46 protein-coding genes and 1 pseudogene (1 of these 47 cut by a window edge) are annotated in these 57671 nt (G+C 70.0%); 35 read left to right on the top strand and 12 right to left on the bottom strand.

The genetic code is table 11. The features are described from left to right. A pseudogene (locus BIV04_RS10820) lies at positions 1 to 357 on the top strand (hypothetical protein); the annotation flags it as partial. Between the two features lie 192 nt (positions 358 to 549). Beyond that, positions 550 to 1668 carry an acyltransferase gene (locus BIV04_RS10825; protein ID WP_177174807.1) on the top strand — a complete coding sequence of 373 codons (1119 nt, stop codon included), beginning with the start codon at positions 550 to 552 and terminating at the stop codon, positions 1666 to 1668. A 30-nt stretch (positions 1669 to 1698) separates the two neighbouring features. Here the strand turns inward: BIV04_RS10825 and BIV04_RS10830 are convergent, their stop codons facing one another. Further along, entirely contained in the window at positions 1699 to 2892 is a 1194-nt protein-coding gene (locus tag BIV04_RS10830) for a class I SAM-dependent methyltransferase (protein WP_071256263.1), read from the bottom strand. Between the two features lie 144 nt (positions 2893 to 3036). Between BIV04_RS10830 and groES the strand changes: the two genes are divergently transcribed. The 3 genes from groES to BIV04_RS10845 all read left to right on the top strand — a co-directional run bounded on the left by groES (position 3037) and on the right by BIV04_RS10845 (position 5995). Continuing rightward, entirely contained in the window at positions 3037 to 3333 is a 297-nt protein-coding gene (groES, locus tag BIV04_RS10835; RefSeq protein ID WP_043595988.1) for a co-chaperone GroES, read from the top strand. A 196-nt stretch (positions 3334 to 3529) separates the two neighbouring features. Further along, complete coding sequence (gene rarD, locus BIV04_RS10840) at positions 3530 to 4510, top strand: EamA family transporter RarD (RefSeq protein WP_083396360.1); 981 nt, start codon at positions 3530 to 3532, stop codon at positions 4508 to 4510. 162 nt (positions 4511 to 4672) lie between these two features. Next, the gene (locus tag BIV04_RS10845; protein ID WP_071256264.1) at positions 4673 to 5995 is read left to right on the top strand and encodes an ABC transporter substrate-binding protein; all 1323 of its coding nucleotides are present in this window, start codon (positions 4673 to 4675) and stop codon (positions 5993 to 5995) included. A 468-nt stretch (positions 5996 to 6463) separates the two neighbouring features. Here the strand turns inward: BIV04_RS10845 and BIV04_RS10850 are convergent, their stop codons facing one another. From BIV04_RS10850 to BIV04_RS10865, 4 genes are all read right to left on the bottom strand, one after another. After that, positions 6464 to 7186, bottom strand: a complete 723-nt coding sequence (locus BIV04_RS10850) for an ABC transporter ATP-binding protein (protein WP_043595993.1) — start codon at positions 7184 to 7186, stop codon at positions 6464 to 6466. Between the two features lie 80 nt (positions 7187 to 7266). Continuing rightward, on the bottom strand, positions 7267 to 8382 hold the full coding sequence (locus tag BIV04_RS10855; protein ID WP_143048691.1) for an ABC transporter ATP-binding protein: 1116 nt from the start codon (positions 8380 to 8382) through the stop codon (positions 7267 to 7269). Positions 8383 to 8425: 43 nt separating this feature from the next. Further along, positions 8426 to 9409 (bottom strand): branched-chain amino acid ABC transporter permease, encoded by a 984-nt coding sequence (locus BIV04_RS10860; protein WP_043595990.1) that lies wholly within the window; start codon positions 9407 to 9409, stop codon positions 8426 to 8428. Between the two features lie 12 nt (positions 9410 to 9421). Next, on the bottom strand, positions 9422 to 10777 hold the full coding sequence (locus tag BIV04_RS10865; RefSeq protein WP_071256266.1) for a branched-chain amino acid ABC transporter permease: 1356 nt from the start codon (positions 10775 to 10777) through the stop codon (positions 9422 to 9424). A gap of 359 nt (positions 10778 to 11136) precedes the next feature. On the opposite strand from BIV04_RS10865, the gene guaB reads away from it, so the two are divergent. The 8 genes from guaB (at position 11137) to guaA (ending at position 21147) form a co-directional block, all read left to right on the top strand. Further along, positions 11137 to 12639 (top strand): IMP dehydrogenase, encoded by a 1503-nt coding sequence (guaB, locus tag BIV04_RS10870; RefSeq protein WP_071256268.1) that lies wholly within the window; start codon positions 11137 to 11139, stop codon positions 12637 to 12639. A gap of 47 nt (positions 12640 to 12686) precedes the next feature. Continuing rightward, positions 12687 to 13808, top strand: a complete 1122-nt coding sequence (locus BIV04_RS10875) for a GuaB3 family IMP dehydrogenase-related protein (RefSeq protein ID WP_071256270.1) — start codon at positions 12687 to 12689, stop codon at positions 13806 to 13808. A gap of 61 nt (positions 13809 to 13869) precedes the next feature. Then, the gene (locus BIV04_RS10880) at positions 13870 to 15729 is read left to right on the top strand and encodes a glycerol-3-phosphate dehydrogenase/oxidase (RefSeq protein ID WP_083396420.1); all 1860 of its coding nucleotides are present in this window, start codon (positions 13870 to 13872) and stop codon (positions 15727 to 15729) included. A gap of 269 nt (positions 15730 to 15998) precedes the next feature. Next, on the top strand, positions 15999 to 16529 hold the full coding sequence (locus tag BIV04_RS10885) for a cation:proton antiporter regulatory subunit (protein ID WP_043595745.1): 531 nt from the start codon (positions 15999 to 16001) through the stop codon (positions 16527 to 16529). Positions 16530 to 16533: 4 nt separating this feature from the next. Next, on the top strand, positions 16534 to 18054 hold the full coding sequence (locus tag BIV04_RS10890; protein ID WP_071256272.1) for a cation:proton antiporter: 1521 nt from the start codon (positions 16534 to 16536) through the stop codon (positions 18052 to 18054). A gap of 55 nt (positions 18055 to 18109) precedes the next feature. Beyond that, complete coding sequence (locus BIV04_RS10895; protein WP_083396362.1) at positions 18110 to 18961, top strand: SURF1 family protein; 852 nt, start codon at positions 18110 to 18112, stop codon at positions 18959 to 18961. A 99-nt stretch (positions 18962 to 19060) separates the two neighbouring features. Then, positions 19061 to 19501 carry a DUF3817 domain-containing protein gene (locus BIV04_RS10900; RefSeq protein WP_071256273.1) on the top strand — a complete coding sequence of 147 codons (441 nt, stop codon included), beginning with the start codon at positions 19061 to 19063 and terminating at the stop codon, positions 19499 to 19501. 56 nt (positions 19502 to 19557) lie between these two features. Beyond that, positions 19558 to 21147 carry a glutamine-hydrolyzing GMP synthase gene (guaA, locus tag BIV04_RS10905; RefSeq protein ID WP_071256552.1) on the top strand — a complete coding sequence of 530 codons (1590 nt, stop codon included), beginning with the start codon at positions 19558 to 19560 and terminating at the stop codon, positions 21145 to 21147. A 365-nt stretch (positions 21148 to 21512) separates the two neighbouring features. Here guaA and BIV04_RS10910 read toward each other — a convergent pair whose 3' ends face one another. Next, complete coding sequence (locus BIV04_RS10910) at positions 21513 to 22346, bottom strand: Bax inhibitor-1/YccA family protein (protein WP_071256275.1); 834 nt, start codon at positions 22344 to 22346, stop codon at positions 21513 to 21515. Between the two features lie 274 nt (positions 22347 to 22620). Between BIV04_RS10910 and BIV04_RS10915 the strand changes: the two genes are divergently transcribed. Together BIV04_RS10915 and BIV04_RS10920 are read left to right on the top strand one after the other, a co-directional pair. Continuing rightward, the gene (locus BIV04_RS10915) at positions 22621 to 23613 is read left to right on the top strand and encodes a glycerophosphodiester phosphodiesterase family protein (protein ID WP_071256277.1); all 993 of its coding nucleotides are present in this window, start codon (positions 22621 to 22623) and stop codon (positions 23611 to 23613) included. A gap of 80 nt (positions 23614 to 23693) precedes the next feature. Further along, positions 23694 to 26114, top strand: coding sequence for an ATP-dependent helicase (locus BIV04_RS10920; protein ID WP_071256279.1), 2421 nt, complete (start codon positions 23694 to 23696; stop codon positions 26112 to 26114). Here the strand turns inward: BIV04_RS10920 and BIV04_RS10925 are convergent. Then, on the bottom strand, positions 26111 to 26938 hold the full coding sequence (locus tag BIV04_RS10925) for an FHA domain-containing protein (protein WP_177174808.1): 828 nt from the start codon (positions 26936 to 26938) through the stop codon (positions 26111 to 26113). The two genes, BIV04_RS10920 and BIV04_RS10925, sit on opposite strands and share 4 nt — an antisense overlap. A 102-nt stretch (positions 26939 to 27040) precedes the next feature. On the opposite strand from BIV04_RS10925, the gene BIV04_RS10930 reads away from it, so the two are divergent. The 7 genes from BIV04_RS10930 to BIV04_RS10955 all read left to right on the top strand — a co-directional run bounded on the left by BIV04_RS10930 (position 27041) and on the right by BIV04_RS10955 (position 36174). Beyond that, the gene (locus tag BIV04_RS10930; protein WP_043594286.1) at positions 27041 to 27334 is read left to right on the top strand and encodes a WXG100 family type VII secretion target; all 294 of its coding nucleotides are present in this window, start codon (positions 27041 to 27043) and stop codon (positions 27332 to 27334) included. 82 nt (positions 27335 to 27416) lie between these two features. Further along, positions 27417 to 27713, top strand: coding sequence for a hypothetical protein (locus BIV04_RS10935; RefSeq protein ID WP_071256282.1), 297 nt, complete (start codon positions 27417 to 27419; stop codon positions 27711 to 27713). Continuing rightward, entirely contained in the window at positions 27710 to 28975 is a 1266-nt protein-coding gene (locus tag BIV04_RS10940; RefSeq protein ID WP_071256283.1) for a putative T7SS-secreted protein, read from the top strand. Before BIV04_RS10935 ends, BIV04_RS10940 begins: the two co-directional genes overlap by 4 nt. Positions 28976 to 30043: 1068 nt before the next feature. Continuing rightward, positions 30044 to 30367 (top strand): hypothetical protein, encoded by a 324-nt coding sequence (locus BIV04_RS17310; RefSeq protein ID WP_143048672.1) that lies wholly within the window; start codon positions 30044 to 30046, stop codon positions 30365 to 30367. After that, positions 30364 to 31107, top strand: coding sequence for a hypothetical protein (locus BIV04_RS10945; RefSeq protein WP_143048673.1), 744 nt, complete (start codon positions 30364 to 30366; stop codon positions 31105 to 31107). The genes BIV04_RS17310 and BIV04_RS10945 overlap by 4 nt, the downstream gene beginning before the upstream one ends. A gap of 34 nt (positions 31108 to 31141) precedes the next feature. Next, complete coding sequence (locus tag BIV04_RS10950; protein ID WP_071256286.1) at positions 31142 to 31744, top strand: hypothetical protein; 603 nt, start codon at positions 31142 to 31144, stop codon at positions 31742 to 31744. Next, on the top strand, positions 31741 to 36174 hold the full coding sequence (locus tag BIV04_RS10955) for an FtsK/SpoIIIE domain-containing protein (protein WP_071256287.1): 4434 nt from the start codon (positions 31741 to 31743) through the stop codon (positions 36172 to 36174). Before BIV04_RS10950 ends, BIV04_RS10955 begins: the two co-directional genes overlap by 4 nt. 35 nt (positions 36175 to 36209) lie before the next feature. Here the strand turns inward: BIV04_RS10955 and BIV04_RS10960 are convergent, their stop codons facing one another. From BIV04_RS10960 to BIV04_RS10970, 3 genes are all read right to left on the bottom strand, one after another. After that, positions 36210 to 38150 (bottom strand): thioester domain-containing protein, encoded by a 1941-nt coding sequence (locus BIV04_RS10960; protein WP_071256288.1) that lies wholly within the window; start codon positions 38148 to 38150, stop codon positions 36210 to 36212. A gap of 155 nt (positions 38151 to 38305) precedes the next feature. Then, entirely contained in the window at positions 38306 to 38539 is a 234-nt protein-coding gene (locus tag BIV04_RS10965; RefSeq protein ID WP_071256291.1) for a hypothetical protein, read from the bottom strand. 43 nt (positions 38540 to 38582) lie between these two features. Then, entirely contained in the window at positions 38583 to 38993 is a 411-nt protein-coding gene (locus BIV04_RS10970) for an ester cyclase (protein ID WP_071256292.1), read from the bottom strand. A gap of 213 nt (positions 38994 to 39206) precedes the next feature. Here BIV04_RS10970 and sucC point away from each other — a divergent pair, with 213 nt between their 5' ends. The 8 genes from sucC (at position 39207) to BIV04_RS11010 (ending at position 50173) form a co-directional block, all read left to right on the top strand. Continuing rightward, positions 39207 to 40370, top strand: a complete 1164-nt coding sequence (sucC, locus tag BIV04_RS10975; protein WP_071256294.1) for an ADP-forming succinate--CoA ligase subunit beta — start codon at positions 39207 to 39209, stop codon at positions 40368 to 40370. 15 nt (positions 40371 to 40385) lie between these two features. Beyond that, complete coding sequence (gene sucD, locus BIV04_RS10980; RefSeq protein WP_043594275.1) at positions 40386 to 41273, top strand: succinate--CoA ligase subunit alpha; 888 nt, start codon at positions 40386 to 40388, stop codon at positions 41271 to 41273. Between the two features lie 191 nt (positions 41274 to 41464). Beyond that, complete coding sequence (locus tag BIV04_RS10985) at positions 41465 to 42838, top strand: DUF6350 family protein (protein ID WP_177174809.1); 1374 nt, start codon at positions 41465 to 41467, stop codon at positions 42836 to 42838. Between the two features lie 77 nt (positions 42839 to 42915). Further along, the gene (gene purN / locus BIV04_RS10990) at positions 42916 to 43509 is read left to right on the top strand and encodes a phosphoribosylglycinamide formyltransferase (RefSeq protein WP_071256297.1); all 594 of its coding nucleotides are present in this window, start codon (positions 42916 to 42918) and stop codon (positions 43507 to 43509) included. Further along, positions 43506 to 45170, top strand: coding sequence for a bifunctional phosphoribosylaminoimidazolecarboxamide formyltransferase/IMP cyclohydrolase (gene purH / locus BIV04_RS10995; protein ID WP_071256299.1), 1665 nt, complete (start codon positions 43506 to 43508; stop codon positions 45168 to 45170). Before purN ends, purH begins: the two co-directional genes overlap by 4 nt. A 429-nt stretch (positions 45171 to 45599) precedes the next feature. Next, complete coding sequence (locus BIV04_RS11000) at positions 45600 to 47435, top strand: ABC transporter ATP-binding protein (RefSeq protein WP_071256303.1); 1836 nt, start codon at positions 45600 to 45602, stop codon at positions 47433 to 47435. Next, positions 47432 to 49357: an ABC transporter ATP-binding protein gene (locus BIV04_RS11005; protein ID WP_083396364.1), complete on the top strand. Its 1926-nt coding sequence runs from the start codon at positions 47432 to 47434 to the stop codon at positions 49355 to 49357. The genes BIV04_RS11000 and BIV04_RS11005 overlap by 4 nt, the downstream gene beginning before the upstream one ends. Positions 49358 to 49384: 27 nt before the next feature. Further along, on the top strand, positions 49385 to 50173 hold the full coding sequence (locus BIV04_RS11010; protein WP_071256305.1) for a GNAT family N-acetyltransferase: 789 nt from the start codon (positions 49385 to 49387) through the stop codon (positions 50171 to 50173). A 127-nt stretch (positions 50174 to 50300) separates the two neighbouring features. Here the strand turns inward: BIV04_RS11010 and BIV04_RS11015 are convergent, their stop codons facing one another. Both BIV04_RS11015 and BIV04_RS11020 read right to left on the bottom strand, forming a co-directional pair. After that, entirely contained in the window at positions 50301 to 50723 is a 423-nt protein-coding gene (locus BIV04_RS11015) for an MGMT family protein (protein WP_083396365.1), read from the bottom strand. 25 nt (positions 50724 to 50748) lie between these two features. After that, positions 50749 to 51219 carry an N-acetyltransferase gene (locus tag BIV04_RS11020; protein WP_071256307.1) on the bottom strand — a complete coding sequence of 157 codons (471 nt, stop codon included), beginning with the start codon at positions 51217 to 51219 and terminating at the stop codon, positions 50749 to 50751. A gap of 98 nt (positions 51220 to 51317) precedes the next feature. On the opposite strand from BIV04_RS11020, the gene BIV04_RS11025 reads away from it, so the two are divergent. The 5 genes from BIV04_RS11025 to BIV04_RS11045 form a co-directional block, all read left to right on the top strand. Beyond that, positions 51318 to 52592, top strand: coding sequence for an ROK family transcriptional regulator (locus BIV04_RS11025; RefSeq protein ID WP_071256308.1), 1275 nt, complete (start codon positions 51318 to 51320; stop codon positions 52590 to 52592). Between the two features lie 195 nt (positions 52593 to 52787). Then, a complete protein-coding gene (locus BIV04_RS11030; protein WP_071256310.1) occupies positions 52788 to 54176 on the top strand; it encodes an extracellular solute-binding protein in 1389 nt (462 codons plus the stop codon). A 4-nt stretch (positions 54177 to 54180) separates the two neighbouring features. Further along, entirely contained in the window at positions 54181 to 55167 is a 987-nt protein-coding gene (locus BIV04_RS11035; RefSeq protein ID WP_055974859.1) for a carbohydrate ABC transporter permease, read from the top strand. A gap of 2 nt (positions 55168 to 55169) precedes the next feature. Further along, the gene (locus BIV04_RS11040; protein ID WP_071256311.1) at positions 55170 to 56006 is read left to right on the top strand and encodes a carbohydrate ABC transporter permease; all 837 of its coding nucleotides are present in this window, start codon (positions 55170 to 55172) and stop codon (positions 56004 to 56006) included. Between the two features lie 94 nt (positions 56007 to 56100). After that, positions 56101 to 57671: the 5' portion of a glycoside hydrolase family 38 C-terminal domain-containing protein gene (locus tag BIV04_RS11045; protein WP_071256313.1), read on the top strand. 1504 nt of this gene lie beyond the right edge of the window; the window shows 1571 of its 3075 coding nt (coding positions 1–1571); it begins with the start codon at positions 56101 to 56103; its stop codon lies off the right edge, out of view.

Raw genomic sequence — 57671 nt, forward strand, 5'->3', positions numbered from 1 at the left:
CAACAGGGCCAGCCGGGCGCACAGTACGGTCAGCAGCCCTACGGCTCGCCCTACCCGCCGTACGCCTCGGCGGGTGCCGCTCAGCCCCCTCGACTGCTCAGCCTGCTCTCGATGATCGGCTCGATCGCCGGTCTCGTGCTGGCACCCTTCACCTTCGGGCTCTCGATCGTGGCGTCCATCGCGGGCGTCGTGCTCGGTCACCTGGGCATGTCGCGTGAGCGTCACGCCCGCGGGTTCTGGCTCACCGGACTGATCGTGGGCTACGCCGGCGTCGTCCTGATCGTGATCGGCTGGGTGGCCTTCGGTCTCTTCATCGCCGGCTTCTCGTCGAGTTCCGACTACTACGGCGGGTACTGACCCCTCTCGACCGGACGAGGGGCGGCTGCCTCGCCCTGAGGCAGCCGCCCCTCGCCCTGTCGCCCCTCCTCTGCGGGTGAACCCGGGGGCGGAAAGCCGGCACGGGCGAGGTGCCCCGGGGTCGGGACGAGCTATCGTGGCCTGCCACCACCCGAACCGTTCCCCGGCACCCGAATGCGACACGGAGGACCGATGTCCGCGCCTGCCCGCGACCACGCCGCCGTCGACCCTGCCCAGGCCCGGAACCGGGCCGACGTCCTCGGGAACGTCCTCGATCCGCGGCGCAACGCGTACAACCTGATCCGCCTCGTCATGGCATCCGCGGTCGTCATCTGGCACTCCGTCCCCCTCACCGGCCACGACATCGGTTTCGAGCCCGCTCGGCAGCTCGCGTCGCGCCTGCCGGTCGACGTGTTCTTCGCGATCTCGGGCTACCTCATCGTCATGTCGTGGTCGAGGACTCCGCAGGTCGTCGCATTCCTGCGTGCGCGTGTGCTCCGGATCTTCCCGGCGTTCTGGGTGTGTCTCGTGCTCACCGCCGCCGTCTTCGCCCCGGTGTCGCTGCTCATCCGCGGTGTCCCCGCGCCGGACGGTTTCGTGGGCGACGCCGTCTCGTACGTCGTCCGCAACGGCCTCCTGCGCGTGTGGCAGTACGACATCGCGGGCACGCCCCTCGGCACGCCGGTCGAAGGGGCCTGGAACGGTTCCCTCTGGACCCTCGGCTGGGAGTTCGCCTGCTACCTCGGCGTCCTCCTGCTCGGTGTCGTCGGCCTCCTGCGCTCGCGCTGGGCCCTTCCCGCCGCCTACGTCCTCTGCACCGTGGGCGTGGCGGCGAGCACGTACGGCGGCATCCACAACTGGTACCTGACCAACGGGTCGCGCTTCGGCATCGTCTTCGTCGCGGGGGCCCTGGTCTACCGCTGGCGGAACAGCATCCCGGTCCGGCCCTGGCTGCTCGTCCTGGCCGCCGTGATCGTGCTGGCGTCGTCGGCCCTGCCCGACTACGGCCTGGTGGCCGCGCTCCCGCTCGCATACCTCGCGCTCGGCGTCGGCGCGCTCGTCACGCACCCGCGGGCGTCGATCCGCACCGACATCTCGTACGGCACCTACATCTACGGTTTCCCGCTCCAGCAGCTGCTCGCGACGGCGGGGGCGGCGGCGTGGGGCGTTCCGCTCTTCGCCCTGGTGTCGCTGGCGGCCACCTTCGCCGTGGCCACCCTCAGCTGGCACCTCGTCGAACGGCCGACGATGAAGTTCAAGAGACGCCGACCGGTCGTCGGCCCCACCGATCCCGTCGCGACGGTCGCCTGACCGCAGTCAGCCTCACCGACCCGCCCGGCGTCAGACCAGGCGCTCGCAGAGCAAGGCCGTGTGACGCCCCGCGACCCGGGTCAGCACGAGGGTCGCCGACCCGGTGCCCTGCAACGAGAGTCGTTTGCGGAACGTCGCGGGATCGACGTCGACCCCGCGCTTCTTGATCTCGAGGCGGCCGATGCCCCGCGCGCGCAGCTCGCGCTTCAGCGTCCGCTCGTCGAGCGGGAAGGTCTCGAGCACGCGGAAACCCTGCGCGAAGGGGGTGTCGACCCGCGCCTCCGTCGTCAGCCAGGCGATGTCGCGACTGATCATGCGGGCGTCGATCGACCGGGCCAGGTCGCCGATGAGGCGCGCCCGGATGACGGCACCGTCGGGCTCGTAGAGGTACTCGCCGAGGTCGCCCGGGTCCACGTCGTCCGAGTCGGCGGCGGCCGTCAGCTCGGACGCCCCGGAGGCGCTGACCACCAGCGCGGACCGGCCCACGCCCGGCCGCGCGAGCGGACCGAACCACACGCCCACCTCGACCACGTCGCGGTCGACCGAGATCCACTGGCACTCGGCGTCGGCCGGCAGCAGCTCGCGGTCGACGCCCGGGCCGAGCTTCACGCCGGTGGGCAGGCGGTCGGCGAAGCCGAAGGCGACGTCGAGGCCGGGGGACCAGTCGGCCGGGTCGGCGAGGCGCTTGGTGGCGGCGTGGCCGGCCGTCCGTCGCGCCGGGTCGAGGAAGACGCCCTCGACGCCCCCGAGGTCGGTGGTCGCGGCGTCCCCCTGCTCGACCCGCGACGACGGCCACGGCGCGAGGTTGTACGAGGCGACGGCCGCGGTGACCTCGTCGCGGTCGACGGCGAGCACGTCGAGGTCGAGCGCGGCGAACGCCAGGGCGTCGCCACCGATGCCGCAGCCGAGGTCGGCCACGCTGCCGATGCCCGCCGCGGCGTAGCGTCCGGCATGGCGCGCGGCGACCGGGAGGCGCGTGGCCTGTTCGAGGCCCGCCTCGGTGAACAGCATGCGGCTCGCGAACTCGCCGAACTTGGCCACCGCGCGGCCACGGAGCCGGGCCTGGGTGAGCACCGCCGACACGAGGGCGGGGGAGTGGCCCTGCTTGCGCAACGCGGCCACCGTGCCGACGACGTCGTCGCCGGAGGCGCCGCCCGTCGGCAGCGAGTCGAGCAGCCGCAGCCCCTCGGGCGAGAGGACTTCGAGCAGCTCGGAGGAATCCATGTCGTCCAGTGTGACGCACGCGGGCCGACGCGTTGGCACTCGGATTGACCGAGTGCCAGTCTCGTCCTACAGTTGTTCTGGCACTCGCCCCCGGCAAGTGCCAGCCCCCATGTTTTCGTAGCACCGAGAAAGAAGAGGTCACCCGTGTCGGTCAGCATCAAGCCGCTCGAAGATCGCATCGTCATTCGTCAGGTCGAAGCCGAGCAGACCACTGCTTCGGGTCTCGTGATCCCCGACACCGCCAAAGAGAAGCCCCAAGAGGGTGAAGTGGTGGCGGTCGGCCCGGGCCGCATCGACGACAACGGCAACCGCGTGCCGCTCGACGTCGCCACCGGCGACAAGGTCATCTACAGCAAGTACGGCGGAACCGAGGTGAAGTACGGCGGAGAAGACCTGCTCGTGCTCTCGGCTCGCGACGTCCTGGCGGTCATCGTCCGCTAGCACCTCGGCACGGCTCCGGCCGTGCTTCGCGACCCCGGTCGCCGTCCCGAAGGCCCCTGCTCCGGCAGGGGCCTTCGTCGTGTCGGCGACGTGGCCGCGAGCGTCCGCTCGTCCCCAGGCGTGATCGTCCGTCGATCGATCCACGGTGGCAGGAGTGGCCGTTCCGGTGGTGGGCGCAGCCACCTAGAGTCTCCTGGTGACCTCGACCCGCGCCTCCTCGTCCCCCTCCGCCCCGACCTCGGGGCTCGGCGTCGCCGGGGCCGGCGGGGCGGGTCTGGCCTACGCCCTGGGGGCCTACGGGCTCTGGGGCGTGCTGCCGGTCTACTTCCTGCTGCTGGCCCCGGCCGGCCCGTTCGAGATCGTCGCCTGGCGGGTGCTGTTCTCGCTCGTCTTCTGCGCGGTGCTGCTCGTCGTGACGGGGGCGCTGCGGTCGTTCCTGGCCCTGCTGCGGCAGCCCCGCGTGGTCGGCACCATGGGGCTGGCGGGGGCGTTCATCGTCGTCAACTGGACGGTCTTCATCTCGGCGACGCTCAGCGGGCACGTGGTCGAGGCGGCGCTCGGGTACTTCATCAACCCGATCGTCACGGTCCTGCTCGGCGTGGTGGTGCTGCGCGAGCGTCTGCGCACGACCCAGTGGGTGGCCGTCGGGCTGAGCGCCGTCGCCGTCCTCGTGATCGCGATCGGGGCGGGCAGGCCGCCGTTCATCTCGCTCGTCCTCGCGTTCTCGTTCGGGCTCTACGGCCTGGTGAAGAAGCAGGTCGGTGGTCGGGTCGACGCGGTCGGCGGGCTCACGCTCGAGACGCTGTGGATCGCACCCTTCGCGGCCGTCACCCTGATCGTGCTGCACGTGACGGGCCTCGGGGGCGGCGTCGTGCTGGGCACCGTGAGCGTCGGGCACACCCTCGCCACGGTCGGCACGGGCGTCATCACGGCCGTGCCGCTGCTGCTCTTCGCCTCGGCGACGCGTCGGCTGCCCCTGACGACCGTGGGGCTGACGCAGTACGTCGCCCCCGTGCTGCAGTTCGTGGTCGGGGTCGTCGTGCTCGGCGAGCACATGTCGACGGCGCGATGGGTCGGCTTCGCCATCGTCTGGGTCGCCTCGATCGTGCTCACCGTCGACATGGTTCGTGCAGGGCGGCGGTCACGTCGTCCGCTCGCGGTGGCGCCGACCGCCTAGAAGCGACCATCCCTCGCAAAGTCACGAATGGCTAACGAAACGTCACTTTGACGTCGAGAACACACGCCAGAAACATTCGACCCCTAGTTTCGGACCAATCGCGGCAGGTTCGACCGCCACCGGTCGGGCTGCACTGCCGCTGTCCACGAAAGGGTTCCACGGATGATCCGATCCAGCACCGCCCTCCGAGCACTGGCTCTCGCCGGCGCAGCCTCCGTGCTGCTCGCTGCCTGTTCGACGGCATCTCCCTCTGACGACGCCTCGTCGTCGTCGTCGGCCAAGGCCGATCCCGCCGCCAAGTGCGAGGTCGGTACGCCCAGCACCGATCCCTTCGCGATCGGCACCATGCTGCCGCTGACCGGAACCCTGGCCTACCTCGGCCCGCCCGCCATCGCGGGGGCGAACCTGGCCATCAGCGACATCAACGCCGCGGGCGGGGTTCTCGACCAGCCCGCCGAGATCTCGACCAGCACCGACTCGGGCGACAGCAACGACATGACCGTGTCGAGCAACGCCGCGACGGAGCTGATCGACGCCAAGGTGCCCGTCGTGCTCGGTGCCGAATCGTCGAGCGTCACGCTCAACGTGGTCGACCAGCTCACCAGCAACTGCATCATCGAGATCTCGCCGGCCAACACGGCGAGCTCGCTCAGCGGCTACTCGTCGTACTACTACCGGACCGCTCCGCCGGACTCGGTCCAGGGTTCGGCACTCGGCCAGCAGATCACGGCCGACGGCAACGCCAACGTCGCGTTCCTCGTCTTCAACGACACCTACGGCACGGGTCTCCGCGACTCGACGCAGAAGTCGATCGAGAGCTCGGGCGGCACCGTCGTCTACGGCGGCACCGGCAAGGGCGAGGAGTTCCCCCCCGGTCAGACCACGTTCTCGTCCGAGGTGTCCGCGGCCATCGCCGCCGAGCCCGACGCGATCGTCATCCTCGCCTTCGACGAGACCAAGTCGATCGTCCCCGAGCTGAACAGCCAGGGCTGGGACATGAGCAAGGTCTACATGTCCGACGGCAACACGGCCGACTACAGCGCCGACTTCGAGCCCGGCACCCTCGAGGGCGCCAAGGGCACGATCCCCGGTGCCGACGCCAGCGCCGACTTCAAGTCGAAGCTCGTGGCCGGCTACCAGGCGAGCGAGGGCGGCGAACTGGCCGACTTCTCGTACGCGGCCGAGTCGTACGACGCCGTCATCCTGACCGCTCTCGCGGCGCAGGCCGGTGGCGGCACCGACGCCGGGACGATCCAGGCCAACATGGCCGCGGTCTCCGGCGCGAACGGCGGCACCGAGTGCACCACGTATGCGGACTGCAAGACCGCGCTCGACGCCGGTGACGACATCCACTACACCGGCCCCTCGGGCATCGGACCGTTCAACGACAACAACGACCCGTCGTCCGCCTCGATCGGCGTCTACACCTTCGACGCCGACAACAAGCCCGTCTACCAGACCGGCATCGAGGGCAAGGTCGAATAACAGCACCTCGCACCACCCGGGGCCCGGCACGAGTCATCGTGCCGGGCCCTTCGGCGTGCCCAGGAGGCGCGGAGCCGGACCGCGGGCAGGTCGCGACGTCCGCGTCCTCCGGCACCGCGCCTCCTCGTCCCCGGCCCAGCCGGCCGTGGGGCCGCGCTCCCCTCTGCGCCGCGTTCCGTGCACCGCACCGCGTCGAGACCCGGTGTGCTGCACGAAACGCGGTGTGCAAGACGGCATGCCCCGGCACCGCGCCTCCTCGTCCCGGGCCCGCCGGCCGTGGGGGCCGCGCTCCCCTCTGTGCCGCGTTCCGTGCACCGCACCGCGTCGAGACCGGGTGCGCTGCACGACACGCGGTGCGCAGCCCCGGCGCCCCGCCCTGACGCCCAGCCCCGACGCCCCGCCGGGCGCACGCACGAGGCCCCGACCACGCCGGGGCGTGATCGGGGCCTCAGGGCGCCACCGGGGGCGTCAGGACGCGTCGACGTCCTTCGCGAGGGTGCCGAGGTAGAGCTCGATGACCTTGGGGTCGTCGGCCAGCTCGCGGCCGGTGCCCGAGTAGGCGTTGCGGCCCTGGTCGAGGACGTAGCCGCGGTCGCAGATCTGCAGGCAGCGGCGGGCGTTCTGTTCGACCATGATCACCGAGACGCCGGCCTTGTTGATGCGGCGGGTGCGGATGAACGTCTCGTCCTGGCGCACGGGCGACAGGCCGGCGGACGGCTCGTCGAGCAGCAGCACCTTCGGGTCCATCATCAGGGCCCGGGCCATGGCGACCGACTGGCGCTCGCCGCCCGACAGCGATCCGGCACGCTGGCCGCGACGATCGGCGAGCACCGGGAAGAGGTCGTAGATGACCTCGAGGCGCTCGGCGAACTTCTTGGGCCGCAGGAACATGCCCATCTGCAGGTTCTCCTCGATGGTGAGCGAGGGGAACACGTTGTTGGTCTGCGGGACGAAGCCGACGCCCGCCTCGACCAGCTTGTTGGCCTTGAGGTTCGTGATGTCGGTGCCGCCGAGGGTGACCGATCCCGAGTGGATCTTGACCTGGCCGAAGAGCGCCTTGAGCAGCGTCGATTTGCCGGCGCCGTTCGGGCCGATGATGCCGATCAGCTCGCCGGGGTAGCAGACGAGGTCGCACCCGTTGAGGATGTTGACGCCCGGCAGGTAGCCGGCGACGAGGTCCGTCGCGTTCATGACCGGTTCGACGCCGGCGAACTTCTCGGTGCCCGGGTGCTTGGGGGCGGTGGTGGCACCCGCGCCGTCCTGTGCCGTGCTCATCGCTTGTCTCCGCTCTGCCGTCCGTCGGACAGCTGGTCGTCGGCCGCGTTCGTGGCCTGCGGGGTCGAGGGGTCGGGGTGGCCGGGCAGGTCGCGTCCCGCGACGCCGCCGGTGGACGAGGAGGCGCTGGTCGCCTCGGCCGCGCGGGCCGCGTCCTCGCGCGCCACTTCTTCTTCCAGTTGTTCGAGCGTGGCGTCGTCGAGCAGCGAGTCGTCGCCCAGGTCGGTGTCGTGGTGCGCACCCAGGTAGGCGTCGATGACGGCCTGGTCGTCCATGACCGTGTCGGCCGGGCCCTCGGCCACGATGCGACCCTCGGCCATGACGATCACCCAGTCCGAGATGTGACGGACCATGTGCATGTCGTGCTCGACGAAGAGCACCGTGGTGCCGTCGTCACGCAGGCTCTGGATGTGCCCCAGCAGCGACTGCGTCAGCGCCGGGTTCACGCCGGCCATCGGCTCGTCGAGCATGATCATGGCCGGGTCGCTCATCAGGGCGCGGGCCATCTCGAGCAGCTTGCGCTGGCCGCCCGAGAGGCTGCCGGCGAAGTCGTCCTTCTTCTCGAGCAGCTTGAACCGGGCGAGGAGGTCCTCGGCCTTCGCCTCGATCTCTCGCTCGCGCTTGCGCCAGAGCGGCGCGACGATCGCGACGAAGAAGTTCTCGCCGGGCTGGTCCTTCGCACCGAGCAGCATGTTCTGCATCACCGTGAGCCGCGAGAGCGCCTTGGTCAGCTGGAACGTGCGTACCATGCCCGAGCGGGCGACCTTGGCGGCGCCGACGTTGCCCATGGCCTTGCCCTCGAACACCCACTTCGCGACGCCCGCGCCGCTGCGCTTGAAGGCCGTGGGGGCCGACGAGGCCTTGTCGAAGCCGGTCAGCAGGTTGAAGAAGGTCGTCTTGCCGGCGCCGTTGGGGCCGATCAGTGCCGTGATGGCACCGCGCTGCACCTCGACGTGGCCGACGTCGACGGCGGTCATCCCGCCGAAGCGTCGGACGACGTTGTCGACCGTGAGGATCGGGTCCGGCTTGGCCGACCCCGGGGTCCGCTCGACCGTGGTGAGCTTCGAGCGCAGGACGCTGCGGTCGTAGTCGTAGCCCTCGCGGCGGGGCAGCGTGCTGCCGCTCGGGGCCGGTCCGTTGGTGGTGCTCGAGGTGTCAGACACTGAACGCCAACTCCTTCTTCTTTCCGAGGATGCCCTGTGGCCTGAAGATGATCAGCAGCATCAGGGCGATGCCGACGAGGATGTACGAGAACTGCTCGGCCTGCTGGCCGTTCATGATGTTCGACGGGATGAAGTCGCCGGCGAGGGTCCGCACCAGCAGGCGGGTGACGAAGAACAGGATCGCTCCGAGCACCGGGCCGAACACGGTGGCCGCGCCTCCGAGCAGCAGGGCCGTCCAGATGAAGAAGGTCATCGACCGTCCCATGCTGTCCGGCTGCACCGAGCTCGGCAGCACGTAGATGATGCCGGCGAGCGACCCCATCAGCGCACCGAGCACGAGGGCCTGCATCTTGTACGAGTAGACGTTCTTGCCGAGGCTGCGCACGGCGTCCTCGTCCTCGCGGATGCCCTTCAGCACACGGCCCCACGGGCTGCGGCTGAGCAGGAAGACCAGCAGGCTGAGCAGGGCGACGATGCTCCAGCCGGCGATGCGGATCCACCAGCCGTTGACGCCGTTGTTCTCGTAGGTGAACCACAGGATCGTCGTCTGTCCGTCGGGCAGGGGCGACAGGGCGGTGAAGGCCTCGCGGTACGAGGCCCCGGGGATGCCGTTCGAGCCACCCGTCGTGGTCGTCAGGATGCTCGACCGTCCCACGTACCGGATGATCTCGGCCGAACAGATAGTGACGATGGCCAGGTAGTCGCCCCGCAGCTTCAGCGTCGGCACGCCGAGGATGAGCGCGAAGACCAACGAGCAGAGCAGCGCGATGATGACGGCGAGCCCGAGGGGCAGACCGTTGCTGATCGAGATGGCGAAGCCGTAGGCGCCGAGCAGCAGGAACGCCGCCTGGCCCATGTTGATCAGGCCGGTGAAGCCGAAGTGGATGTTCAGGCCGATCGCGGCGATGGCGAAGGCGGCCGTCGTGGGCGCGAGGGCCTCGGCGCTCAGCGCCCGCAGGAGTTCGATGAAGTACATGGTCGTGTCCCCTTAGCCCACTCGTTCTTTTCGCCCGAAGATGCCCTGTGGTCTGAACACGAGGATCAGGATCAGGATCAGCAGCGCCGTCGCGTACTTGAAGTCGCCGGGCAGCCAGATGTTGGTCAGCTCGACGATGATGCCGATGATCAGCGAGCCGACCAGGGCGCCGAAGGCCGTGCCCAGGCCGCCCAAGGTGACGGCGGCGAAGATCAGCAGCAGGATCTGCAGGCCGGTCATCCAGTTGACGCCGTTGAGCACGAGGCCGAGCATCACGCCCGACAGGCCGGCCAGGCCGGCGGCCAGCGTCCAGACCAGGCGGATGATGCGGTCGACGTCGATGCCCGAGGCCGCGGCGAGGGCCGGGTTGTCCGACACGGCGCGGGTGGCGCGTCCGGTGCGGGTCTTCAGCAGGAACAGTCCCGTGCCGACCAGCACGACCACCGAGATCGCCATCGCGACGTACGACTGGACGGTCAGGGTCACGCCGAGGAAGTCCACGGTGGTCGGGTTGTCGCGGTCGATGCGCACGGTGCCGGCGCCGTAGAAGTACTGGAAGGCGTACTGCAGGGCGATCGAGAGGCCGATGGTCACGATCATCAGCTGCGTGAGGCTGAGCCGGCGTTTCCGCAGCGGTTTCCAGATCGCCAGGTCCTGCAGGTAGCCCGTGGCCGCACAGATCACCGTGCTGAGCACCGCGGCCAGGATCAGCGGCATCCCGATCGAGGTGAACGAGTAGGCCAGCAGACCGCCGAGGGTCACCTGCTCGCCGTGCGAGAAGCTGCTGAGGCCCGTCGTGCCGTAGATCAGCGACAGGCCGATGGCGGCGAGGGCGAGCAGCAGGCCGAGCCGGATGCCCGAGGCGAACTGCTGCGCGAAGCGGTCCCAGTTGAAGCTCGTCGCGGCCGCCTCGCCGCTCGTGGCGCCTTCCTCGGCGGTGAGGGCGAACAGGGCGCTCGCCGTGGCCCCGAGGTTCACGGTCACGGTGCGCTCGGCGTTGTCGGCGTTCACCAGGAACTGGCCGTCGGGCAGGGTGTCCTGGTCGACCGTGACGGTGTAGCTGCCGGCCTCGGTCACCGCGATGCTCCATCGACCGGTGTCGTCGGTGGTCGCGGTCTGCTCGTCGCCGGTCGCGTTCGTCGCGATCACGTCGACGTCCGAGGCGGGCTCCCGCTCGCTGTCGTTGATCGTGCCCTGGATGCAGCCGGTCGTCGCGTCGGTGGTGCAGGCGGCGGCCGCGGCGTGGGCGGCCGTCGGGGCGAACGCCCCCATGAAGGTCGCCAGGAGTCCGAGCAGTACGGCTGAGGCCGTCACGATCAGGGACTGCCGCAGCCGTGGCCGCGACGCGATGGTCGTCGAGAGTCTCACAAAACCTCCTGGTGGGAAGCGCCCCGTCGAGATTCGGGCGGTCTCGTTCTGCTCCCGGGGCGTCGTCGTCGCTGACAGTAACTCCGCTGTGTGTCGAGCATGTTTCAGGTGCGAGACGGAGTGGAGTCGGTACAGAATCCCCCATGTCGAGCGAGAATCACGAATCTTCCGTGTGTCGGATCGGTAACGGTGCCGTTCCGTTGCGTCCCCGGGGGCCGCGCCGCGCCTCCTCGTCGTCCGCGAGGGACGCGCCCGACAGGAATGCAGGAGGCGCGGGCTGGGTTAATATCGACTACCGGACTCGACGGCGAACCGGTGCCAACCCACCCACCCTCATCTCGCTCCTTCGAAGGGGACTCATGGACCAGCCGGACCCGTTCGGATTCATCGGACTCACCTACGACGACGTCATGCTGCTTCCGGGCCGCACCGACGTCATCCCGAGCGAGACCGACACCTCGTCGCAGCTCACCAAGCGCATCCGGGTCGCGGTGCCGCTGCTCTCGGCCGCGATGGACACCGTGACCGAGTCGCGCATGGCCATCGCCATGGCGCGCCAGGGCGGCATCGGCATCATCCACCGCAACCTCTCGATCTCCGACCAGGCCGCGCACGTCGACAAGGTCAAGCGCAGCGAGTCGGGCATGATCACCAACCCCGTCACGACGACGCCCGACGCCACGGTGGCCGAGGTCGACGCGCTCTGTGGGCAGTTCCGCGTCTCGGGCCTCCCGGTCGTCGAGGGCGACGGCACGCTGGTCGGCATCATCACCAACCGCGACATGCGCTTCGTCTCGCCGTTCGAGATGTCGACGACGCTCGTCCGCGACGTCATGACGAAGGCCCCGCTGATCACCGCACCCGAGGGCGTCGACCCCGACTCGGCGATCGCCATCTTCGCGCAGCACAAGATCGAGAAGCTGCCCCTGGTCGACGAGGCCGGGCACCTGCGCGGCCTCATCACCGTCAAGGACTTCGACAAGAGCGAGAAGTACCCCGACGCCACGAAGGACGACGAGGGTCGCTTGCGGGTCGGCGCCGCGATCGGCTTCTTCGGCGACGCCTGGGAGCGCGCCGGTGCCCTGCGTGACGCGGGGGTCGACGTGCTCGTGGTCGACACCGCCAACGGCGAGAGCTCGGGCGAGCTCGACATGATCCGCCGCATCAAGGCCGACCCGAGCTTCGCGCACATCGACGTGATCGGTGGCAACGTCGCCACGCGCAGCGGTGCCCAGGCGCTGATCGAGGCCGGCGCCGACGCCATCAAGGTCGGCGTGGGGCCGGGGTCCATCTGCACCACCCGCGTCGTCGCGGGCGTCGGCGTGCCCCAGGTCACGGCCGTCTACGAGGCGTCCCTCGCCGCACGCGAGGTCGGCGTCCCGGTCATCGCCGATGGCGGGCTGCAGTACTCGGGCGACATCGCCAAGGCCCTCGTGGCCGGCGCCGACACGGTCATGCTGGGCTCGTTGCTCGCCGGTTGCGACGAGAGCCCGGGCGACCTGGTCTTCGTGGGCGGCAAGCAGTTCAAGAACTACCGCGGCATGGGCTCGCTGGGTGCAATGCAGACCCGGGGCAAGAACACGTCCTACTCGAAGGACCGTTACTTCCAGGCGGACGTGCCGAGCGACGACAAGCTCATCCCCGAGGGCGTCGAGGGCCAGGTGCCCTATCGCGGCGCGCTCAACAACGTCGTGTACCAGCTCAGCGGCGGACTGCGTCAGTCGATGTTCTACGTCGGCGGGCGCACCGTGGCCGAGCTCAAGTCCAAGGGCAAGTTCGTCCGCATCACCGCGGCCGGCCTGAAAGAGAGCCACCCGCACGACCTCCAGATGGTCGTCGAGGCCCCGAACTACCGCCGGTGATGCCGCCGGGCCGGGGGCTCGACCCCCGGCTCCGGTAGGGTGGCACGGTGACTGAGGTAGAGATCGGCGTCTCCAAGCGAGCCCGCCGCGCGTACGCGTTCGACGACATCGCCATCGTTCCGAGCCGGCGTACGCGCGACCCGCGCGACGTCTCGGTCGGCTGGTCGATCGACGCGTTCCAGTTCGAGTCGCCGGTCATCGCCGCGCCCATGGACTCGGTGGTCAGCCCCGCCACGGCCATCCGCATCGGCCAACTCGGCGGCCTCGGCGTCCTCGACCTCGAGGGCGTCTGGACGCGGTACGACGACCCCGAACAGGTCCTCGCCGAGATCCGCGAGCTCTCCGACGACGATTCGGTCGCCCGCATGCAAGAGATCTACAGCGAGCCGATCAAGCCCGAGCTCGTCCGCGACCGCCTCGCCGAGATCCGGGCAGCCGGGGTCACCGTCGCCGGTGCCCTCAGCCCGCAGCGCACCCAAGACCTGTACCAGACGGTCGTCGACGCCGGCGTCGACCTCTTCGTCATCCGGGGCACGACGGTCAGCGCCGAGCACGTCTCGAAGAGCAGCGAGCCGCTCAACCTCAAGAAGTTCATCTACGAGCTCGACGTCCCCGTCATCGTCGGCGGGGCCTCGACCTACACGGCCGCGCTGCACCTCATGCGCACCGGTGCCGCGGGCGTCCTCGTCGGGTTCGGGGGCGGCGCAGCCAGCACGACCCGCGCCTCCTTGGGCATCCACGCACCCATGGCGAGCGCCGTGGCCGACGTGGCGGGCGCACGCCGCGACTACCTCGACGAGTCGGGCGGACGCTACGTGCACGTCATCGCCGACGGGGGCCTCGGCACCTCGGGCGACCTGGTCAAGGCCATCGCCTGCGGTGCGGACGCCGTCATGCTCGGTGCCGCGCTGGCACGGGCCGACGACGTGCCCGGTGGCGGCTACCACTGGGGCGCCGAGGCGCACCACCCCGAGCTGCCCCGCGGTCGCCGCATGCACGTGGGCACGATCGGCTCGCTCGAGAAGATCCTCTACGGCCCGGCCACGACGGTCGACGGCACGTCCAACATCATGGGTGCGCTGCGACGCTCGATGGCGACCACGGGTTACAGCGATCTCAAAGAGTTCCAGCGCGTCGAAGTGGTTGTGGCCCCCTACCAGCCTCACTAGCGTTTGATGGGGTGGTCCGGTCGAGAGACCGGGCCGACCGAATCCAACGATGGAGGCTCGCATGGCCAAGTCCGCGTCCGTTTCGCTCTCCACGAAGCTCGGCCCCGACGAACGGGCCGCAGCCGTCGAGGCGTTGAAGACGAAAGAACTCGACATCCTCGTGATCGGGGGTGGCATCGTCGGTGCGGGTTCCGCGCTCGACGCCGTGACCCGCGGGCTGAGCGTCGGCATCGTCGAGGCCCGTGACTGGGGCTCGGGAACGTCGAGTCGCTCGTCGAAGCTCGTTCACGGGGGCATCCGCTACCTCGAGCAACTGAACTTCCGTCTCGTCCGCGAGGCCCTGATCGAGCGAGGCCTGCTGCTGCAGCGTCTCGCGCCGCACCTGGTCAAGCCCGTGCGGTTCCTGTACCCGCTGAGCAAGCCGGTCTACGAGCGGTTCTACATCGGCGCCGGCATGGCGCTCTACGACATCTTCAGCTGGACCGGAGGCCGCCCGCCCGGCGTTCCCCACCACCGCCACCTCAGCAAGACGCAGGTGCTTCGCGCCATCCCGAGCCTGTCCAAGGACGCGGTCGTCGGTGGCCTCACCTACTACGACGCTCAGGTCGACGACGCCCGCTACGTCTCGTCGCTGGTGCGTACCGCGTCGAGCTACGGCGCCCACGCCGCGAGCCGCATCCGGGTCGAGGGCTTCGTCAAGGTCGGCGAGCGGGTCGTCGGCGTGAAGGCCCACGACTACCAGACCGGCGAGCACTTCGAGATCCGGGCCAAGCAGGTCGTCAACGCGACCGGCGTCTGGACGGACGACACGCAGGCGATGGTCGGCGAGCGGGGTCAGTTCAAGGTGCGCGCGTCGAAGGGCGTGCACCTCGTGGTGCCGCGCGACCGCATCCACTCCGACATGGGCATGATCTTCCGCACCGAGAAGAGCGTCCTGTTCGTGATCCCGTGGGGCCGTCACTGGCTCGTCGGCACGACCGACACCGACTGGGACCTCGACAAGGCCCACCCCGCGGCGACGGCGGCCGACATCGACTACATCCTCGAGCACGTCAACAAGGTCATGGCTGTGCCGCTCACCCGTGCCGACGTCGAGGGCGTCTACGCCGGTCTGCGTCCGCTGCTGGCGGGCGAGTCCGACCAGACGTCGAAGCTGTCGCGTGAGCACATCGTCGCCCACACCGTGCCCGGGCTCGTCGTCGTGGCCGGTGGCAAGTGGACCACCTACCGGGTCATGGCCGAGGACGCCATCGACGAGGCCGTCGCGGCCCTCGACGGTCGCATCCCGTCGAGCACGACGATGGAGATCCCGCTGATCGGCGCCGAGGGCTACCACGCCGCGTGGAACAAACGCGGCAAGATCGCCAAGGCCTTCGGCGTGCACAAGGTGCGCATCGAGCACCTGCTCAACCGTTACGGCACGACGACGGACGAGATCCTCGACCTGATCCGCGACGACCCCTCGCTCGCCGAGCCCCTGCCCGGGGCCGACGACTACATCCGGGCCGAGGTCGTCTACGCCGCGAGCCACGAGAGTGCCCTGCACCTCGAAGACGTCCTGGCGCGCCGCACCCGCATCTCGATCGAGGCCTGGGACCGCGGCGAGTCCGCCGCTCCCGTCGCCGCCAAGCTGATGGCCGGCGTGCTCGGCTGGAGCGACGACGAAGCCGAGGCCGAGGTCGCGAACTACCTCAAGCGCGTCGCGGCCGAGCGGGCGAGCCAGCTCGAGCCCGACGACGAGTCGGCCGACCGCGTCCGCCTCGAGGCGCCCGACATCACCTTCGGCTTCGACGAGGACGACATGGTCGTCGCCGGTGCCGACCAGGGAGGCGCGCCCAAGCCGGGCGAGAAGGTCACCGAGCCCGCGGGCACGCCGGGCGACGACACCTCGGCGTCCAGCCCGGGCGGTCGCCAGGGCTGACCCCGCGGTCGCTCGCGCGACCACCTGCAGGAGGCGCGGTGCCGGTTCATCCGGCACCGCGCCTCCTGCGCGGTGGAGCTGAAGGGATCGCGAAGCGATCCGCGACCCCAGCGCCGAGGGAGCCTGCGACCGAGGGTCGGCTTCGGTCGTGCGAGTCGGGAACAACATGCTGCCAGGCGACGTTCTCCCCACCACGAGCAGCCCGGCTGCCGCGGCCGAACCCGCCGCTAGGCTGAGACGACTGCCCCCGAGTCCACTGGAGACGAACCATGGTTGACGTGCGTCGAGTCAAGCTCCCCGGCGTGGGTGTGCTGCACACCTTCATCACCGACGACGGCGGCAAGTGCGGTGTGATCACGCACCGTTCGGGTCACAGCGACCTCATCACGTTCAGCGACGACGTCGACGGCGACCACGTCAAGAAGGTCTCGCTGCGTCTCAGCGAGGACGAGGCCCACACGCTCGCCGAACTCCTCGGCGGCACGCGCATCACCGAGTCGCTGTCGGCCCTCGACCAGATCCCCGGCCTGAGCATCGACTGGTTCACGGTCGACTACGACGACCACATCGCGGGGCAGCCGCTCGGCGACCTCGGCGCCAAGGGTGTCGTCGGCCTCACCGTCGTCGCGGTCGTCCGTGGCGATGCGGCCAACCCGGCGCCGTCGGGCGACTTCAAGGTGTTCCCCGGCGACACGCTCGTCGTGGCCGGTTCGCCCGAGAAGGTCGCCAAGGCGTTCTCGTTCTACCGCACGGGCGAGCTCAAGCACCGCTCGCCGGTCGACGCGCCGCCCGGGGGCTAGGCCGATGCACCTGGGTGAAGAGCTGATCGTCCTCGGCATCCTGCTGCTGATCGCGTACGTGCTCGGCCGCGCCGGCAAGCTGATCGGCCTGCCGTCGATCCCGATCTACATGATCGTCGGCCTGCTGGCCAGCACGAACACGGGGTGGTTCCCGCTCAGCTTCGAGTCCGACAACATCGAGCTGATCGCCATCTTCGGGTTGATCCTGCTGCTGTTCAACCTCGGCCTCGAGTTCGATCAAGACGAGTTCTTCTCGAACGCCGGGCGGTTGATCGTCTCGGGTGGCAGCTACATCGCCATCAACATGGGCGTCGGCCTGATCTTCGGTTTCATGCTCGGCTGGGGCACCCGCGAGGCGCTGATCATCGCGGGCATGACGGCGACGTCGTCGAGCGCGATCGTCACCAAGCTGCTGATCGAGCTGAACCGCCTGGCCAACCGCGAGACGCCGATGATCCTCGGCGTCACGGTCGTCGAAGACATCTTCATCGCGATCTACCTCGCGATCGTCTCGGTCGTGCTCAGCGGCGAGACCGACCCCGGGCCGGTGATCCTCAAGCTCGGCATCGCCTTCGCGTTCCTCGTCGTGATGTTCAGCGTGGCCCGATGGGGCGGCCGCGTCGTGTCGAGGCTCATGCGCACCCGCGACGACGAACTCTTCACCGTGCTCTTCTTCGGCCTGGCCGTGCTCTTCGCCGGCCTCGGCGAGGTGCTCGGCGTGACCGACGCGATCGGCGCCTTCCTCATCGGGCTGATCATCGGGGCGACGAAGTTCCGCAACCGGGTCGAGCAGTTCGCCCTGCCCATGCGCGACGTCTTCGGGGCGTTCTTCTTCCTGAACTTCGGCCTCGGGCTCAACCCTGCCCTGTTCCCGAGCGTGCTCGGCCCGGTGGCCATCGCGGTGGGCATGACCGTGCTGCTCAACGTCGGTGCGGGGCAGTTCGTCGCCTGGCTGAACAAGCTGGGGCCGCAGGCGGGCATCAACACGACGGTCATCCTCGTCAACCGGGGCGAGTTCGCGCTCATCCTGGCGACGCTGTCCGCCGGCGCGGGTCTCGACGAGCGGTTGCAGCCGTTCGCCGGTCTGTACGTGTTGATCATGGCGGTGCTCGGCCCCGTGCTCGCCTCGAACAGCGAGCGCATCGGCTCGGTGCTGCTGCGGTCGCGCAAGAAGGCCGAGCGCGCCGAGGCCGAGGCTCGTCGCCTCGAACGCGAGGCACGCAGCGGTGACGAGATCGCCCTAATGGAGGCCGCGCTCGCCGGTGACGACCTCGAGCAGACCGAGGTCACCGAAGACGACGACGAGCGCGAGACCGAGCGGGTCCGGGCCGTGGCGGCACGAGCCGCCGCAGGGCGGGACGCCGCGGGCCGTCGCGGTGCCGAGGGCGACGACGTCGACGGCACTGACGACGACGACCTGGACGACCTCGACGCGATGGACGCCGACGAGGCCCGGATCTGGGCCGAGCAGGCCGGTCAGCAGAGCGACCAGCGGGCCACGCGCCGACGCGACCCCGAGTACTGACCCGAGACCCGCCGTCCCAGCGGGTTCGTGGGCGACGGGAGGTACGATCGCCTCCGTGACCCAGACCGAGCAGCGCCCCGCCCTCCTCGGCGTCGACGGCGAGCCGCTGCCCGCGACCATGTGGCACGTCGCCCGCCGGCCCCGGTGGATCGCGCTGCTGGGCCTCGCCCTGGTCGTGGCGGCGATCTTCGCCTGGCTCGGCCACTGGCAGATCGAGCGCAGCGTCGAGAGCGTGCAGGTCGTCAACCCCGAGACCGAGACCAGCAAGGTGCTGTCGTCCGTCGCCACCCCGCAGACGCCCTTCGCCGATTCGCTCGGCGCCCAGCGCGTGTCCGTGACCGGTGAGTTCGACCCCGACGACTTCGCCGTCATCGGCGACCGCGTCAACGGCGGCGAGACCGGCTACTGGCTGATCGGCCGCTTCGTCGACGACGCCAACGGTGCCTCGCTGCCCGTGGGGCTCGGCTGGTCCGCGACCCGCGAGGGCGCCGAGGCCGCCGAACCGTCCGTGGCCGCGACCTCGACCGTGACGGTCGAGGGCCGCTACTTCCCGTCCGAGTCGCCGACCGAGAGCGACTTCGAGAGCGGTGCGCAGACCGTCGTCTCGGTGGCCGCCCTGATCAACGAGTGGCCCGGCTTCGACGGCCAGGTCTACGGCGGCTACGTCGTCTCCGACGTCGCGCCCGCCTCGCTGAGCGAGATCGATTCCGCTCCGCCGGCCTCCGACGTGCAGTTCAACTGGCTCAACGTGTTCTACGCGATCGAGTGGGTCGTCTTCGCCGGCTTCGCCGTGTTCCTCTGGTTCCGGCTCGTCCGCGACGCGTTCGAGCGCGAGCACGAAGAAGCCGAGGAGGCGCGGGCCGAGGCGGACGCGCGCGGCGCGACCCAGCCGACCCGCGCCTCCTGACCCCTCGAGTCTCGGCCCCGGCCGGGCGGTGGGTCGGCCTCGTTCGACGTCGACAGGCGCCGTCCTGGCGCGTCGGCGGGCGCGGCTAGAATCGTGCCCATGCCTCTGAAGCCCCGGCAACGCGACATCCCGAAGATCCCGGGTGCCGTCAGGTTCTACAAGATCTCGGCGTACGTCACCGGCGTCATGCTGCTGCTGCTCATCTTCGAGATGGTGTTCAAGTACACGCCGCTGCAGCTCGAGATGCAGCTCGGCGGTCAGGGCGGGTTCCTCGTGCCGGTCGACTCGACCACCGGCTTCAACCTCTCGACGGCCATCCTCATCGCCCACGGCTGGCTCTACGTCGTCTACCTCTTCGCCGACTTCCGCCTCTGGAGCTTGATGAGGTGGCCGTTCTCGCGGTTCTTCCTCATCGCGCTCGGCGGTGTCGTGCCCCTGCTCTCGTTCTTCGTCGAGAGCCACATGACCAAGCTCGCGACGCGGCAGTACGACGCACTGACCGCCGAGACCACCCCCACGACCGAGGGAGCCCCCGCGTGACCGACGCACCCGAGACCGCCGAGGCGTCGGCGACGACCGCCGCCACGGCCCCCGCACTGGCCGAGCGCGCGCCCGAGACCGCCCAGAGCCCCGTGCTCGTGGTCGACTTCGGCGCCCAGTACGCGCAGCTGATCGCCCGCCGCGTGCGCGAGGCCAACGTCTACAGCGAGATCGTGCCGCACACGATCACCGCGGCCGAGATCGCCGAGAAGAACCCCGTGGGCATCGTGCTCAGCGGCGGCCCGTCGAGCGTCTACGAAGAGGGCGCACCGAGCATCGACGCGGGCATCTTCGACCTCGACATCCCGGTGCTGGGCATCTGCTACGGCTTCCAGGCGATGGCCAAGGCGCTCGGCGGCGAGGTCTCGCAGACCGGCCAGCGCGAGTACGGCGCCACCGACGTCACGCTCGCCGAGGGCGACAGCACGCTGTTGTCGGGCCAGCCGACCTCGCAGACGACGTGGATGAGCCACGGCGACTCGGTGTCGAAGGCCCCCGAGGGCTTCGACGTCCTGGCCTCGAGCGCCTCGACGCCCGTCGCCGCGTTCTCGAGCGACGCCCGCAAGCTCTACGGCGTGCAGTGGCACCCCGAGGTCAAGCACTCGTCGTACGGCCAGGCGGTGCTCGAGAACTTCCTGCACCGTGCCGCCGGCATCCCCGCCGACTGGAACAGCGGCAACGTCATCGCCGAGCAGGTCGCCCGCATCCGCGAGCAGGTCGGTGACGCGCGCGTCATCTGCGGCTTGTCGGGTGGCGTCGACTCGGCCGTCGCCGCCGCGATCGTGCACGAGGCCGTCGGCGACCAGCTGATCTGCGTCTTCGTCGACCACGGTCTGCTGCGGGCCGACGAGCGTCGCCAGGTCGAAGAGGACTACGTCGCCTCGACCGGTGTGCGGCTCGTCACGATCGACGCCGAGCAGCAGTTCCTCGACGCCCTCGCCGGGGTGACCGACCCCGAGCAGAAGCGCAAGATCATCGGCCGCGAGTTCATCCGCAGCTTCGAGGCCGCCGCCGAGGCACTCGTGCTCGAGGCCGCGGCCGAGGGCGACTCGGCCGTGAAGTTCCTCGTGCAGGGCACGCTCTACCCCGACGTCGTCGAGAGCGGTGGCGGCACGGGCACGGCGAACATCAAGAGCCACCACAACGTGGGCGGGCTGCCCGAAGACCTGCAGTTCGAGCTCGTCGAGCCGCTGCGCACCCTGTTCAAGGACGAGGTCCGCGCGATCGGTCGCGAGCTCGGTCTGCCCGAGGTCATCGTCGGTCGCCAGCCGTTCCCCGGCCCGGGGCTCGGCATCCGCATCGTGGGCGAGGTCACGCACAAGCGTCTCGAGCTGCTGCGTGCGGCGGACGCGATCGCGCGGGCCGAGCTGACCGCGGCCGGCCTGGACGACGAGATCTGGCAGTGCCCCGTGGTGCTGCTCGCCGACGTCCGGTCGGTGGGTGTGCAGGGCGACGGTCGCACGTACGGTCACCCGATCGTGCTGCGTCCGGTGTCGTCGGAGGACGCCATGACGGCCGACTGGACGCGTCTGCCCTACGACGTGCTGGCCCGCATCTCGAACCGCATCACGAACGAGGTCGACGGCGTCAACCGAGTCGTGCTCGATGTCACCTCGAAGCCCCCGGGAACGATCGAATGGGAGTGACGCGAAGCGTCACTCTGGCGGCGCTCCGCGCCGTCAGTGCCCACCAGTAGCCGCGAACGTGGAGTGAGGGAGACCTCCCGCGAAGCGCAGTGACGCGAAGCCCCCTCCGGCAGACATCTGCCCGAGGGGGTTTTGCTGTGTCCCAGGGGTTTCGTCGTCTCCGAGGGGGCCTCGTCGTTCCCTGACCAGTCGTGGTTCAGCGAGTGGGCAGAACATGCTCCTCATCCGCACCTGAACAGCATCTCCTGCCCACTCAGCCGTCGGCCCCGGCCCACTCGGCTGTCGGCCTCGGCTCACACAGAAGCGGGGCCCGTCCCTCTCGGAACGAGCCCCGCTTCGGGGTGGTGCTGGTGACGCCGTGGTGCCTAGTCGCTGCCTCGCAGGATGGCGAGCATGCGCAGGATCTCGACGTAGAGCCAGATGACGGTCATGACGATGCCGAAGGCGGCCGACCAGGCGTAGATGCGGGGTGCGCCGCGCTCGACGCCGGTCTTGACCTGGTCGAAGTCGAGGACGAGCGAGTACGCCGCCATGATCACGACAAGGATGCCGAGGATGAAGCCAAGGGGGATGCCCGCGATCTCCATGCCTCGAAGGCCCCAAGGGTTGGTGTTGGCGCCGAAGACCATCAGGCCGAGGTTCAGCAACGAGAAGACGCCGTAGCCGATCATCGCGATCATGAAGACCTTGGTCGCCTTGGCCGAGGCACGGATCTTGCCGCTCTTGAAGAGCAGCAGGGTAGTGACGAACACGGCCACGGTGCCGATCAAGGCCTGGGTGACGATGCCGTCCCACCGACTCTCGAAGATCGACGAGATGCCACCGACGAACAGACCCTGTGCCGCCGAGTAGGCGAGCACGAGGCCGGGGGACGGCTTCTTCTTGAAGATGTTCACGAGCGCCAGCACGAAGCCGGCGATGGCGCCCACGAAGGCGAGAGCCGGGACGAACCAACCCACGGCGGCGAAGACGAGGACGACACCGAATGCCAGCAGCGTCTTCGAGATCGTGTCTTCGTAGGTCATGCGGTCGGTCTGCGTGGGACCGGCGGCCGGCTGCGAGTAGAGCTGCTGCAGCTGTTCGGCGGTCATGCCGTTGTACTCGACCGGCTGGGCTGCGCCCTGCTGCTGACGGATGACGGGCCCGCCGTTCTTCGAGAAGGCCGGCGACTGACTGAAGCCGGGATTCGAGAATGCCAAGGGGTTCCTCTTCTGATCGCTAGGGATGTGTGGACCGCCCACGTAGGTTCACGAAGGCGTTTCCGTACAGATGAGGCTAACGCCTGTCGTGCAACGAATGGCTGAAGATCTGCCTGATGAGAGCCGCATTCTCGCAGGGCGAACGTGCGTGCCGTGCATCTTTTGCGTCTGCGGTGGGTGAGACGCCTCGTCCCCAAGGGCCGCGCCTCCTCGTCTCTCCACAGGCGGTCGGGCGGCTCGGGCCGTGCACGGGGACGCCGGTTAGCGTGGCCGGGTGTCCACCTCGCCTCTCGTCATCGCCCACCGCGGCGCCAGCGGCCACCGACCCGAGCACGGCGAAGACGCCTACCGCCTCGCGATCGAGCTCGGGGCCGATGCCATCGAGCCCGACCTGGTCGCGTCGAGCGACGGTGTGCTCGTCCTGCGGCACGAGAACGAGATCTCGGGCACGACCGACGTCGCAGAGCACGACGAGTTCCGGCACCGACGCACGACCAAGACCATCGACGGCACGAAAGTCACGGGCTGGTTCACCGAGGACTTCACCTGGGACGAGCTCAGCACGCTGCGCATCCGCGAACGCCTGCCCGAGCTGCGGCCCGAGAGCGCGGCACACGACGGCGAGGGGCGCATCCAGCGGCTGGGCGACCTGCTCGACCTGCTCGACGCCGCCGATCGCCCGGTCGGGCTCGTCGCCGAGGTCAAGCACGCGACCTACTTCGACTCCATCGGCCTGCCGCTCGGCGAGCTGCTCGCCGACGAGCTGCGGCAGCGGCGCTGGGTCGACGACCCGCGGCTGACCATCGAGTCGTTCGAGCAGACCGTGCTCGGTCGGCTCGCCGACCAGCGACTCGGGGCCCGGCTCGTCTACCTGCTCGAGAAGGCCGGCGTCGCGGCCGACCTGGTGGCCTTGGGCAGATCGTCGGTGGGCTACCGCGACCAGCTGCACGCCGAGTCGCTCGAGTCGTTCGCCGATGCGGGGCTGCACGGCGTCAGCCTCGACAAGCACACGCTCGTCGACGCCCGGGGGGTGACCGACGGCCGGGTCGTCGACCGGGCGCACGCGGCCGGCCTCGACGTCTTCACGTGGACGCTTCGAGCCGAGAACGCGTTCCTGGCCAAGGCCAACCGCGGCCCCGGCGGCAAGGCGGCCTTCGGTGACTGGCACGCCGAGTTCACCTCGCTCATGGCGCTCGGCGTCGACGGAGTCTTCGCCGACCAGCCCGAGCTCGCCGAGGAGGCGCGGGTCGCCTTCGCGTCCCGCTGACCTCGCTCGACGCCGCCCGCGACCGTGGTCGCCCCGCACCCTCTCGCCATGTCGGTGGTCGCGCTTAGACTCGACGGGCCATGACGATCGTGCTCGAGCCCTCTGACGCTGCCGGCGGTTCCGGCGACCCCCTGACCGCCGGTCTGAACCCGCAGCAGAAAGAAGCGGTCGAGTACCGCGGGCAGTCGCTGCTGATCGTGGCCGGTGCCGGCTCGGGCAAGACCAGCGTCCTCACCCGCCGCATCGCCGGGCTCTTGGCGACGCGCGAGGCATGGCCCAGCCAGATCCTCGCCATCACGTTCACCAACAAGGCCGCGGCCGAGATGCGCGAGCGGGTGGCGCACCTCGTCGGCCAGGCCGGCGAGGGCATGTGGATCAGCACCTTCCACTCGGCGTGCGTGCGCATCCTGCGGCGCGAGGCCGAGCAGTTCGGCTTCACCAAGAGCTTCACGATCTACGACTCGGCCGACTCGCGTGCGCTGCTCAAGCGCATCCTGAAAGAGCTCGACGCCGACCAGCTCGGCCTCACCGTCAGCATGGCGTCGGGCAAGATCTCCAAGCTCAAGAACGAGCTCAGCGACGTCGAGTCGTACTCGCGCCAGATCAACATGAACGACCCGCAAGAGGTCATGTTCCTCGAGATCTTCCGGCAGTACACCCGCGAGCTGCAGCGGGCGAACGCCTTCGACTTCGACGACCTCATCGCGCAGACCGTCTACCTGTTCCGCGCCTTCCCGCACGTGGCGGCGCAGTACCAGCGGCGGTTCCGGCACATCCTGGTCGACGAGTACCAAGACACCAACCACGCGCAGTACTCGCTCATCCGCGAGCTGACCCGCCCGGTGCAGGCCGATCTCGTCGACGAGCTCGAGCGCGGTGGCCAGTTCGTCCAGTCGATGCGCGACGGCAGCGGCGGCATCCCCGGGGCGTCGCTCACCGTGGTGGGTGACTCCGACCAGTCGATCTACGCGTTCCGCGGCGCCGACATCCGCAACATCGTCGAATTCGAGCGCGACTTCCCGAATTCGAAGGTCATCCTGCTCGAGCAGAACTACCGCTCGACGCAGAACATCCTCGACGCCGCCAACGCGGTCATCTCGAACAACTTCGATCGTCAGGCCAAGAACCTCTTCACCACGGTCGGCGCCGGCAGCAAGATCGTCGGGTTCACCGGCTACACCGGTCACGACGAGGCCCAGTTCGTCGCGGACGAGATCGCGGCCCTGCACGAGTCCGGCACCGACTACAAAGACATGGCCGTCTTCTACCGCACCAACTCGCAGACGCGTGCGCTCGAAGAGATCTTCATCCGCTCGGCGATCCCGTACCGCGTGCTCGGCGGCACGAAGTTCTACGAGCGTGCCGAGATCAAGGACGCCATGGCGTACCTGATCACCGTCGCCAACCCGGCCGACCCGCTCGCCCTGCGGCGCATCATGAACGTGCCCAAGCGCGGCATCGGTCCGGCGACCGAGACCGCGATGCAGCGCTGGGCCGACACCAACGAGGCACCGCTGCGTGACGCGATGCGCAACGCCGACCAGCTCGGTCTCGGGCCGAAGGTCACCGGCGCGATCACCGGTCTGGCGAAACTGCTCGACGACGTGCAGGCCACGGCGGCGACCGCGCCCGTCCACGAGATCCTGTCCGCCCTGATCGCGGGCAGCGGCCTGGTCGAGGTGTTGCGGGCGTCGCGTGACCCGCAAGACGAGGCCCGCGCCGAGAACATCGACGAGCTCGTCGCCGTGACCAAAGAGTTCCAGAAGAACAACCCCGACGGCACACTGCTCGACTTCCTCACCGAGGTCACGTTGGTCGCTGCTGCCGACGATCTCGACGACACGAGCGGCACCGTCTCGCTGATGACGCTGCACACCGCCAAGGGGCTCGAGTACGAGGCGGTGTTCCTCACCGGTGTCGAAGAAGACCTGTTGCCGCACCGCATGTCGGCGAACGAGCCCGGCGGCCCGTCCGAAGAGCGACGGCTGTTCTACGTCGGCATCACGCGTGCGCGACAGCGGCTCTTCCTGTCGCTCGCGATGACGCGGGCGCAGTTCGGCGAGGTCAACGTGGCGATGCCGTCGCGGTACCTGCAAGAGATCCCCGTCGAGCTCATCGACTGGAAGCAGTCGCCGGGCATGGCCACCAGCCGCGGGGGCACGCAGCCGCGGGCGCTCAACGCCCGTCGCGAGGGTGGCGACGGCAACCGCGGTGCGACGCCCCGGGCGTCGGGCGGCTACGGCTCGGGCAGCTACGACCGGGCCACGGCGGCGGCGAAGACGAAGCCGAAGACCGAGTGGGCCAACCGGGTCACGGGCACCGTGCGCGACAACGGCGACATGGAGCTCGAGGCAGGCGACCGCATCTCGCACGTCGACTTCGGCGAGGGTCGCGTCATGGCCGTCACCGGCATCGGCGCCCGCCGCATCGCCGAGGTGCTCTTCGACGGCGCCGGTCGCAAGAAGCTACTGATCAAGGTCGCGCCGATCGAGAAGATCTAGCGCCCTTCCGCGTTCTCGCAAGAGTTCCCGTCTCGTGGCCTGGAAGGCAGCAGGGCGTGGGTCGTGTCGCTCTCGGGTCGGTGCCGGACGACCGTCACGCTGTGGTCGCCGATCGACAGCAGCGATCCGACCCGTGCGCGGGTCGGGGTGTGTGCGTCGAGTTCGGTGGCCTCGCCGGTGGTCGACACGAGGGTGGTGCCGTTGCCCGAACCGAGGTCGGTGACCCAGACGGCCGCGTCGACGCCGATCGCGATCGAGACGTGGTGGCGGGACAGCGATCGGCCGACGTCGTCGAGCGCCACGACATCGGCGTCGGTCGGTGGCGGCAGGGGGCGGTCGGTTCGGCGCCCGACCACGATCGCGCGTCGTGTGACGGGAACGACGCTCTCGTCCGGGAGGCGAAGGCCGTAGTGCCGAGGGCGCAGCGTCGTCGCCTCGAGATCGGGAACGGTTGCTACCGCGTCACCGCCGACCGGCTGATCGGGGGCTGACTGCCTCGGGGTGCTGACTGGCAATGGCGGCGCCTGAGGGATCGGGGCAGCGAGGGGCGCGAAGGCTGCGTCCGCGGACGGTGCCGTGCTCTCGGGGCTGACGGGGGCGAGCTGCGCCGGCCCGCTTCGGTGGTCCTCGACGACGAACCCCGAGGAGGCGCGGGCCGGCGGGGGAGGGGACGTCACGATCGGCGCGGGCGGCCGGAGGGGCAGGGTGGTGATGCGCGAGAGCAGCCCTGCGGCGCGTTGCTCACGAATCGTCTCGGCGGTGATCACCGGGGGCGGCGTCGGGTGTTGCTCGCGCCTCCTGGGCTTGTCCTTCTTGCGACGCATGTCGACTCCGATCTGTGGAGAACCGTTACGCAAACTATCAGGCATGACATATTGGGCAGGTCCGATCGACCGGTCGGCATCTCAGAAGAAGGGGATCACCTCATGGCCAATGTCACCGTCACCTACGACGACCTGCGTACGCAGGCCACCCAGCTGCGGAACGGGCAACGCGCGATCGAAGACCAGCTGGGCCAGATGAAGTCGCAGATCGACAACCTCGTCGGCTCGGGCTACGTGACCGACAAGTCGTCGAAGGCGTTCGACGCGACGTACACCGAGTTCACGACCGGGGCGTCGAAGACGATCTCGGCGGTCGAGAGCATGGCGACGTTCCTCGAGAACGCGGCCAGCACCCTCGAGGGTGCCGACCAGCAGCTCGCCAGCAGCCTGGGCTGACCGACCGCACGAACGGGATGGCCGGGGCGGGTCGCGGTGAGATGCGACGCGCCCCGGCCTCCCGACACGAGGGGAGGACCTCATGGCTCGAACGAGCCTCAACATCGACGGTGCGGGTCTCGAGGCGTTGCTCGCCGACCTGGCCACCGTGAAGACCGAGTTCGAGTCGGGCGACTCTTCGGCGTCGGCCACGGCCGAGGCCTGCGGGCACGCCCGGCTGGCGGCGAAGGTCACGTCGTTCGCGACGAACTGGAACGACCGGCGGGCGAAGCTCGCCGAGCAGATCACCGAGCTGGGCGAGGCGTTGTCGACGATCGACAAGACCTTCACCGAGGTCGACGGAGAACTCGAGGGCGTCTTGATCGGGGGCGACAAATGACGGCCGGCACGCTCGCGGGGGTGGCGGCCGACTCACTGGTGGGGGTGTCGGGTGACCCGGTGCTGCTGAACTCCATGGCGAGCCACTACGAGTCGGTGGCCGCATCGATCCGAGGGGCGGCAGCGAAGCTGAGATCGCTCGAGACAGGGACGTCGTCCAGCGATGCGCTGGATGCGTTCGTGGTCAAGGCTGAGCAGGTCTCCGCGAGTCTCGGCAAGGCCGAGGGGCGATACGGAGAAACAGGGTCCGCGCTCAAGGTGTACGCGTCCGAATTGTCGCTGGCCCAAGAGGCGGCTGCCCCGGCCCTGGCGAACCACCGCGACGCCGTGGACGACCTCGCCGCAGCCGAGAAGCTGGTCGAGCGGTACGAGCACTTCGCGCTCGTGGCCACCGACGAGGTGACGAAGCAGGAGCACCTCGACCAGGCCGCGGCGCAACGCACGAAAGCCGAGGAGGCGCGGGGCCGGGTCTCCCTCTACGCGGGCCGCCTCACCGACGCGCACACGTCCGTCGAGACCGCCGCGACGGCTGCCATCGCGAGGATCGACGACGCGACCGACGACGGCCTCGCCGACACCCTCTGGGACGACCTCGGAGGCGCGTGGGACGCCGGCTTCGCCGCCTTCCAGAAATGGATGGAAGAGAACGACTCGTGGATCAGCACGTTGCTGGACGTCTTGACCGTCGTCGGGGTGGGGCTGGCAGCCATCGCGCTCCTCATCCCAGGAATCAACATATTGGCCGCCATCGTTGTCCTCGCCTCTTTTGCCATCACGGCAGCTCGAGCGACCGCTGGAACAGGTACCTGGACCGACGTTGCTCTTGCTGGCCTTTCAGTTGTGACCATGGGGCTCGGAGGTCTCGCCGTAGGTTCAGCTCGCGGCATGATGGCGGGACTTGCTCGGACTAGAGCGAACCACCTAGTTTCGCAGGGCTACTCGAAGGGGCTCGCCTTCGGATCTGTGAGCAGGAGTTGGCAGCGCGCGCGCCCCGGGTTAGGTGACTGGTCGCTCGTCAAGGGGTTAGGCGACGCCGACGTCGGCCGCATGCTTCATTTCATGAGGGCCAGTCGGCCAGGTGCGCTGGCTGATGATGCTTCCGAAGTCGCACGTGTGATGTTCCGCCTCAACGTGGCGCGGGGGATACAAACCTTCGACCACTTGCGCGGGTTGAGCGACGCGACGCAGCTGGGCATGAAGCAGATGCAGGAATCCAGGGGCTCGCAGAGCACATGGCGTATGTCGCCGGGCACTCAATTCTGATGGCGGGCCGACGAGTCGCAGTGGTGCTGCCACGTCAGCGACTAGAGGGGGTCCTGCCCGTCATCGCCGGGGCCCTGGCTATCACGCCGGCTGTCTATTCACAGGCGATGCGCCTCACCCTAGGTCTCATCGCCATTCCGCAGGGCGGCAATCTCCGTGTGAATCCTGCAGGCAAATCTCTTTTCGAAGCGGGACAGAATTGGCCCCCCGCTCCCTGGCCTAGTTTTCCCTTCTGGGTTTCCGCAATAGGGCTGGCTCTAGTTGCTGTCCATCTCCTACGACGAGGCGGCTTCGATGTCCCCTACACCATGCATCCCTGGGTCCTGGCGTTCTGGTGCGGCCTGAGCGCTGGATACGCCTGGGTCTTCGGGGATCTCTTCAGAAGGTCCGCAGACTGGCCGCGCGATTCGGCTTTCGCGGTCGGACTATTCCTCGCGGAGTTCATCACCTTCACCTGTTTGGGATTTGTCTTTCTGCAGCGAAAGAGAAAACACGGGCGCGAGAAAGCGCGGGCTCGTGCAGAGGTGCCTCTCGCCGAGAATCGGCATTCGTGTTCAGCCAGCAGGAACCCGAAGGACATTCCGTGACCGGCGCGGGATACGTGGGGCGGACGGCCGGGACGGTGGCGGCGTCGTGTTCGATCGTCCTACCTCCGGGGCTCGTCCGGGTGCCGGGTGGGGTAATTGCGCGTGACACAGCGTCGTCGTTCACGACGAACCGGACGGCACATGGACTCTGCAAGTCGGGTGTTTCCGGTGTGACATCTCGGGAACTGAACGTTGCGACCTGGCGGATTGCTACTGGAGGCGGCCTGTGAGCGCCGGACGTCGTGCTGCGGTCGTACCGCCACGGTTATTCGTTTTGCAGGGGCTCCCGCTCTTTGCAGGAATCGCGAGCATAGCGACGCCTCTTCTTGCGCAGCTATCGCGACTCGCCCCGGGGCTGTGGTCGCTTTCCGTCGGAGGTCGAATGCGAACAAGACCAGGCGGTGGCTCTGTCTTCCAAGCAGGGCCCGACTGGCCACCCTTCATTCTGCCAACAGCTGTCTTCTGGCTCGTAGGCGTTGCCATGCTCGCTCTCCTGGTCATCCTTGGACGACGACGGACAGAGTCGCTCGATTTCGCTCTGCAACCCTTCGTTCTGGCTTTCTGGTGCGGACTCGCTGCGTTCTACGGCTGGCTTCATTCGATGTGCTTTGTCGGGCTCGCGGAGTGGCCTCGCGATTCGTTCGCGGCGGCGCTCGTGTTGGCGGCCGAGTGTCTCGCATTCTTCGCGTTGGGAGTCGAAAGGGCGGTCCGATCCATCGTCGTCAGGCGCGAACTCAAAGCTGCCCGAAGAGGTGACGGCCCCCGTCTTGCGAGGGCAGGGCTTCGCCCCGAGGACGAGTCGTGAGCGGCGCGGGATACGTGGGGCGGACGGCCGGGACGGTGGCGGAGTCGTATTCGATCGTCGTGCCTCCGGGGTTCGTCCGGGTTCCGGGTGGGATGGATGCGCCTGACGCAGCGGCGTTCGTCGCCGCACAGCTGGGGGAGCAGCCTGACCTCGAGACCGAGGCAACGCCCGACGACTGGCGGCTGCGGTTCGGGTCGGCGCTGGGGCACGCGCTCTCGGCTGTTGTGAACGGCCGCGTGCTCGACTCGTACCTCAGTGCGGGCCCACTGCCCGGCACCGACGTCGTGTGCTCGATCGTCGTCGCGACCGTACCCGTCACCCGGTCCGAGCATGCCGACCTCGACCGGCTGCTGCTGCGACGGGTCGCCACCCACGAGGCGGCTCCCTTCGTCCTCGCCGGCGATCCCGCCGTGGTCTGGGACGACCCCGCAGCAGAAGCCCCGCCACAGGGCGCCCATGCCGCACCCGACGAGACCGCCGATCTGACACCGCTCCGCCGCCGGACCGTCCTGGCACGCGTCGCCGGCCACGACGACCGGCTGGTCACCCTCGTCCTCACCATCGGGTCTGCGCAGACGGGTGCCACCGCCTCGGGCGAGTCCGCGACAGGACCAGAACCGGACGCCGAAGCACGCACCCGCATCGTCGACGCCCTCACCGACGTCTTCGACGCCATGCTCAGCACCTTCCGCTGGCGGGACGGCGAGGGACGCCTGGTCACCGACCGCCCCCTCGCCTGAACCCCCACGACCGCCACAGAAAGCGACCTGCACCATGACCGAAACCGACACCGATGCCTCCACCGATTTCGACATCCTCATCGGGCACGACCCCGAGACCTGGGTGGCCCTTCCGACCTCCTGGCCGCATGACGGCCACCGCGCGCCGCGATCGTGGATCAAGGCGACCGTGCGCACCGTGGCCGAGCGGTCCGAGGTGTCGACCCGCGCCTCCCGGTCCTGGTTGACGGAGGTGCTCTCGGCCCTCGCGCGCTGGTCGCCCGAGGACGAACGCCGGTATCTCTACCTGCCCGACATCGCGACCCCTCCGTCGCTGCTGCGCGTCCAGTACGGGTTCGTCGAGGGCGATCGTGATGTCGCCCTCCGCGCCATGGTCTTCGACAGCGACGTGGCCGCGGTCGAGCCTCCCGTCGTCGAGCAGGTCGAGGCGAGTGGTCTCGGGCAGGGGCTCCGAGGCGTGCGGTACGCGGTCCTGGAGGGCGACGCCGGCCTCCACGCCACGCTCGTCTACGCCTTCCGGGCCGAGCCGTACGACCTCCGCGTCACCTGCCAGATCGGCGGGCCGGAGGGCGTCCTGGGCATGCTCGACGAAGTCGACGTGTTCGTGGACGGCATCAGCGTGGTGCCGGCCGCGTGAGGCTGAGCGTCACCGTCCTGCACGTCCCGACCGGCCGCCGGGCCGACCGCTCGCTCCTCGTCGATCCGGACACCACCGTCGACGCCGTGGCGCGGCATCTCGCGTCGTCACTCGGCCACGCGCTGCACGCCCCGCCCGCCGAGCCCGGGAGCATCACCGTCGACGGCGTCCCGGTCGATCCGACCGCGCGCCTGAGCTCGGGAGTCCTTCTCGACGGTGCCGTCCTCGGTCTCGGCGGCCCCGCCATGCACCTCCGCCTTCCCGACGACCTGCCCACCATCCGCATCATCGGAGGCCGCGGTGCCGGGACGATCCACGTCGTCGACGTCGGGCTCGTCCACCTCGGCAGCGGTCCGGACGCAGGCGTGAGACTGGACGACGCGAGGGTGCCCCCGATCGTCGCGACGATCGAACTCGACGGCGCCGGACGTTTCGCGTTGACCCCCACGGCGGACGCCTTCCCCGAGTCCGACGACGAGGCTCGGGGTCCACTCGTCCTCGTCGACCGGGTCCCAGTCGTCGGCACGGCCGCGGTCGACGAACACTGTGTGATCACGATCGGCGACACCCTCCTCGCCGTCGCCCCGGCCGGGCACCCGTCCGCCGCCATCGCCGTGAGCGAAGGCGGAGGCACCCTCGACCACGCACGCCCACCGCGCCTCCTGCCGGAGCCGCCGACCACGACGTTCCGGTTCCCCGCCGAACCCCAACAGGGGACGAAACGGCCCCTGCCGATCGTCGCGGCGCTCGCGCCGATGCTGATGGCCGTCGTCATGGTCACCGTGTTCGGGAACGTCGCCTTCCTCGCCTTCGGGCTCATGTCGCCGGTGGTCATGATGGGCAACTACCTCTACGACAAGCGCAACGGCAAGGTCTCGCACCGACAGCGCCTCGCCGACCACCAGGCCACGAAGGAAGCGGTGGCGGCGGACGCCGAGAGCGCCGTGCGGCAGCTGCAGCGCGAGTTGCGACACCTCAGTCCTGACGCCGCGACCGTGCTCGACATCGCCGCCCGGCGTCGTTCGCGGTTGTGGGAACGTCGTCGTGACGATCCTGACCACCTGCGCGTCAGGATCGGCACCGCGGATCTGCCCTCGGGTGTCACCATCGAGGACCCGGCCGAGCTCGAGCACCGTCGAACCGTCGCCCGCCCTGCCGTCGACGTGCCCGTCACCGTCGATCTGGCCGACCACGGGGTCGTCGGGGTGGCAGGCCGATCCGAACACGCGAGACCTCTCGTCGCGTGGATGCTGGCTCAGCTCGCCGTCGCCCAGAGCCCCCGTGACGTGCGCTTCGTCGTCCTGACCGAACACGCTGCGGGCGACGACTGGTCCTGGCTGGGCCACGTCCCCCATGCCCGTCCGGAAGGCGGTCGTCCAGCCGCCGTCTGGGTCGGGAACGACGCCGAGACCGTCGCCCGTCGGATCGCCGAGCTGGGGGCCGAGATCGACGCCCGCCAGCGGGCGGTGCGGGAATCGCGGGGGACGCTCCGAGCCGCGACCGACATCGTCCTCGTCGTCGACGGTGCACGGCGGCTGCGGGCACTGCCCGGGCTCGTCCGCGTCCTGCGCGACGGGCCCTCCGTCGGCGTGTACGCGATGTGCGTCGACACCGAACGACGGTCCCTTCCCGAGGAATGCGTCGCCGTCGTCACCTGCGGCCCCACGCGGCACTCCCTCGACGTCCACCGCACCGCCGACGTGCACGAGGTCAAGGCGGACCTGTTGCCCGTCGGCTGGTTCGAGGCCGTCGCACGGGCCGTCGCCCCGCTGGTCGACGTCGACGACGGTGACGGAACGGGCGGACTCCCGGCCCGATCGCGACTGCTCGACGTGCTGCAGCTCGAACCGCCCACTCCCGAGGCCGTGCTCGACCGGTGGGCTCGCACGGGCCCCACGACCGAGGTCGTCATCGGAGAGAGCCTCGACGGGCCGTTCTCGTTCGACCTCCGCCGGGACGGACCCCACGGTCTCGTGGCCGGTACGACCGGGTCCGGCAAGTCCGAGTTGCTGCAGAGCATGGTCGCGGCGCTCGCCGCCGCCAACACTCCCGAGTCGATGACCTTCGTCCTCGTCGACTACAAGGGCGGTGCCGCGTTCCGCGACTTCGCACCGCTGCCCCACACCGTCGGGATGGTCACTGACCTCGACACACACCTGGTCGAGAGGGCACTGCACTCGCTCGGGGCCGAGCTCAGACGCCGCGAGCACCTCCTCGCCGACGTCGGAGCGAAGGACCTCGAGGACTACGTGGAGGGCACGGTCGGCGACGCCGCGAGACCTCCGTTGCCGCGCCTCCTGATCGTCATCGACGAGTTCGCGAGCATGGTCCGAGAGCTGCCGGACTTCGTGACCGGCCTCGTCAACATCGCCCAGCGCGGGCGTTCTCTCGGAATCCACCTCGTGCTCGCGACGCAACGGCCCACGGGCGTCGTCACCGGCGACATCCGGGCGAACACGAACCTCAGGATCGCCCTGCGCGTGACCGATGCAGGCGAGAGCAGCGACGTGATCGACGCGGGTGACGCGGCCGGCATCTCCAAATCCACACCGGGCCGCGCCTTCGTCCGGCTGGGTGCGAGCGCGCTCGTACCGTTCCAGGCCGGACGTGTCGGTGGCCGACGCCCGGGGGTGGTGGCCGACGTCGTGCCCGAGGTGTGGTCGAGTCCACTCGGCTGGCACGACCTCGGGCGGGTCGTGGCCGAGCCGCCGCCACGAGCGTCGACCGAGTCCGTCGGCCGTACCGACCTGGTCGAGCTCGTCGACGCGCTCGCCACCGCCTCCGCTCGTCTCGGAATCCCGCGCCCACACCGTCCCTGGCTCGACGCCTTGCCGGAGCGGCTCGTCCTCGACGACCTCGCAGAACCCCCGGGAGGCCAGGACGTCGGCGTGTGCGTCACCGGCGACGTGCCCGTGCTGGTCTTCGGCCGGCAGGACTTCCCGGCCGAGCAGCGTCAGGCCCCGGCCGCGCTCGACCTGCAGACCCTGGGCCATCTCTTCGTCGTCGGCGCCCCCCGCACGGGACGCTCGCAGGTGCTGCGCACCATCGCGGCCTCCCTCGCCGACCGGACGAGCTGCGCCGACGTCCACCTCTTCGGCATCGACTGCGGCAGTGGTGCCCTGCTGCCGCTCGAGAGCCTTCCGCACGTCGGAGCCGTCGTCCAGCGGACCCAGCTCGACCGGGTCCGTCGCCTGCTGACCAAGCTCGTCGACGAGACCCATCGGCGGCAGCAGGTGCTCGCGGCCGGAGGCCACGCGGGGGTGGTCGAGCAGCGGCGAGCGGCTCCCGAGATGGACCGGCTGCCGCACCTCGTCGTCATGATCGACCGGTGGGAAGGGTTCACCGGCAGCTTCGCCGAGATCGAGCACGGCAAGCTCGTCGACCAGGTGGGATTGCTGCTGCGTGAGGGAGCCGCAGCCGGTGTCCACGTGCTCGTCACGGGCGACCGTCAGCTCGTGGCGGGCCGGCTCGCGGCCCTGGTCGACGACAAGCTGCTCCTGCGTCTGACCGACCGGGCCGACTACGCCCTCGCCGGCCTGAACGCGCGAGCGCTTCCCGACGTCCTGCCCCCGGGGCGGGGCTTCACCGCGGAGAGCTCGATCGAGACGCAGGTCGCGTTGATCGACGCCGATGCCACGGGGCAGGCGCAGGGAGAAGCCCTGCGGCGACGTGGGGCCGAGGCGGCCCACCGCGACCGTCGCGTTCCCGGCGGCCGTCGGCCCTTCCGCGTCGACCAACTGGCAGGTCCCATCTCGTTCGACGACGCCTGGTCCCGACGGGGCGCGGCTGACCCGGCGACCGTCTTCGCCTTGATCGGCGTCGGTGGTGACGACCTCGTGCCGATGGGTCCGGACCTCGCCGACGGCCCCGGCAGCTACGTCGTGACGGGTCCCCCGAAGAGCGGGCGCAGCACCGTCCTGAGCGCCGTGGTCCGGTCGCTCACCGCCCAGGGCGTCGGGGTCGTCCTCGTCGCACCACGCCGCTCGCCGCTGCGGGCGTTCGAGGGGGCGCCCGGCGTGGTCGCGGTGATCACCACCCGGACCGTCGAGGAGGACCTCCTCGCCCCTTTCTTCGCCGACCACGACGGCCCCCGCGTGCTCGTGATCGACGACGGCGAGCAGCTCAAGGACTGCCCTGCGGCCGACTGGCTCGCGGAGTTCCTCCGGTCGTGCCCCGACACCGGTCGAGCCCTGGTCGTGGCCGGGACGACCGGCGAGGTGTTGGCGGGGTGGGCCGGCTGGCAGGTCGACGTGAGGAACAACCGGTGCGGCGCCGTGCTCAGCCCACAGCTGCCCAACGAGGGTGACCAGGTGGGGCTCCGGCTGACGAAGTCCGACCTCGCCGACCGGCCGACACCCGGGTTCGCCCTCGTGGACGACGGCAGCGGTCAGGCCGTTCGGGTGCAGGTGCCGTTCGATCGGACCGGGTGAGCCCGGACCGACTCGCGGCACCCGCACCCGGGGGGTCATCGCGCCTCGCCCAGCCCGAAGGGCGACAGCGCCTCGGCCTCGACCGCGAAGGAGGCCGCGTCCGAGCCCTCGGCGAGGCGGCGCCTCCGCACGTGGAAGGCCCCCGCCGCGGCCACGAGCACGAAGCCGGTCCCGACGATTCCGAGGGCGACGAGTAGTGCCTGCCCGCCACCGTCCGAACCGGTGAAGGCCAGCCCCGCCGGGGGAGCAGGAGCCTCGGACGGCGCCGGCTGCCGTACCGTCGTCATCTCGCTCCGATACACGGTCGAGTCGGCGAAGGCCGGCACGATCTGGCTTCCGTCGTCGGCGGCAGCCGACCCCTCCGACGAGAACACGAAGACGTACGTGCCGGGCCGCTCGAGGGCGACGCACGGTGTGGCGTACGTGCCGTCCTCGCCGATGGTCACCGTCTCGCGGGCCACGACGAGGCCCGGGTCGATGCGGTCGATCGGACCGAGGTCGCTTCCGACGGCCGGGGCCTCGGCGTACGGTCCGACCAGCACCGATTCGACGTCGACCCCGCCGGGCACGTCGGGGTGCAGGTCGACGACGGTGAGCTCGTCGCTGACGCAGGCACCCGGGTCGATCTCGGCGTCGGACACCACGGTCGAGATGGTCGGCGTCCAGGGCACGAAGGTCGTCTCGGTCGCCACTCCGAACGGTGACCGCCAGGGACCCACCCGGTCACGCCCGGCTTCGACCGGCGTGTCCGCGGGATCGATGGTCTCGACCCAGGTGTAGTACCCGCCACCGGGCAATTCGCAGCCCGGAGTCGAGTAAGTGCCCGGACCGTCGCGAACCTCCAGGGCGACCTCGCAGACGAGAGGGGCATCGTCAGGCCACTCGGCAGCCTCGACCATCGGAGCGAGGAAGGGTCCGAGCAGGCGACTCCGCACCGTGACCGGGATGGGACGCCAGCTGCCGGCGTCGTCGTATCGCCCCCACTCCGACAAGAGTCCGTCACCGGGTCGCACGCCGAGCGTCACCTGGTCGGTGACGACGGTCCCCGCCTCGGCGAGGCTGTCACTGGTCACCGTCGAGACGCTCGGCCGGAAGGGAAGGGGCGACAACTGCTCGACACTCGCGGCTTCGGAAGCCGAGGCCGCCACCCCACCCGAGAAGAGGATCATCTGCGAGCCTGCGGGGCTGTTCCCCACCGTGGTCACCCGTCCGTACGGCAGGTCGACGAACTCGACCGAGGCGTTCACGGTGAGTTGAGCAGCGTCACCGGTGGCGGTGACGGGCACGCTCTCGCCGTTGCGGACGAGGGCCGTGGTCGAACCGTCCTCGAACACGGCTCCGTCCAGGGTGACCGTGCCCGCATGCGTGGGCTCGAGGGCCGTCGGCCCACCCGTCACGCGGTCGACCGTGAGGTCGGGGCGGATGAGCCCCGAGCCGTCGTCCGAGAGTTCGACGGTGATCGATGCCGCGACCGACTTCGACGCGGCGGACGAGGCCTCGGCGAGCATCTGGTTCGCGCGTTCGAGCACGATCGGCCACCGCTCGTTGGCACGGCCGGCGTAGTAACGCTGCGTGTGGCCGTTCAGGCCGGTGATGGTCCAGACCGCGAGCTGTCCCGCGGCGGCCGTGTCGGCGTCGGTCGTGCCACCCCAGGTGCGGGCGATGTAGGCGAGGCGCGCGTGGTCGTCGGTCGAGACGCCGATCACGTCGCCACCCGTGGTCGTGTCGTAGTGGTTGCCGACGGGCGAGCTCTTGCCGGCTTCGAGGCAGAACGCCTGGGTGCCGTCGTCGAGTCGGTACGTGCCGAGCCACGAGGCGTTGTCGCCGCGCCAGAGGTGGCCCGGGCCGAGTCCCGTACCGGTGACGGCGGCGGCCGGGGCGTGGCCGAGCAGGCCGACGACGACGGAGAACAGCAGGGCGAGGGCGAGCGCGAGGCGCCGTCTGGGGGGATGGAGGGCGCTGTGTGGTGATGTCATGCACCGACGATCGGGCAGCGACCCCGGCTGCCGAGGCCGGCACCGCGCCTCCTGTGCACTGTTCTCGACGACGCGGGCCGGGGGAGGAGCCGTGACGCGACGACGCCCCCGCCGCGAGGTGCGGCGGGGGCGTCGTCAGACGGTGGTGACCGAGGTCACTCGGTCTCGTCGAGGTCGATCTCGTCGCCCTCGAGGTCGTTCGAGGCGTACTCGGGCGAGCCCTCGCGGGGCGCGCCGCCGGTCGGGCCGTCGTTGCCCTCGCCGACGCCGGGGAAGACCGTCTCGCCGGCGACGGCGTCGTTGGTCGCGATCTGCTCGGACTCGGCGAACTCGTCGGCCTGATCGTAGGGCTGGTCGCCCGATGCTGCGGGGGTGTTGATGTCGCTCATGATGCGTCCTTCCGAAGGCGGTGCGGGGTGGTGGGAAAGCGGCTCAGGCCAGGCCGAGCTGCTGCTTGAGGCCGGCCTCGTCGGTGGCGCCCCAGCGCTCGACCAGCAGGCCGTCCTCGTCGAAGCGGCCGACCTGGATGCCGCGCACGGTGAACGACTTGCCCGTGGGCTCGGCGCCCTGGAACGTGCCCGTGTGCGTGCCCGAGATCGTGAAGACCGCGGTGACGTTCTCGTCGTCGGCGACGAGCGTCTCGACCCCGAGGTCGGCGTCGGGGAAGGCCGCGAAGAACTCGGTCCAGAAGGCCTGGATGCCCGCGAGGCCGGCGGGTGCGTCGGGGGCCGGGTCGTGGTCGACGACGTCGGCGTGGAAGCCCTCGCCGAGGCGGTCGATCTCACGGGCGGTCAGGATCTCGCCGAGGCGTTCCTGCGTGGCGAGGTTCTTCTCTTTCGACATGCGTGTCTCCGTTTTCTCGTTCTGTCGGGATGCCTCTCGTCTACTCCCCAGGTCATCGGTGGCCGCCGATGCTCACAGCAGACGCGACGCTCGGCGTACCCCTCGGGTCGCCCGCTAGGCTGACCGCTGGCCCATATGTCTTCATGTCGAGATGGCTCGATGTCGAGACGGATCATGGTGAGACGACGCAGCGATGCGGATTGGAAGAACAGCGTGGATCTTTTCGAGTACCAGGCCAGAGACCTGTTCGAGCAGTACGGGGTTCCCGTGTTGCCGGGCATCGTGGCCGACACCCCCGAGGAGGCGCGAGCGGCGTCCGAGAAGCTGGGTGGCGTCACCGTCGTGAAGGCCCAGGTCAAGGTCGGCGGCCGCGGCAAGGCCGGCGGCGTCAAGGTGGCGAAGACCCCGGACGACGCCGAGGCAGCAGCGAAGGACATCCTCGGGCTCGACATCAAGGGCCACGTCGTCAAGCGCGTGATGATCGCCGGCGGCGCCCAGATCGCCCGCGAGTTCTACTTCTCGGTGCTGCTCGACCGCGCCAACCGCTCGTACCTCTCGCTCTGCAGCGTCGAGGGCGGCATGGAGATCGAGCAGCTCGCCGTCGAGAAGCCCGACGCGCTGGCGCGCATCGAGGTCGACCCCCGCTCGGGCATCGACCTGGCGAAGGCCACCGAGATCGCGAAGGCCGGCGGGTTCCCCGACGAGCTGATCGAGAAGGTCGCGCCCGTGCTGGTCAAGCTCTACGCGGTCTACGAGGGCGAGGACGCCACCCTCGTCGAGGTCAACCCGCTCGTCCTCACCGAGCAGGGTGACATCGTCGCCCTCGACGGCAAGGTCTCGATCGACGAGAACGCCGAGTTCCGTCACCCCGGTCACGCCGAGCTCGAGGACGCCGACGCGGCCGACCCGCTCGAGGCGAAGGCCAAGGCCGCGGGCCTCAACTACGTGAAGCTCGACGGCGAGGTCGGCATCATCGGCAACGGCGCCGGGCTCGTCATGTCGACGCTCGACGTCGTCGCCTACGCCGGCGAGGCGCACGGCGGCGTGAAGCCCGCCAACTTCCTCGACATCGGCGGCGGAGCGAGCGCCGAGGTCATGGCGGCGGGGCTCGACGTGATCCTGGGCGACGCCCAGGTCAAGAGCGTCTTCGTCAACGTCTTCGGTGGCATCACCGCCTGTGACGCGGTCGCCAACGGCATCGTCGCCGCCCTCGGCATCCTCGGCGACGCGGCCACCAAGCCGCTCGTCGTGCGACTCGACGGCAACAACGTCGACGAGGGTCGACGCATCCTGGCGGAGGCGGCGCACCCGCTGGTCACCGTCGTCGCGACCATGGACGAGGCTGCCTACAAGGCCGCCGAGCTGGCTTCGAAGTAAGGACTGCAGAGAACAATGTCGATCTTCCTCAACAAGGACAGCAAGGTCATCGTCCAGGGCATCACCGGCGGTGAGGGCACCAAGCACACCGCCCTCATGCTCAAGGCAGGCACCCAGGTCGTCGGTGGAGTCAACGCCCGCAAGGCCGGCACGACCGTCACCCACGGTGACGTCGAGCTCCCCGTCTTCGGCACCGTGACCGAGGCCGTCGCCGAGACCGGCGCCGACGTCTCGATCGTCTTCGTGCCGCCGGCGTTCGCCAAGGACGCCGTCGTCGAGGCCATCGAAGCCGAGGTGCCGCTCGTCGTCGTCATCACCGAAGGCATCCCGGTGCAAGACAGTGCCGAGTTCTGGGCCCTCGCCAAGGCCAAGGGCGGCACGACCCGCATCATCGGTCCGAACTGCCCCGGCATCATCACGCCGGGCGAGTCGCTGGTCGGCATCACGCCCGCCTCGATCTCGGGCTCGGGCCCGATCGGGCTCGTCTCGAAGTCGGGCACCCTGACCTACCAGATGATGTTCGAGCTGCGCGACCTCGGCTTCTCGACCGCCATCGGCATCGGCGGCGACCCGGTCATCGGCACGACCCACATCGACGCCCTCGAGGCGTTCGAGGCCGACCCCGACACCAAGGCGATCGTCATGATCGGCGAGATCGGTGGCGACGCCGAAGAGCGTGCCGCCGACTACATCAAGGCGCACGTCACCAAGCCCGTCGTCGGCTACGTCGCGGGCTTCACGGCCCCCGAGGGCAAGACGATGGGTCACGCCGGGGCGATCGTATCCGGCTCGGCCGGCACCGCCCAGGCCAAGAAAGAGGCACTCGAGGCCGCCGGCGTCAAGGTCGGCAAGACGCCGAGCGAGACCGCGGCGCTGCTCCGCGAGGTCTACGCCTCCCTCTAGGGGCCGACCCGCGCCTCCTCGACGGGCGTGTTCGTCACGGCCGGTCGTCCTCGGACGCCCGGTCACGACGGACACGCCCGTCGTCGTCTGTGTGGCCCGGTGCAGGCGCGGCACGGGTGCCGACCGGTGTCGTCGTCGTGGGCGGCGGGGCAGCAGGCCGGCCCCGGTCGGCACCGGTACAGTCGCTCGCGATGAACCGCCCAGTCACCGCCCTCTTCTCCGCGCTCGAAGCCCTGCTCGTCGTGGCCATCGGCGTCGGCATCCCCCTCGTCGTGCTGACCTCGCTCTGGGCGTTCCAGTACGGCCTGCAGATCGACTGGATCGTCTTCTGGCGAGCGGCCGTCGACTCGTGGCTCGTCGGGCACGGCGCCGACCTCACCGTCCAGCTCAGTGCGGACGCGGCCGCGGCGACCGGCATCGCCGGGGCCGACGCCCCCATCGTCGTCTCGCTGGCCGCGCTCGGCTTCGCCCTGCTCACGGTGCTGATGGGGGTCCGCGCCGGCCGTGCCGCCGCCGAGACGGCCCACCGCACGACCGGTGTGCTCGTCACGATCGGCACCTTCGCCCTGCTGTCCCTCGCCCTGGCGGCCTCGGCGCAGCACGAGCTCGCGCGCCCGTCGTTGTGGCAGGGCACCCTGCTGCCCACGCTCGTCTACGCCGTGCCCGTCGTGGCCATGGCCGAGGTCACGCGCCGCCGTCGGGGCGAGTCCGCCGACCCGGTCACCGGTGCCGTCATCGGCCTGCTGTCCCGACTGCCCGGACAGGTGACCGGCATCGCAGCCGCCGGGCTGCGTCTCGGGGCCGTGGCCGCATCGACCGTGCTCGCCGTGTCGGCCCTGATCGTCTCGGTGCTGATCGTGACGAACTACGCCGAGATCATCACCCTGTACGAAGGCGCGCACGGCGGGTTCCTCGGCGGGCTCGCGCTGACGCTCGGACAACTGGCGCTGCTCCCCGACGTCGTCGTCTGGGCGGCGTCGTGGCTGGTCGGCCCCGGCTTCGCCATCGGCACCGGGTCGTCGATCTCGCCCCTCGGCACCGCCGTCGGTCCGATGCCCGCGATCCCCTTCCTCGGCGCCCTGCCCACCGCCGACCTGACGTTCGGGTTCGTCGGGCTGCTGGTGCCGGTCGTCGCCGCGTACGTCTGCGCGACGCTGCTGAGGCCGAAGCTGCAGCGGATGCTCGCCGGGCACGGTGTCGACGACCTGGTCCGTCGCATCGTCGTCGCGGTCGTCGGAGGGCTCGTCGGGGGAGTGCTGCTGGGCCTGCTCGCCTGGGCGGCCTCGGGCTCGGCCGGGCCCGGGCGACTGACCGAGGTCGGACCCGACCCGCTGCTGGTCGGCGGGTTCGCGGCGCTCGAGTTCGCCGTCGCCGGCGTCTTGGCGATGGTCGTGACGCCGCCGAGGTTCGCGGGTCCGCGGGCCGAGACGACGCCGGACAGGTCCCGGACGAAGCGGCACGACGATGCGGGTGTCGACTCGACCGCAATGACCGGGCCCGTGTCCGTACCCACCCCCCGGCCCGACGGTGACGACACCGAGCGCATCGAGGGCATCACGCGCTGACGTCGTCGTCCGCCTCACGTCGGACCCCCGTCTCCGCCGCCCCACGGTGCGCGTGCCCGGCCCGCTAGGCTTGCCGGGTGCTGAAGCTCGTGGTGCTCATCTCCGGTGGCGGCTCGAACCTCCGGGCGTTGCTCGAGGCCGCGAGCGACGCCGAGTACCCGGCCCGGGTGGTCGCCGTCGGCGCCGACCGTGAGGCCGACGGCTTCGAGCACGCCGAACACTTCGGGGTGCCGACCTTCTCGGTCGCCTTCTCGAACTTCGCCGACCGTGCCGCCTGGGGCGACGAGCTGCTGGCGCAGATCGAGCAGTGGCAGCCCGACCTCGTGGTGCTCAGCGGGTTCATGCGGCTCGTGCCGCCGCGGGTCGTCGCCGCCCTCGCCCCGAACCTGATCAACACGCACCCCGCCTACCTGCCCGAGTTCCCCGGGGCGCACGGCGTGCGTGACGCGCTCGCGGCCGGGGTCGAGCAGACCGGCGCCAGCGTGATCGTCGTCGACGAGGGCGTCGACAGCGGCCCGATCCTCGCGCAACGCCGCATCCCGGTGCTGCCCGGCGACGACGAGTCGTCGCTGCACGACCGCATCAAGGTCGTCGAGCGCGAACTGCTCGTGCAGACCGTGCTCGACATCGCCAACGGAACGATCTCTCTCGAACAGGAGCCCACCGCATGAGCGGCCACGCCATCGACCCCAGCCTCTACCGCGACCGTGATGCCGTGCCCGTGCGACGGGCGTTGATCAGCGTCAGCGACAAGACGGGCCTGCTCGACCTCGCCGCCGCGCTGTCGGCCTCCGGCGTCGAGATCGTGTCCACCGGTTCGACCGCCCAGACCATCCGCGACGCCGGCCACGCCGTCACCGACGTCAGCAGCGTCACCGGGTTCCCCGAGTCGCTCGACGGCCGCGTCAAGACGCTGCACCCCGCGGTGCACGCGGGCATCCTCGCCGACCTGCGTCTCGAGTCGCACGAGGCCCAGCTGGCCGAACTCGACATCGCCGCGTTCGAGCTCGTCGTCGTCAACCTCTACCCGTTCGTCGAGACCGTCGCGTCGGGTGCCGACGTGCCCACCGTCATCGAGAACGTCGACATCGGCGGGCCCGCCATGGTGCGGGCCGCCGCGAAGAACCACGCCAACGTCGCGATCGTCGTCTCGCCGACGAACTACCCGCAGGTCGTCAAGGCACTCACGCTTGGTGGCACGACCCTGGCCCAGCGTCAGCGCCTGGCCGGCGAGGCCTTCGCCCACACGGCCGCGTACGACACGGCAGTCGCGGCGTACTTCGCCGCACACGTGGGTGTGCGCGCCGAGGCCGACGCGTCCGCCGGGGCGACCGGCGCCTCCTCGTCCGTCGTCGACCAGCAGGAGGCGCGGGCCGGCTTCGAGCCCACGGTCACCCTCTCGGCCGAGGTGCAGCACACCCTCCGCTACGGCGAGAACTCCCACCAGGCCGCGGCGATCTACGCGACGCCCGGGGCGCACGGCATCGCGCAGGCGACGCAGCTGCACGGCAAAGAGATGTCGTACAACAACTACGTCGACGCCGACGCCGCCCTGCGCGCTGCCTTCGACTTCGACGAGCCCGCCGTCGCGATCATCAAGCACGCGAACCCGTGCGGCATCGCCGTCGCCTCGCCCGACGCCGTCGACGCCATCGCCGACGCGCACCAGCGGGCCCACGCCTGCGACCCCGTCTCGGCGTTCGGCGGCGTCATCGCGGCCAACCGCACCGTGACGCGCGCCATGGCCGAGACCGTCGCCGACATCTTCACCGAGGTCGTCATCGCCCCGGCGTTCGACCCCGAGGCCGTCGAGATCCTCAGTGCGAAGAAGAACATCCGCCTGCTGACCCTGCCCGCCGACTTCGCCCGCGACGTCCGCGAGGTCAAGCAGATCTCGGGTGGTCTGCTCGTCCAGGACGCCGACCGGTTCGACGGCTTCACGTCCGACGGCTGGACGCTCGTCGCCGGTGACGAGGCCGACGCCGCGACGCGTGCCGACCTCGAGTTCGCCTGGAAGGCCTCGCGCGCCGTCAAGTCGAACGCGATCCTGCTCGCCTCGGGCGGCGCCTCGGTCGGAGTCGGCATGGGCCAGGTCAACCGCGTCGACTCGTGCCACCTCGCCGTCGACCGCGCCGGGGCCCGCGCCGCAGGGTCGGTCGCGGCGTCCGACGCGTTCTTCCCCTTCGCCGACGGCCTGCAGGTGCTGCTCGACGCGGGTGTGGCCGCGGTGGTGCAGCCCGGCGGGTCGATCCGCGACGACGAGGTCGTGGCCGCGGCCAAGGCCGCCGGCGTCACCATGTACTTCACGGGCGAGCGCCACTTCTTCCACTAGGTCGTCGTCGACGAGGTCCCGGAGGCGCGGGTCGCGTCGTCCGCCGATCCGAACGATTCCGTCTTGCGGCGGAGTCGACGGCACGCATATCCTGTAAGGCTGCTCACAGCCGGTCGGACACGACCGCACGGACGGACGACGACACTCAGGAGGACATGATGACGACGACGACACTGACCACGGTGGGCACGGCCACCGACGGTGCTCGCGTGGGTCGCGCCTCCTCGGCGTATCCGAGCCCGGCGCCGATCATCTAGACGAGACGGTCCGCCGCCCACCGGCACCACTCCGACACCTCCGCCCGGCGACGTCCCGGGCGCGACCGCGCGACCATGCGTCCTCCCCGGACGGTCGCCGCACCACCTTTCTCCACAACGGGTCAGCGCTCTGCGCCGTCGCCTGTGCCAGATCACGACACTTGGATCACCCATGTCTCAGAAGTCCTCGTCCGCCCGTCCGCCCGACACCGCGAAGCGCCCCTCGACGGTGCAGTCGCTCATTCGGCTGTACCCCTACGTCAAACCGGCCCTGCCCCGCATCGTGCTGGGCATGGTCGCGGCCCTCCTCGCGGCCGTCGTCGCCCTGCTGATCCCCCTCGTCCTGCAGCTGCTCGTCGACGGACCGCTGTCGAGCGGTGACCGGTCGCAGGTGTGGCCCGCTTTCGCCGTCGTGCTGGGCCTCGGCGTCGCCGAAGCGATCATGATCGGTGCTCGCCGACGACTGGTGCTCACCCCGAGCACGCACGTCGAGGCGACCATGCGCAACGCCCTGTACGCCAAGCTGCAAGACCTGCCGGTGGCGTTCCACGACCGGTGGCAGAGCGGTCAGCTGCTGAGCCGGTCGGTCAGCGACCTGAGCCTCATCCGTCGCTGGCTCGCGTTCGGCGTCGTGCTGCTCGTCGTCAACGTGCTCACCATCGTCGTCGGCTTCGTCGTGCTGTTCTGGTACAGCTGGGTGCTCGGCCTCGTCTTCCTCGTCGCGTCGCTGCCGGTGTTCTTCGTCAGTTTCGCCTTCGAGAAGCGGTACTCGATCGTCGCCCGTCGGTCCCAGGACCAGGTCGGCGACCTGGCGACCAGCGTGGAAGAGAGCGTCCACGGCATCCGGGTCCTCAAGGCCTTCGGTCGCGGCAAGCACTCGCTGCGCGAGTTCGCCAAGCAGGCCGAAGACCTCCGGGGGACCGAGATCGAGAAGGCGAAGGCCATCTCGAAACTGTGGCTCTGGCTGCTGCTCGTGCCCGACGTGGCCTTCGCGCTGTGTCTGCTCGGCGGCGTGTGGCTCGCCGCCGACGGTCAGCTGACCGTCGGCCAGCTGTTCGCCTTCTTCGCGACCGCGACCGTGCTGCGTTGGCCGGTCGAGTCGATCGGCTTCCTGCTCTCGATGACCTTCGACACCCGCACGGCCGTCGACCGCTACTTCGAGGTGATGGACAGCGAGAACACGGTGACCGACCCCGAGAACCCGTCGACGATCGCCGAACCCCGCGGCCGTCTCGAGTTCAAGGGCACGCACTTCCGCTACCAGGACTCACCGGCCCAGTTCTCCGACCTCGTCAACGGGGTCGACCTGGTCGTCGAGCCCGGCGAGACGATGGCCCTCGTCGGTCTCACCGGCTCGGGGAAGACCACGCTCCTGTCGCTCGTGTCGCGGCTCTACGACGTCACCGGCGGGCAGGTCCTGATCGACGGCGTCGACGTCCGCGACCTCAGCCGCGAAGAACTTCGCCGCCACATCGGCATGGCGTTCGAGGACGCGACGCTGTTCAGTGCGTCCGTGCGTGACAACGTGCTGCTCGGTCGCCCCGATCTCGCGGACGACCCCGACGAGGCCGACCGGGTGATGCGCGAGGCCCTCGAGATCGCCCAGGCCGACTTCGTCGAACGATTGCCCGAGGGCGTCGACACCCGGGTGGGCGAAGAGGGGCTCAGCCTGTCCGGCGGACAGCGCCAGCGCCTCGCGCTGGCGCGGGCCATCGCGGCCCGCCCGGCCGTGCTGGTGCTCGACGACCCGTTGTCGGCCCTCGACGTCGACACCGAAGCGCGCGTCGAAGCCGGACTGAGACGCGTGCTCGCGTCTACGACGTCCCTGATCGTCGCCCACCGACCGTCGACGGTCACCCTGGCCGACCGGGTCGCGCTGCTCGAGAACGGCACGGTCACGGCGGTGGGCCGGCACTCCGACCTCATCGCGAGCAACGAGCACTACCGCTACGTCATCTCGTCGCTCGACGACGACTCCACCACCAGCCGAGAGCAGGTGCTCGCATGACCGACACGACACTCGAGGACGACCGTCCCGACCGTCCGGCAGCAGCCGACGGCCCCGTCGAGCGCGAGGCGCTCGACGGACGCACCCCCGCCGAGAAGCGCGCCGAGCAGGGTTCGACGACGCAGGGCGTCCGCGGCGAAGAGCGCGAGAACTTCACCAAGGACGAGAGCAAGAGGCTGCGCCGTCGTTCGCTGCGCCTCCTCGGCTCGCTCGTGCACCCGCTGCGCTGGCGTCTCGCACTGATGGGCGTCGTCGTCGTGATCAGCACGGCCTCGCAGGTCGCGGGGCCGGCCCTGATCGCGATCGGCATCGACACCGCCCTGCCGGCGCTGATGGACGACCAGGACTGGGCGCCCGCGATCCTCGTCGTGGTCGCCTACCTGGTCACCGGTGTGATCGGCGCGGTGCTGATGGCGCAGTACACGGTGCTGTCGGCGCGCATCAGCCAGGCGATCCTGTTCGACCTGCGCAAGCGTCTGTTCCTGCACACGCAACGGCTCAGCCTCGAGTTCCACGAGACGTACACGTCGGGCCGCATCATCTCGCGCCAGACGAGCGACCTGGACTCGATCCGAGAACTGCTGGACTCGGGCATCAACCAGCTCGTCTCGGGCCTGCTCTACATGGTCTTCACCGCCGTCGCCCTCGTCGCGCTCGACCCGCAGAGCGGCCTCGTCCTCGCCGTGGCCCTCGTGCCGCTCGTGGCGTTGACCCGGTGGTTCCAGGTGCGCTCGCAGAAGCTGTTCCGCGCCACCCGCGTCACGAGCGCCCGCGTCATCGTCCACTTCGTCGAGACGATGACGGGCATGCGCGCGGTGCAGGCCTTCCGCAAGGAGGCGCGCAACGAGAAGGAGTACGCCAGTCACGTCGAGGACTACCGGCAGGCCAACTCGAAGGTGTTCACGTTGTTCGGCACCTTCGACCCGGGCCTGGTGCTCATCGGCAACGCGACCCTCGCGGCCGTCGTGCTCTTCGGCGGCTTCCGGGTGATCGACGGTTCGCTCGAGATCGGCGCCCTGCTCGCGGTGGCGCTCTACGCGAAGCGGTTCTTCGATCCGGCCGAAGAGATGGCCATGTTCTACAACGGCTACCAGTCGGCGTCGGCCGCGCTCGAGAAGATCTCGGGCGTGCTCGAGGAGCAGCCGAGCGTGCCCGACCCGACGCGCCCGGTCGACCTGTGGGACGCCAAGGGGCAGGTGCACTTCGACGACGTCGAGTTCGCCTACAACGCCGACACGGTCGTTCTGCCCGGCTTCGACCTCCACGTGCCCGCGGGGCAGACCATCGCCCTCGTCGGGTCGACGGGGGCCGGCAAGTCGACGTTGGCGAAGCTCATCTCGCGCTTCTACGACCCGACACGCGGGGCGGTGACGCTCGACGGCGTCGACCTGCGCGACCTGCACCCGAAAGACCTGCGCCGCGCGATCGTCATGGTCACACAAGAGGCCTACCTCTTCTCGGGGTCGGTGGCCGACAACATCTCGCTCGGCAAGCCCGACGCGACACGTGACGAGATCGTGCGGGCGGCGAAGGCGGTCGGGGCGCACGAGTTCATCGAGGCCCTGCCCGACGGGTACGACACCGACGTGAACAAGCGCGGCGGCCGGGTGTCGGCCGGGCAACGCCAGCTGCTGTCGTTCGCCCGGGCGTTCATCGCGGACCCGAGCGTGCTGATCCTCGACGAGGCGACGGCGTCGCTCGACATCCCGTCCGAGCGCATGGTGCAGGAGGCGCTGCAGACCCTGCTCGCCGACCGCACCGCCGTCATCATCGCGCACCGCCTGTCGACGGTCGCGATCGCCGACCGGGTGCTCGTGATGGAGCACGGCAAGATCGTCGAGGACGGCACCCCGGACGACCTGATCGCGGGCACCGGCCGTTTCGCGCAGCTGCACGCCGCGTGGCGCGACTCGCTCGTGTGAGATCGCGGCTCGGCTAGCGTGTCCCCGATGATCGACGCGACGACCTACCTGCAGGCCTACGACGAGCAACTCCGCACCGACGCCGAGACGCCGAGCGCGATCGACGTCACGCGGCACGGTCCGTTGCGGCTCGTCACCTTCGCCGGTGGCCGCGGATTCGTCACCTACCGCGACCTCGGCGAGGCCGACGCCGACGCGGTGCGCGCGCTCGTGGCCGCCGCCGTCGAGCACTTCGACGCCGACGCCGAGATCACCCGGGTCGAGTGGAAGACGCGGGGCCACGACCGGGCGCCCGGGCTGCACGACGCGCTCGTGGCCTCGGGCTTCGAGCCCGGCGAGCCCGAGTCGATCATGATCGGGCCGCTGACGGCGTTGGCCGGTCTCGGCGATGCACCCGAGGGGGTGACGGTCCGTCGGGTCACCACCGAGGCAGACGTTCGGGCGATGAGCGCAATGGTCGACGAGGCGTTCGGCGAAGCGGTCGACGCGCGGATGGCCGACGCGCTGCTCTCGCGGCTGGGTCGCGACGACGGCATGGAGCTCTGGGTCGCCGAGGTCGACGGTCGGATGGTCAGTGGTGGCCGACTCGAGCCCGTCCCCGGCACGGACTTCGTCGGCATCTGGGGCGGTGCCACCCTCGAGGCGTACCGCCACCGGGGCATCTACCGGGCGTTGACCGCCGCACGGGCGCGTTCCGCCCTCGCGCAGGGCAAGGCCCTCGTGCACAGCGACTCGACCGAGGACTCGCGTCCGATCCTCGAACGCTCGGGCCTGGTCGCGGTGTCGACGACGACCCCGTACGACCGGACGCGCTGAGGCCGCCCGAGCGTCGGCGGGCGAGTCCGGGGGAGTCGGGCGGTCGTGGTCGACCGTCTCCGACGAACTGGCCCGGTCCTGCCCGGTCCTGCCCCGAGGGTCGGCCCGCCCCTGAGCCTCGGCCCGGTCAGGGACGGTAGGAGGCGCGCTCGAGATCGACGCGGAAGGTACCCGACCGGCTCAACAGCAGAGGCGTGCCCTCGACGCGGTACTGCTCGAGGGCCCGCTGCTCGTGGTCGCGCGGGGCATGGCCGGAGGCGCGGATCACCCGCCACCAGGGCAGGTCGGCCCCCGCGTACGCCATCACCTGGCCGACGCCGCGGGAGGCCCGGGAGCCGAGGGCCGCGGCGACCGAGCCGTAGGTCATGACGTGGCCAGGCGGGATCGACTCGACCACGGCGATCACCCGCGAGACGAAGTCGTCGGGGTGCGGCCCGGAGCCGGCCGCGCGTCCCGGCCCCGCGTCGGGGTCGGGTCCGAGGCCGAGTCCGGTCCTGGGCCCGGTGACGGACCCGGGCTCGTCGCCGGGGGCGGGCCCGTCCGGTGTCACGACGTCGGCCTCTCGCGGTGCCGACTCAGACCTGCGACGACGCCAGGGTCAGCCCTGCGACGTGCTCGCCGTAGGGCGTCTCGCCGATGACCTCGAAGCCGATGTGGTGGAAGAACTCTTCGGGCCCGTCGTCGCCCGGCTCGTAGATGACGGTGACCCGGTCGAAGCCGCGGCTGCGGGCCTCGTCGGCGAGGGCGTGGACGGCGAATCGCCCGATGCCCCGGCCCTGGGCGTCGGCCTCGACGTTGATGCGCCAGATGCAGCTGCGCAGCGCCTCGTCGTCGGCCTCGGCGTCGAAGTTGCCCATGATGAAGCCGACCACCGTGTCGTCGTCGTCGACGACGACGCGGGGCCAGGCGGTGGTCGGGTTGACGTAGGCCTCGGCGATCGAGTGCGAGACGGGGGCGACGAACTGCTCTTGCCCCGGCTTGAGCGTCAGGTTGTTGGCCGCGACGACGGTGGCGGCGGACAGTTCTTCGAGGCGCAGTCCAGACATGGATTCAGGGTAACGGCGCGTCCCGACGGGCACCACCGCCGGGCGGATGACGGGTCGCGGTCTGCGCGCGACCCCCGACGTCGTGGATGATGACGAGAATGAACCGCGGGACGAACCTGCCGGCGATCGGCGGCTACAACCGGTCGGTCGTGCTCGACGCGATCCGGCGGGAGAGCGCGGGCCTGAGCCGGACCGAGATCGCCGGGCGCACCGGGCTCAGCCCCCAGGCCGTGACGAACGTCTCGCGACGGTTGATCGAGTCGGGCCTGATCCGTGAGAGCGGCACCGTCATCAGCGGCCCCGGCAAGCCCCGCACCATGCTGCAGCTCGAGTCGCGGGGGCGCTTCGCGGTCGGCGTGCACGTCGACCCCGCGGTGCTGACGTTCGTGCTGCTCGACCTCGTGGGCACGGTCGTCGCCCACGCCCGCGAGCTGACCCCGTCCGCCAGCGAACCCGACGAGGTGGTGGCCCTGATGGCGCGGGCCATCGACGGGCTGGTCGTCACGAGCGGCGTCGACCGCGACCTCCTGCTCGGGGTCGGCATCGCCTCGCCCGGCCCGGTCGACATCGGACCCGGCCTCGTGCTCGATCCGCCGATGATGCCGCTCTGGCGGCACGTGCCGTTGCGCCGGGCGCTCAGCGAGGCCACCGGCCTGCCGGTCCTGCTCGAGAAGGACGTCACGGCCTGCGCGGTCGCTGAGCTCTGGCTGAGCGACGGAGGCGCGGGTGAGCGCAGCGACTTCGCCTTCGTCTACTACGGCACCGGCTACGGCACCGGGCTCGTGCTCGGCGGCGACGTGCTGCGCGGGGCCAGTGCGAACGCCGGGGACTCGGGGCACGTGATGGTCGACGACCACGGTCACCGCTGCACCTGCGGGCGGATCGGCTGCGTGGGCGAGCTGATCACGCCGCACGCCCTCGTGCGCGAGGCCGTCGCCACGGGGGTGCTGGTCGAGGGTGACGTGTCGGACGACGCGCTCGCCGAGGCGGCACGCAGTGGGGATGACGTGGACATGCGTCGCATCGACGAGGCGTTCGTCGCCCTGGTCGGAAAGGCGGACGCGGGCGACGCCGGGGCCCTGCACGTGCTGCACGGGGCCGGGCGACACCTGGCCCGGGCCCTGGTGACCATCGTCAACCTGCTCGACCTCGACGAGGTCGTCTTCGGCGGGCCGTTCTGGGCGCCGCTGTCGCGGCACGTCCTCGCGGTGCTGCCGGCCGCGCTCCGCGACGACCCGGCGCTGGTCTCGAAGCATCCGATCCGGCTCGTCGAGTCGTCGATCGGCATCGACGTCGCGGCCGTCGGAGCGGCCTGCCTGGTGCTCGACCAGACGTTCTCGCCGCGACCGTCCGCCCTGCTGATCCGCGCCTGACGGGGCCGAGCCGCGCCTCCTGCGCTTGTCGACCAGCGCCTCGGGGCGTCAGGACCCGCGCCTCCTCGGCCGTCGCGTCGTTACCGGACCGTTGCGCGCAAGGATCTTGACACGAGTTACTCCATACGATGTAGTAATCGAATCGCGGTCGGGCAGAGCAGCCCGGCGCCGACGCGACTGGAGCAAAGGAGCACCATGTCACGCACGTTCACCTCGGCCCGGGGGCGCAAGCGCGCACTGGCCGTCGCCGCCGCGGCGGTCGCCACGGCCCTGCTGGCCTCGGGATGCTCGGGGGGTGCCGGCAGCGGCGACTCCGACACCATCAAGGTCGCGTACCAGAAGTTCGGCACGTTCACCCAGATGGACGCCCACATGAAGGAGACCGCAAAGACCTTCGAGGCGGCCAACCCCGGCATGAAGGTCGAGTTCGTGCCCATCGCGGCACAGAACGACGACTACTTCACGAAGCTCGCGCTGATGAACCGGTCGGCGGCCACCGCACCCGACGTCATGTACGAGGACACGTTCAAGGTCAAGAGCGACGCGGCCGCCGGCTACCTGCTGCCGCTCGACGAGTACACCGACGCCTGGGACGACTGGGACAAGTTCTACGACAACGCCAAGGAGGCCGGCGTCGGCGAGGACGGCAAGACCTACGGCATCCCGATGGGCACCGACACGCGGGCCCTCTGGTACAACAAGGACCTCTTCGCGCAGGCCGGCCTCCCCGTGCCGTGGGAGCCGAAGACCTGGCAGGACGTGCTCGACGCGGCCGAGACGGTCAAGGCGAAGGTGCCCGACGTGGTCCCGCTCAACGTCTACTCGGGCAAGCCGCAGGGCGAGGGCGCGACCATGCAGGGCTTCGAGATGCTGCTCTACGGCACGCCGACCGGCACCCTCTACGACGACGAGACCGGCAAGTGGCTCACCGACTCGCAGGGCTTCGTCGACTCGCTCGGCTTCATCGAGGACGTCTACCAGGGCGGCATCGGACCGAAACCCGAGGAGGCGCTGGACACCAACATCGCCACCATCGTCGGTGGTGAGTGGCTTCCGCAGGGCAAGCTCGCCATCGCCCTCGACGGCTCGTGGATGAGCGGCACCTGGCTCGAGACCGGCACCAACCCGTGGCCCGAGTGGAACGACGTGATGGGCCAGGCGCCCATGCCCACCCAGGACGGTGCGAAGCCGGGCGCGACGAGCATGTCGGGCGGCTGGACGCTGGCCGTCGGCTCGAAGACGAAGAACCCGGACAAGGCGTTCGAGTTCATCGCCGACGCCCTCGACAAGGACGGCTCGCAGAGCTACGACATCGCCGCCAGCCAGATCGCGGTGCGCAGCGACGTCGCGGAGGACCCCGAGTACGTCGGCAGCAACCCGACCTTCGAGTTCTTCTCGTCGATCGTGCCGGTGACGCACTTCCGTCCGGCGACCACCGACTACAGCCGCATCTCGAACGAGATCACCGTCGCGATGGAGGCCGTCATGACCGGGCAGCAGTCGCCCGAGGAGGCGGCGGCCGCGTTCGACGACCAACTCGTCGGCATCGTCGGCGAGGACCAGACACAGAAGGCGGGGGACTAGCCGGATGGCGACCATCGCCCCCACCCCGGTCGGCCGTGAGAGCGGCCGACCGGGGGCCTCCGGGCCCGGCCCCGGGCCCCACGGCGAGAAGCCGGGTCGCCGGGCGGGCGCGTCGAAGGCGCGCGCCCTGCGCACCGGTGCCCGCACCCTGCCGCTCGTCCCGGCCTTCGTGCTGCTGGCCCTGTTCTTGCTGGGGCCCGTCATCTCGAGCTTCTACGGCTCGTTCACCGACGCCTCGCTGACCGGCTACGCCGCCGGCGGTTCGGAGTTCATCGGGTTCCGCAACTACACCGAGCTCTTCGCCGACCCGGACTTCCCGAAGTCGGTGCTGCTGACGCTCGCCTTCGTCTTCTTCTCGGCCGTGGTCGGCCAGAACGTCGTCGGCCTGGGACTCGCCCTGCTGATGCGGAACGGCCACAAGGTCGTGCGCTCGATCGTCGGCACGTTCGTGATCGCCGCATGGGTGCTGCCCGAGATCGTCGCCGCCTTCGCGGCGTACGCGTTCTTCAACGACGCGGGCACCCTCAACACGGTCCTGTCGTGGTTCGGCATCACGGGCGCCAACTGGCTCTACGCGATGCCGATGCTCTCGGTGATCCTCGCCAACATCTGGCGCGGGGCCGCGTTCTCGATGCTCGTCTACTCGGCGGCCGTGCAGGAGGTGCCCCCCGAGATCACCGAGTCGGCCGAGGTCGACGGCGCCACCGGCTGGCAACGCCTGGTCTACATCACGCTGCCGGTCATCCGACGCAGCATCTCGACCAACCTCATGCTGACCACGCTGCAGACGCTCTCGGTCTTCACGCTCATCTACGTGATGACCGGCGGCGGACCGGGCACGAACAGCACGACGCTGCCGATCCTGGCCTACCAAGAGGCCTTCCAGTTCTCGCAGCTGGGCTTCGGCACGGCCATCGCCACGATCATGCTGCTCGTCGGAGCGGTGTTCTCGATCATCTACATCAGGGCCCTGAAACCGGAGGTCGACTGACCATGGGCATGACCTCACCCAGCGGCCGCAGCATGAAGGCCGTCTCGAACGCCGTGCTGATCGTCATCGCGATCTGCTTCGCCGTGCCCCTCGTCTGGCTGCTGCTGGCCTCGTTCGACCCGTCGGCCACGCTGTCGGCCAAGGTGCCGTCGCAGTTCACGCTCGACAACTTCACCGCCGTGCTGACGCCCGAGATCTCGTTCGTGCCGCTGGCCAACAGCCTCATCGTGTCGGGTGGCTGCGCCCTGGTGACCGTGGTCGTGGCGATCCTCGCGGCGTACCCGCTCTCGCGGTACCGGATGCGCATCAACAAGCCGTTCCTCTACGGCATCCTCTTCGGCACCGGCCTGCCCATCACCGCGATGATGGTGCCGGTCTACAGCCTGTTCGTCTCGCTGAACCTGATCGACTCGATCGGCGGCACGGTGTTCTTCCTCGCCGCGACCAGCCTGCCGATGGCGATCTGGATGGCGAAGAACTTCATGGACTCGGTGCCGATCTCGCTCGAGGAGGCCGCGTGGACCGACGGGGCCTCGATGTTCTCGACCCTGACGCGCATCGTCGTGCCGCTCATGCGGCCGGGCATCGCCGTGGTGTTCATCTTCGTGTTCATCCAGGCGTGGGGGAACTTCTTCGTGCCGTTCGTGCTGCTGCTCAGCCCCGACAAGCAGCCCGCTGCCGTGAGCATCTTCAACTTCTTCGGGCAGTACGGCTCGGTGGCGTACGGCCAGCTCGCGGCGTTCTCGATCGTCTACTCGGTGCCCGTCATCGCGTTGTACGTGCTCGTCTCGCGGACCCTCGGCGGCTCGAACGCGCTGGCCGGTGCCGTGAAGGGGTGACGCGCCTCCCCACCAGTGCCTCCGCCGCCCTCCCGATCCACAGAACGACCCGCCCCACCGTGCGCCTCGGCGCGCCCGTCAGGAGACTGATCCCATGCACGACAACACCGTCCTCGTCGAAGCCCGCATCGACCGCTTCGTCCGCGACCGCATCACACCGGCGGTCTACCGCCGAGCCGTCCCGCTGACGATCACGGCCTGGGAGGCGCCGGGCGAGCCGGTCCCCTTCGGCGAGGCCGTCTCGCAGACGTACGAGCCGTTCGCCGTCGGCTCGCCGTGGAGCCGCCCGTGGGGCACCACGTGGTTCCACGTCACGGGGACGGTGCCAGACGACTTCGGCACCGACCCCGCCACCGCCCTCGAGCTCGTCGTCGACCTGGGCTTCAGCATCCGCCAGCCCGGGTTCCAGGCCGAAGGCCTCGTCTGGCGACCCGACGGCACCATCGTCAAGGCGATCGAGCCGTACAACGGCTACGTGCCGCTGACCGCGATCGGTGCGGGCGTGACCCCGGGCAGCACGATCGACGTCTACGTCGAGGCCGCGTCGAACCCCGACATCGGCGGTGACGACTTCCACGGCGAGACCCCCCTGGGCGACCCCGAGACCGCCGGCGACGCCCCGATCTACGCCCTGCGCAGCATCGTGCTCGCCGAACGCGACGAGGTCGTCGCCGAACTCGATCGAGACGTCTGGACGCTCGTCGGGCTGATGCGCACCCTCGAGCTCACCTCGCCGCGACGGCACGAGATCCTGAGGGCCCTCGACCGGATGTGCGACGTCGTCGACCACGCCGACGTCGCGGGTTCGGCGACGGCCGGTCGGGCCGCGCTCGCCGACGTGCTCGCGGCGCCGGCGAACGCGAGCGCCCACCGGGTCGTCGCAACCGGGCACGCCCACATCGACTCGGCCTGGCTCTGGCCCGTCCGCGAGACGCAGCGCAAGGTCGCCCGCACCTTCTCGAACGTCGTCGCGCTGATGGACGACGACCCCGACTTCGTCTTCGCCGCCTCAAGCGCCCAGCAGTACGCCTGGCTGAAGGAGCACTACCCCGAGCTGTTCGCGCGGGTGAAGCAGAAGGTCGCCGAGGGCCGATTCGTGCCCGTCGGCGGCATGTGGGTCGAGTCCGACACGAACATGCCCGGCGGTGAGGCGCTCGCCCGTCAGTTCGTCGCGGGCAAGGGGTTCTTCCTCCGCGAGTTCGGCGTCGACGCCGACGAGGTCTGGCTGCCCGACTCGTTCGGCTACACGGGTGCCATGCCGCAGATCGCCCGCGCCGCCGGCTCCAGCTCGTTCTTCACCCAGAAGGAGTCCTGGAACGAGACGAACCGTATGCCGCACCACACCTTCCTGTGGGAGGGCATCGACGGCAGCCGGGTCTTCACGCACTTCCCGCCGGTCGACACCTACAACTCCGACCTCTCGCCGGCCGAGCTCGCCCACGCCGAGCGCGGCTACGCCGAGAAGGGGTACTCGAACGTGTCGATCGTCCCGTTCGGCTGGGGTGACGGCGGCGGCGGCCCGACCCGCGAGATGATGGCGGCCGCACGACGGGCCGGAGACCTCGAGGGCTCACCGCGCGTGACCGTCGGCACCCCCGCCTCCTTCTTCGCCCAGGCGCGGGACGAACTCGCCGACCCGGCCGTCTGGTCGGGCGAGATGTACCT

Source organism: Frigoribacterium sp. MCBA15_019 (assembly GCF_001864945.1).
In the GTDB taxonomy this organism is placed as follows: Bacteria; Actinomycetota; Actinomycetes; order Actinomycetales; family Microbacteriaceae; genus Frigoribacterium.

Coding starts and splice junctions, on each gene's coding strand:
- BIV04_RS10825 (WP_177174807.1), top strand. CDS start 550: ATGTCCGCGCCTGCCCGCGACCACGCCGCCGTCGACCCTGCCCAGGCC.
- BIV04_RS10830 (WP_071256263.1), bottom strand. CDS start 2,892: ATGGATTCCTCCGAGCTGCTCGAAGTCCTCTCGCCCGAGGGGCTGCGG.
- BIV04_RS10845 (WP_071256264.1), top strand. CDS start 4,673: ATGATCCGATCCAGCACCGCCCTCCGAGCACTGGCTCTCGCCGGCGCA.
- BIV04_RS10850 (WP_043595993.1), bottom strand. CDS start 7,186: ATGAACGCGACGGACCTCGTCGCCGGCTACCTGCCGGGCGTCAACATC.
- BIV04_RS10860 (WP_043595990.1), bottom strand. CDS start 9,409: ATGTACTTCATCGAACTCCTGCGGGCGCTGAGCGCCGAGGCCCTCGCG.
- guaB (WP_071256268.1), top strand. CDS start 11,137: ATGGACCAGCCGGACCCGTTCGGATTCATCGGACTCACCTACGACGAC.
- BIV04_RS10880 (WP_083396420.1), top strand. CDS start 13,870: ATGGCCAAGTCCGCGTCCGTTTCGCTCTCCACGAAGCTCGGCCCCGAC.
- BIV04_RS10885 (WP_043595745.1), top strand. CDS start 15,999: ATGGTTGACGTGCGTCGAGTCAAGCTCCCCGGCGTGGGTGTGCTGCAC.
- BIV04_RS10890 (WP_071256272.1), top strand. CDS start 16,534: ATGCACCTGGGTGAAGAGCTGATCGTCCTCGGCATCCTGCTGCTGATC.
- BIV04_RS10900 (WP_071256273.1), top strand. CDS start 19,061: ATGCCTCTGAAGCCCCGGCAACGCGACATCCCGAAGATCCCGGGTGCC.
- BIV04_RS10920 (WP_071256279.1), top strand. CDS start 23,694: ATGACGATCGTGCTCGAGCCCTCTGACGCTGCCGGCGGTTCCGGCGAC.
- BIV04_RS10925 (WP_177174808.1), bottom strand. CDS start 26,938: ATGCGTCGCAAGAAGGACAAGCCCAGGAGGCGCGAGCAACACCCGACG.
- BIV04_RS10930 (WP_043594286.1), top strand. CDS start 27,041: ATGGCCAATGTCACCGTCACCTACGACGACCTGCGTACGCAGGCCACC.
- BIV04_RS10935 (WP_071256282.1), top strand. CDS start 27,417: ATGGCTCGAACGAGCCTCAACATCGACGGTGCGGGTCTCGAGGCGTTG.
- BIV04_RS10940 (WP_071256283.1), top strand. CDS start 27,710: ATGACGGCCGGCACGCTCGCGGGGGTGGCGGCCGACTCACTGGTGGGG.
- BIV04_RS17310 (WP_143048672.1), top strand. CDS start 30,044: ATGCTCGCTCTCCTGGTCATCCTTGGACGACGACGGACAGAGTCGCTC.
- BIV04_RS10950 (WP_071256286.1), top strand. CDS start 31,142: ATGACCGAAACCGACACCGATGCCTCCACCGATTTCGACATCCTCATC.
- BIV04_RS10960 (WP_071256288.1), bottom strand. CDS start 38,150: ATGACATCACCACACAGCGCCCTCCATCCCCCCAGACGGCGCCTCGCG.
- BIV04_RS10965 (WP_071256291.1), bottom strand. CDS start 38,539: ATGAGCGACATCAACACCCCCGCAGCATCGGGCGACCAGCCCTACGAT.
- BIV04_RS10970 (WP_071256292.1), bottom strand. CDS start 38,993: ATGTCGAAAGAGAAGAACCTCGCCACGCAGGAACGCCTCGGCGAGATC.
- sucD (WP_043594275.1), top strand. CDS start 40,386: ATGTCGATCTTCCTCAACAAGGACAGCAAGGTCATCGTCCAGGGCATC.
- BIV04_RS10985 (WP_177174809.1), top strand. CDS start 41,465: ATGAACCGCCCAGTCACCGCCCTCTTCTCCGCGCTCGAAGCCCTGCTC.
- purH (WP_071256299.1), top strand. CDS start 43,506: ATGAGCGGCCACGCCATCGACCCCAGCCTCTACCGCGACCGTGATGCC.
- BIV04_RS11000 (WP_071256303.1), top strand. CDS start 45,600: ATGTCTCAGAAGTCCTCGTCCGCCCGTCCGCCCGACACCGCGAAGCGC.
- BIV04_RS11005 (WP_083396364.1), top strand. CDS start 47,432: ATGACCGACACGACACTCGAGGACGACCGTCCCGACCGTCCGGCAGCA.
- BIV04_RS11010 (WP_071256305.1), top strand. CDS start 49,385: ATGATCGACGCGACGACCTACCTGCAGGCCTACGACGAGCAACTCCGC.
- BIV04_RS11020 (WP_071256307.1), bottom strand. CDS start 51,219: ATGTCTGGACTGCGCCTCGAAGAACTGTCCGCCGCCACCGTCGTCGCG.
- BIV04_RS11025 (WP_071256308.1), top strand. CDS start 51,318: ATGAACCGCGGGACGAACCTGCCGGCGATCGGCGGCTACAACCGGTCG.
- BIV04_RS11030 (WP_071256310.1), top strand. CDS start 52,788: ATGTCACGCACGTTCACCTCGGCCCGGGGGCGCAAGCGCGCACTGGCC.
- BIV04_RS11035 (WP_055974859.1), top strand. CDS start 54,181: ATGGCGACCATCGCCCCCACCCCGGTCGGCCGTGAGAGCGGCCGACCG.
- BIV04_RS11040 (WP_071256311.1), top strand. CDS start 55,170: ATGGGCATGACCTCACCCAGCGGCCGCAGCATGAAGGCCGTCTCGAAC.